This window comes from Flavivirga algicola, assembly GCF_012910715.1.
Classification (GTDB): domain Bacteria; phylum Bacteroidota; class Bacteroidia; order Flavobacteriales; family Flavobacteriaceae; genus Flavivirga; species Flavivirga algicola.
In genome coordinates this window covers 115,343-173,013 of sequence record NZ_JABBHF010000009.1, presented here as the reverse complement: position 1 = coordinate 173,013, position 57,671 = coordinate 115,343, and the positions used below count along the sequence as shown (strand labels likewise).

Sequence of the window (57,671 nt, the reverse complement as noted above, 5' to 3'; positions counted from 1 at the left end):
CTTAGGAGTGCCTGTTGAATTTAAAGATAGGGATTATTTAAAACGCTTTCCTGTTACAGGTATGTTAGAGTATGGAACACATGCACAACCGTTAGGAACATGGAGCGATGACAGTTCGTTAGCATTTTGTTTGGCTGAAAGCTTATGCAGGAGATATGATATTAATGACATAGGACAAAAGTTTGTACAATGGAGAAATGAGGAAATTTGGACACCACACGGGAGCGTATTTGATATTGGGATTTCAACGAATCAAGCAATTCACTCCATAGAGACAGGAACAAAACCAATACTTGCAGGAGGTCGTTCAGAAATGGATAATGGTAACGGTTCTTTGATGCGAATTTTGCCATTGATATTTTATATTAAAGATTTTAAAATAGAAAAACGATTCGATATAATTAAAGATGTTTCATCAATTACCCACGCACATATTAGATCGGTATTAGCATGCTTTATCTACTTAGAATATGCTCTTAACCTTTTGAATGGTAAAGCTAAATGGGACGCTTACAAAGAAATGCAGATTGGAGTAAATCGTTTTTTGAACAATAATCCTATTTGTTCTCAGAATGAAATGGATAAGTTCCATAAAATATTAGAAAATCGAGTTGGAGATTATCAACTCCAGGTTTTGCATGAGTTAGATGAAGGTGGTATTAACGCTGGCGGATATGTTTTAGATAGTTTAGAGGCTAGCTTATGGTGTATTTTGACTTCAGAGAACTATAAAGAATCTGTTTTGAAAGCAGTTAATTTAGGAAAAGATACAGATACCACAGCTGCAATAACAGGAGGTTTGGCAGGTTTGTTATATGGATATAATGCTATTCCTGATAATTGGGTACATGTGTTGTCCAGAAGAGAAGATATAGAAAAGCTATGTGATGAATTATCAATAAAATATAATATTGACTAAGCATGGAGATGACAGAACAACATAAAAAACAAATCAGCAAGTTTTTAAGCTTAATACTCCGACATCAGCCAGAGAAGATAGGACTCACATTGGATGAAAATGGCTGGGCTTTAGTAAATGATATTTTAGAAAAATCGAAATTACAATTTACACTTGAAGAATTAAACGAGGTCGTTATTACAAATGATAAACAACGATTCTCGTTTAATGCCGATAAAACTAAAATTAGAGCAAACCAAGGGCATTCATTAAAAACGGTTGATCTAAACCTGGAGGCTCAAATACCTCCCCGGTTTTTATACCATGGTACAGTGCCAAAGTTTATCCCAAAAATAAAGTCGCAGGGATTAAAAAAAATGAACAGACAGCATGTGCATTTAAGTAAGGATAGAGATACAGCAATAAAAGTAGGCTCTAGAAGAGGAAAACCAGTAATATTAAGCATTAGAGCTTTAGATATGTACAATAATGGCCATCAATTCTTTATATCTAATAATGGTGTTTGGCTTACAGATACAGTACCATTTGAATTCATTGATTTTTGATTCACTTAAATGAAAGGAGTAAGAGTGGCAACATATTAAAAATAGATATAACCTTTTAAATGAAATGAGAATTAAGTTTTGTATGAATAATGTATTTATTAGACGAATGGACCTTGTTGAAGTGGTTTAAACTTTTAGGATTTAAGCGAAAATAAGTCGTTTTGGGTCTGAATGAAGGCTTTTTATAGCAAATTGAAAAAATTTAAACCACTTTATTAATAAAATGAAGGATAAGAATGACAAATAATAATAAATGTTTACATAATTTTACCTTAAGTTATAATATTGCACTTCTACGAGTGTTTATATAAAACCCCAATGATAAATAAAAACAAATAAAAATGAGTGAAGATTTAAAACCGCGATTTGTTGATGCTTTAAGAAGGAACAACGATCAAATTAGAGAAGACAGGGCTAAGGTCATAGCAGAAGATTCTGAGTTAATTTATAGACGAAGAATAGAAGATATAGAGCTTAAAATTAAACGTTTAAGTAGGGAGCAGGAAAGTGCAATAGATATAAGTCCTTTAGATAAAAACAGCTTGACTTTTGCCGATTTTAACCCAGATAGTTTTGTTGAAAAAGATATAGAGATATCTTTAAAAATAAGAAACTTAAAAATACAGTTTGAAATTACTAAAAACAGATATGAATATTTATTTGGAAAAAAATACTAATTATGGGAGGAGCAAAATATAATATAGATCATAGATTTTTAAGAGCAAAAAAGGCAGGTTATGCCAGTAAAGCGGTGAATGATATTTTCACACAAAATAAAGAACGAAGAGCCCATAATTCAATGGTTCCTAAAAACATTGAATATAGAGAAGCCAGGGATTCAGAAATACACCCTAACTCATTTCCTGTTATTTTGGCTTTAGATGTAACAGGAAGTATGGGGCATATTCCACATGATTTAATTAAAGATGGTTTACCAAAATTAATGGGAGGCATTATTCAAGATGGTGTTCCAGATACTGCGTTGCTTTTTTTGGGAATTGGAGATCATGAATGTGATGCATACCCTCTACAAGTTGGTCAGTTTGAATCTGGAGATGAAGAATTGGATATGTGGCTTACCCGCACTTACATAGAATCTGGAGGCGGAGGAAATGCAGGGGAAAGCTATTTATTGGCTTGGTATTTTGCAGCATTTCATACAAGAACAGATGCCTTCGAAAAAAGAAAGCAAAAAGGCGTATTAGTTACGATAGGTGATGAACCCAATTTGAAGTCATTACCTGCTTCTGCAATTAAAGAAATTATGGGTGCTGGACAGCAAACATATTCCGATATAGAATTGTTGGAAGAAGCTAAAAAGAGGTACGAGGTATTTCATGTAAGCGTTACACATTCTCCTAGAGCTGTTGAAGCGGAAAAAGGCTGGAAAGAATTGTTGGGGAATAACTGTATTTCTGTAAGCGACTATAAAACAATACCTGAAGTTATAAAAAATTTAGTATGCGAAAAGTATGAAACAAATAAGGGAGTAAAAACAGATATTTCAGAAACAGGCTTTGATGACATTGATATGTTGTAAAGAATGAAAAAAGCTAAAATTGTTATAGGTTTAGGGTTTGGTGATGAAGGCAAAGGTATTACTACCGATTTTCTGTGTGATCAAAACCCTGAATCTATTGTTGTACGCTTTTCTGGAGGTCACCAGGCGGCACATACCGTCCTGTTTGACAATAAGAAACATGTGCACGCTAGTTTTTGTAGTGGAGCATTAAGGGGGCTCCCCTCTTATTTTAGCGAGCATTGCATAATACACCCTTCGTTTCTGTACAACGAAAAAAAAGAATTAGAGGAGAAAAATGGCAATACAGAGCTTTATATTCACCCCCTGGCCAAAGTAGCAACGCCTTTTGATGTTTGGTACAACCGTAAGAATGTTAAAAATTTGGAACATGGAAGTTGTGGTAAAGGCATTGGAGCAACAATGAAAAGAAATGAAGGGCCCTATAAGCTATACGCAATTGATTTATTGGCACCCCAATCATTGCTCATTGAAAGATTAAAAGGCATTGCCAATTACTATGGAATATATGGTAATGACGAATTGCAAAATGAAGTAGATTATTTTTTAAAATGTATTAATAATCTAAAATGGAAGATAAAAGATTATTCATTCTTAAAAAAGTATGATACTTATATATTCGAAGGGAGTCAAGGTGTTTTATTAGACATGAATCATGGAATATTTCCAAATGTGACTTATGCAAATACAACGTCTAAAAATGCCATTGAAATTTGTAAAAAACTTCAAATAGAAGGCAAAAATATAGAGACATTTTATGTTTCAAGATGCTATGTAACTAGACATGGAAATGGTTGGATGTTTAATGAAGAAGAAATCGAGCTAAGAAATAATGAAGAAGAAACATGTGTTTATAACGAGTATCAGAAGGGTTTACGACTGGGAAAATTGAACCTTGATTTATTATTGCATGCAAAAAAAATAGATCAGATTTATAACATATCAAAGAAGAATAATATTGTGATTACTTGTTTGGATCAGTTTGATGATTCGATTGATTGGGGAAAATTAAACCATAATTTCAATAGAGTTTATGGTTCTTATAGCCCTGAATCGAAAGCTTTTAAAGTATTGAATATATAAACGTCACCATCATTTAAAAATTGATTGTAAGGATTAAAAAGAAAAACTATAAAAACCCATAAGTCTAATATAAATAATATTATTATAGAAATTAAAGCTAATGGAAAAGGAAAAAACTGAGTTATTAGAAATTTTAGCTGAATTGGAACATATACAATGGACGAATTGGGCTAAAAACTTAATTAAAAGAGAATCTTTATCAATAGAAACTATAGAAAGATGGGAAAGTTATTTTGTTCCATATAAAAACCTACCTGAAAATATTAAAGAACTGGACAGGGATTATGCTAGAAAAGTTATGTCAGCTCTAAAGCATTTTGAAAACCGTAAGAATTTGATTTAAAGTTAAGAAGACCTGCCAAATGAACTTATTTACCAAAAAAACGGCCGATATATTTATTGATTTGCGTTATTTTTACGCAAATAAATTTGCAAAACAAAAATTACTTTTTATATTTGTGTAATAAATACGCAAATCAAAACACTATGAACCCATTATTATTTACAGACGGTTATAAGGTAGACCACAGAAGACAATATCCAGAAAACACAACGTTAGTTTATTCTAACTGGACACCTAGAAAAAGTAGAATTGATCATATTGATGAGGTTGTATTTTTCGGGTTACAATATTTTATTAAAAAATACATGATTGAGGATTTTCAAGATAAATTTTTCAATCAACCTAAAGACGTCGTATGCCAAAAATATGCGAGACGTATTAATAACTATTTAGGAGAAAACAAGGTAGGAGTTGAACATATTTCAGACCTGCATGATTTAGGATATTTACCAATGGTTATAAAAGCATTGCCAGAAGGCGTATCTGTGCCCGTTCGAGTGCCTATGTTCACCATGTACAATACGAAACCTGAATTTTTTTGGCTTACCAATTATTTTGAAACCTTATTATCTACAACGGTTTGGCTCCCGTGTAATTCTGCAACCATAGCTAAACAATACCGAATGATTTTAGATGATTACGCAAAAGAAACATCATCAACACCAGAATTTGTAGATTGGCAAGGGCATGATTTTTCCATGCGAGGTATGGCTGGATTAGAGGCTGCCAAGCTTAGTGCAACGGGACACTTATTAAGTTTTACAGGCACAGATACCATTCCTGCAATAGATTTTTTAGAAACCTATTATAACGCAAATTCCGATTCTGAATTGATAGGTGGTTCTGTTGCAGCAACAGAACATTCGGTCATGTGCATGGGTACAGACTCGGGTGAGCAAGATACCTTTAAAAGATTAATAACAGAAGTTTATCCAAGCGGTATTGTCTCTATTGTTTCAGATACATGGGACTTATGGAAAGTCTTAACGGAGTATTTGCCTAACCTAAAAGAAGAGGTTTTAAATAGAGATGGAAAAGTGGTTATTCGTCCAGATAGTGGAGACCCAGTAGATATTATTTGTGGGAACCCTAAAGGTAAAACCCCAAAAGAACAAAAAGGTGTTATAGAACTATTATGGGAGGTGTTTGGCGGCACAAGAAATAATAAGGGGTATAAAGAGCTCGATTCACATATTGGAGCAATTTATGGAGACAGTATTACTTTGGAGAGAGCTGTTCAGATTTGTGAACGTTTAAAACAAAAAGGGTTTGCTTCTACAAATGTGGTTTTAGGAATAGGCTCTTTCACCTACCAATACAATACTAGAGATACTTTTGGTTTTGCCATGAAGGCTACCTATGGAGAAGTGGAAGGTGAAGGGCGTGAAATATTTAAAGACCCTGTTACCGATGATGGCACAAAAAAATCAGCAAAAGGACTTTTAAAAGTTGTCAAGTCAAATGGCACTTATAAGCTTATAGATCAGGTAACTTGGACTGAAGAAAAAGAAGGAGAGCTAAAAGAGGTTTTTAGGGATGGAGAACTTATAATTGATGAATCTCTAACTGATATTAGACAGCGATTAAAATCTGTTTAATAACATACTGGTCATTACTGCTTTTAAAGATGGATAAAAGGGGGTGTCTAGAAAAGTTTTTGTAATTTGATTTGTCAGGTTGAGCACTTCGACTACGCTCAGCATTCAACCTGTCGAAACCAACATTGAGTATCAGTATTTTAAAAATATTTCGACAAGTTCAATATGGCATTGAACATACTTTTTAGACACCCTCTTTTTTTAGTTCTTAAGGAATCGGGTATAATTCTTTAATTCCCTAAATTTGAATAAAGGAAATACATTAAATAATTTACCCTTCAATTCCTTAATAGATTATGTCTCAAAGAAATATTGTAATTACAGGAGCCAGTGGTGGTTTTGGTAGTATGCTTTCTAAAGGTTTAGCAAATAAGAATCACCATATTATTTGCCTCGGACGAAATCAAGAGCATTTACAGGAACTGGTAAACCATATTAAGTCTAATGGAGGAAGTGCTTCCTTTGAAGTATGTGATATGATGAATGACCAAACCGTTGAGGCTGTTGGACATAAAATCGTTAAGGAAATGGGACATATAGATGTTTGGATTAATAATGTGGGTGTTAACAATCATAACGCGATTGGCCCATCTTGGGAACTAGAACCGAAAAACTGGTGGACCGAAGTCTCTTTAAATTTATATACGGCTTTTTTGGGTACACGAATAGCCATTAACCTTATGAGAACCAGAAATTTTGGATATATAATAAATCTTGGTGGTGGAGGTGTACAGGAACCCAAGCCATTTGGGTCTGCTTATGGAGCAGCAAAAACAGCCATAGTAAAGTTTACAGAAACGGTTAATATAGAGTTGAAAGAAGAAAAATTAAATATAAAAGTATTTGCTTTCAATCCAGGTTTTATAAAAAATAAGCGTACCGAAACATTAATAAAATCAGATGTGGCAAGAAAATATATGCCTAAATTAGAACAGGTGTTTAAGTACGGAGTGATGTCTAAACCAGAAGACTCAATATCTTTAATAAATACTTTAATTAGCGGAAGCGCAGATGAATTAAGCGGGCGATATTTTTTTTCAGATGATCAAAATATTGATGAAGCTGTTGCTAATAAAAAAAGCTTTATTGATGAAGGGAAAAATTTGCTACGAGTGAAGTTGTAAGTTCTTGGAAAAACAAAAGCCTTTCAGAAATGAAAGGCTTTTGTTTTTTAAGAGAAACTTATTTTTTTAATACCACTTTTTTAAATGCTTTATGGTCTCCTACTTCTAATTCAATAATATAGATGCCATTCGTTCTCATATTGAGCATATCCTTGTTGTATTCTAAGGTATGGTTGCCTGGCGAAAATTCACCTATCTTTTCTTGGTAGATGGTTTGTCCAAGTATGTTAAATACGCTTATGTTTATTTTGCTTGCTGAAGACAGCTTTAAATCCATATTGATATTTTTTGAAGTTGGATTTGGGTAAACATTAAATGATGCGCCGTTGTTGTGTACTTTGTCTAAGTTTAATGCCAATGTACTTTGTCCATAAACAAGAACTTCTGTCATATGCAAGAAATTCGTTCCTGCTAATTGAACCCGCACGTATCTTCCAGTGCGATTTACGTCTATAACAGAAAGCACTTCGGCAGAATCTGGAGTATGATAATTGCCAACACCTGATTGATTAATAGTTGTATTTAAATCTTGTGAGTCAAAAGGTACATCGGAAACGAAGACATGAAAGTTTTTGAAACGATCCTGACAACAATCTAATCGATTATAAATTTCAATAGTTGTAATGTCTGATACAGCGCCTAAATCTACTTCCCACCAAGCATTGGTGTCACTAGTTGTATGATTAAAATCGTTAAAGGCACCATTCACAGCTTTAGAAGCATAATGTGTACTATTGTCACTAGATTGAAAAGCAGGTTTATTCAGTGCTAGGTTTGGTCTTGGGTCTCCAGCGCCAATACCAGCTAGTATTAATTGAGGCGGATTGCTACTCTCTCGGCTACCAAAAACAAATGTTTGATCGGTTTTGTTTCTATTTTTATGTCGGTCTTGACTTTCTACTAAGTTAGAGAGTTGAAACGATACAATACCACCATCTATTTTTAATTCTTGATTAATAAATTTTGTAACATCCCATTCTACCCACGCTTCTTTTTCGGTAAATTGAGTCTCAGCAGCATTTTCGTTGCCTCTAAAGTTTCTTAACTGAGCTGGAATCCCTGTATTTTTTGGACCGTTGCCCCATGTTATCCCAGCTTCTGTCCAGTCATCGTCACGTAATTCATGTAAAAATATCCAGCCTTCATCATTACTACCCGTATTATAAACCCTAAGTTTTGCACTGGCTATAGAAGACGCTGTTAAACTGCTTAAATCAAACTTCATGTAAGCTTTCATAGTCTCTGAAGCTGTATAAGCATGTTTGGCATTTAAAGTGGCTCCTGTACCGTCTTGTGTTCCATTATTTCTAACAAAAGCATCGTCTGTAGGATTTAATATTTGCCTTGAAGAAGCTGTTCCTGGTAAAACAGAAAAATCACGGGTGCGAGGTTCTATATTACCTTCGTTGTCAATGACTTCTGTTCTTAAAACATAATTACCAGCCGCTAAATTATTTAATGTAAATTGATAGGGAGCCGAAGCTGTTTGCGAATGGAATACACCGTTTAAAAAGAGCTTGACATTGGTGATACTTCCATTATCTGTAGCATTTATTTTTACGTTTACGTTATCGCCATCATAGTAAAAATCATTGGTCCCTGGTAATTCAAAATCCACTGTGGTTCCTGTATCGGCCCACCATTGATACCCTTTAGAAATGGCATCTGGTATAAGAATACCTTGTGTTAGGGTAGGGCCATCGTGGGTAGACCAATCAAACCAGGATTGGTTTATTTTCTCTAAGGTTTCAGCACCTTCTTTATGTCCATCAACAGGACCTGCATAAGAGAGATCGGTAACATCGTACTCCCACTCGGTGCAAAGTACTCTATGTTTGTTCGCAGCAGATTTTAAGTTGTTGGAAGTCCCGCCACCATATAAATGATGTCCAGCCGAAGTATAATCCCAATCTAAATCGCCTTCATAATTTATTAGTAACTCGTCCATATAATTATGATGGGGGGCACTAAACACAATAAGTTGCTTATTAGGAGCAAGGGTTCTTACCATGTTATAAATTTCTAAAAACCGGGTTTTATAAGATGTGGTGAGGTACCCACTTAAAGAGAAGCTAGGCTCATTTTGTAACTCGTAAATAACATGGTCGTTGTCTTTGTAACGAGGAGCAATGTGTGTCCAAAATTGCTCCAGCCAATTCATGGTATAGTCGGTTCCATTTCCCTTGTTAGGATCTTGTTCTCCAACATTGTGGTAATCAATAATAACAGTCATCCCAGTAGCAACTGCATTGGCGACGACTTTATCCATTTCAACACCCAGTTCATCCCAAGTCCAAACATCTAAATTAGGTTGCAATGATTTTAATGCGCCAACCCAATTAAGCCTCACAGCATTATAGTGGTTGTCCTTTAATGCCCACCAAGAATTTATATCTTGAGCGTAAATTAATGGTCCAGGGTATCTCTTAGCAAATGTCATAGGCGCCGCTCTAAGGTTTTCACCATATTTATCCTTTAAGGTGCCTTTTAAAACCCCTTGTCTTACTAAGCTTAAACGATTCCAGACCCAATCGGGGTTTGTACCGCCATTGTCACTTAGCTCTATTGTTAATTCCCCGTCGCTCACAGTTACCGTCCCTCTTACGTAAGGGTAAGATCCTGCAGGAGAATCTAAGTCACTGGTAAGTGTTACCCCTTCTACAACAACCTGCATATTGTCATGGGCAGTTGTTCTGTCCCCCATGTTCATGACAACTTCCCAATCACCATTTTTTATTTTATGTCTAAAAGTAGTAGTGGTGCTGCTATGACAAAAATCACGGTTGTTGTCATTCGTGCCCGATGCCGTACCCCTATCGGTTGCATTTGGTTGTGTACTCCATGAAATATCTCCGGTTGTTTCAGGCGATATGCGTGTCCATCCACTTAAAACAGCAGATGTAGGTGTTCCTAGATCATAATCATATCGAGTTCTGTTCAGGTTTACAACAACATTGGCTAAAGGCATTTTGTAATGGTTGTGGTGTCTTACTTCCAATGTGTCTGCTTCAAGATTGTGATTATATTCCTTTTTGTTCAAATCTGTGGTAACACCAAATAGATTCACGGTATAAAAACATAAAGGAATGATTAATAAGTTTAGTATTCTTTTTTCCATTTTCAAAGTAATTATTTTTGAACATGTAATTTACAATGGCTTTTCTTCTTGCAGGTTGGTTATTTTGTCTTAATTGGTGTATAATTTGTTCATGATTAATGATAACTGATCATTATTACTTTTTAAAAGGGTGTTTCAAGGTTTAAACTTTTAGCTTTTTTTGAATGATATGGCTCTTATATCTTCCTGGGTTGTGGTGTGATGATATAAAAATTAGATTTAGAATGCTTTGAATTTAGGTGCAATGTAAAAGTATTGTTATATAGTGGTTAACTATTTCAAAAAATACTACTACTATGTAGATTTAAGCTCAAAATTAATAAAGCGTTATCTCCTAATATTTTTTTAATAAATAAATGAACATCAAGAATTTTAATTTTTTTGTCAGAAAATTATATATATTTGTTATGTGAATTTAAAAAAGTAGGATTTTATTTATAATTAAAATGATGCTTTTGCAAAAAAGAAGTTATAGAATAAAACATCAAAAAAATGTATTTTAACGATGATTTTGTGCGTTTCGTAGGTGTTTTTTTGTAAATTGTGTCATGTTTTTTTTTGCGAACTCACTTTTTTTAATACATTTGTGACCTCATGAGAGTACAAAAGAAAAGAATACTAGCCTCAATCTTATTTGTATTAATAAGCTTTGTATGTATGGCTCAAAATCCTCCGCCCCCAGGACCCCCACCAGCTTATGGGCTTCCAATAGACGGAGGGGTGTTACTCGGTATGGTTTTCGCCTTGTTTTATGGGGCAAGAAAGATATTCATCAAAAATAAGGACCAATAATTGTTACTTATTTATTTCAACCAGTTTAGCAACATACTTTCCTAAAACGTCAAATTCTAAGTTTACTATAGTGCCTGTTTTAAATGTATTAAAATTTGTATGGTCATATGTATAAGGGATTATAGCCACACTAAAGCTGTCTTTTTTTGAATTCACCACAGTTAAGCTTGTACCATTAATAGTTATAGATCCTTTTTCTATAGTTATGTTGTTAAGAGACGTATCATAAGCAAAAGTAAATACCCAGCTGCCGTTGGTCTCTTCTATATTGGTACAAGTAGCCGTTTGGTCTACATGGCCTTGAACAATATGACCGTCAAGCCTGTCACCTAGTTTCATGGCGCGTTCCAAGTTCACTTTGTCATTAATTTTTAAAGTATTAAGACTTGTTTTATCTAATGTTTCTTTTATTGCTGTAACCGTATATTCATCATCATTAATATGTACAACTGTTAAGCATACACCATTGTGAGCAACGCTTTGATCAATTTTTAATTCTGCTGTTATAGTGCTTTTAATAGATATATGAAGGTTGTCTTTTTCTTCCTTTAAATTAGAAACAACGCCTATATCTTCAATAATTCCTGTAAACATGCTATTCTCTGTTTATTTGGTTAAATTTGCCAAGCCAAATGAAATTCAAAATTACAAACAAAAGTTGTTATATTAATGATGAAAAGTGAAAATATAGTAGTAGGAATATCAATAGGAGATTTAAATGGCATTGGAGGAGAAGTTGTTTTAAAAACATTTGAAGATGTGAGAATTTTAGATTTCTGTACACCAGTAATTTTTGCCTCGGCAAAGACCATGAATTTTTTTAAGACGCATTTTAAATCTAAAATTAATTTTCATAATATAAACAATATAGATCAAGTAGTCATTGGAAAAGTTAATGTGTTTAATTGCTGGAACAATCCGGTTAAGATCGAATTTGGCAAAGAAGATGTTAAAATAGGGGCATATGCTATAAAGTCTTTAGAAGCGGCAACAAAAGCATTGAAAAATAATGGCGTTCATGTTTTGGTCACTGCACCAATTAATAAACATAATATTCAATCTGATGACTTCAAATTCCCAGGGCATACCGATTATCTAGCTCAACAATTAGAAGGGGAAAGCCTTATGTTTATGGTTACCGATTCATTAAGAGTAGGCTTGTTAACAGACCACGTGCCTGTAAAAGATATTGTTGAGCACATTTCAGAAGGTCTTATAGAGAAAAAAATAAATACGGTTTACGATTCCCTTAAAAGAGATTTTAAAATAGGAAAACCTAAAATTGCTGTTTTAGGTATTAATCCACATACAGGTGACAATGGAGTGATTGGAAATGAGGATGATACAGTTTTAAGGCCTACGCTTAAAAAAATTAAAGAAGCAGGGAAATTAGTTTATGGCCCTTATGCCGCAGATAGCTTTTTTGGATCCGATAACTATAAGAATTTTGACGCTATAATCGCTACCTATCACGATCAAGGTTTAATCCCTTTTAAAACATTATCTTTTGGTCAGGGAGTTAATTTCACAGCTGGGTTAAGCAAGGTAAGGACATCTCCAGATCATGGCACCGCTTATGAAATAGCAGGAAAAGGTAAGGCGGATGCTGGTTCATTTAAAGAAGCTGTTTATACGGCAATGCAGATATATAGGAACAGGTTTGATTATGAAGAACTTACCTCTAATCCGTTAAAAAAAGCATCCAAATAGATATAAACAAAAAAATGTTTATAAGTCATGTTGCATAACATAAAAATTCATATATTTGCAGGCTCAAAATAGATGAGAGAATGAAGTCATTGAAAGCATTTATAATTCCTTTTGTAGGGTTAAAAATAGGGAAGCATCTTTTTGAGTACAAAATAGAACAAGCGTTCTTTGAACATTTTGAGTATGAAGAGTTTAATAATGCTAATGTCGATGTTAATGTTGAACTGGAAAAAAAGACAACATTACTTGAATTGCATTTTAAAGTTTCAGGTTGGGTTAATATTAATTGTGATTTAACAAACGAGCCCTATAATCAAACTATAGAAAATGAGTTTGATTTAGTAGTGAAATTTGGAGATGTGTATAATGATGAACATATTGATATTCTTATAGTACCTCACGGAACTTACGAAATCAATATACAGCAATATATCTACGAATTGATCGTATTGGCTGTTCCAACCAAAAGAGTACATCCAGGTGTAGAAGATGGCACTTTAAATTCAGACATACTTAAGAAACTAGAAGAATTAAGCCCAAAGATTAAAGAAGATAAGGAAAAAGAGGATATAGATCCTCGTTGGAATACATTAAAGAAACTATTAACGGATAAATAACTATAGAAAATGGCACATCCTAAAAGAAAAATCTCAAAAACAAGAAGAGATAAGAGAAGAACACATTACAAGGCAACTGCGCCACAGATTGCTACATGTCCAACTACAGGAGAACCTCATTTATACCATAGAGCACATTGGTTTGAAGGTAAATTGTATTACAGAGGTCAAGTTTTAATTGACAACTCAGAAGTAGAAAATATAGCATAAATAGTATGCATGCATATAATAAAACGCTCCCATGTGAGCGTTTTTTTTTATGAGATGTTTTTTCTAAAGACAAAAACAATTTATTTGTGTGTTATTAAACTAAAATTTAGTAGTTTTCACCAGATTTTAAACATTTTTGTCTGATTTTAATGATTTTTTGGTCGAATTAACTATAAAGTTATGAGTAAAATTTCAGCAGCAATTACAGCTGTAGGCGCATATGTGCCAGAATATGTATTAACCAACCAAATTCTTGAGACCATGGTTGATACAAATGATGAGTGGATTACCTCTCGTACAGGAATTAAAGAACGTAGGATTCTTAAAGACGAAGGAAAAGGCACTTCTTACCTAGCTATTAAAGCAGCTCAAGACCTTATCGATAAAAAAGGTATTGATCCCAAAGACATAGAACTTATTATTGTTGCAACGGCAACACCAGACATGAAAGCTGCCTCAACTGCGGCTTATACGGCCTCTAATATTGGAGCTGTTAATGCCTTTTCGTTCGATATGGATGCGGCATGCTCTAGTTTTTTGTTTGGGATGTCTGTAGCTGCTAGTTATATAGAATCAGGCAGGTATAAAAATGTATTGTTGATTGGAGCAGATAAAATGTCTTCAATTATTAATTATAAAGACAGAGCTACTTGTATCATTTTTGGAGATGGAGCAGGTGCCGTTTTGTTTGAACCCAATGAAGAAAATTTAGGACTTCAAGACGAATATTTAAGAAGCGATGGTACTGGCAGGGAGTTTTTGCAAGCAACCTATGGAGGGTCATCATTCCCGCTAACACAAGAAACCATGGAACAAGGAGGGCAATATGCTTTTCAGGAAGGAAGAACGGTGTTTAAAAATGCGGTATTCAATATGGCAGATGCAACTGTTAAGATATTAGAAAGAAATAACTTAACGAAAGATACAGTTTCTTGGTTGGCAGCACACCAAGCAAATAAGAGAATTATTGATGCAACTGCACAGCGTATAGAGCTAGAAGAAGAAAAGGTGATGATGAATATAGAGAAATACGGTAATACGACCTCGGCCACATTACCTTTGCTTTTAAACGATTATGAATCGAAACTCAAAAAAGGCGATAATATAATATTTGCCGCTTTTGGGGGTGGATTTAATTGGGGATCCATTTATTTAAAATGGGCATATAATTCAGTAAACTAACCATTAACTAATTAGTAAAATCATGGATATAAAAGAGATTCAAAACTTAATCAAATTTGTTGCCAAATCTGGTGCAAGTGAGGTTAAATTAGAGATGGACGATATTAAAATCACCATTAAAACGGGATCAGAATCAGATACAACGATTGTGCATCAAGTTCCAGCAGCTCATATACCTCAAGCAGCTCCAGTTGCCGCGCAACCAGTTGTAACTGAAGTGGCTGCAACTCCAGCAAAAGAACCTGCAGCAGCAGATGATTCAAAATATATTACAATTAAGTCTCCAATTATTGGGACTTTTTATAGAAAACCTTCGCCAGATAAGCCTTTATTTGTTGAGGTTGGGCAAACTATTGCAGAAGGAGATGTGCTGTGTATTATTGAAGCAATGAAGCTTTTCAACGAAATTGAGTCTGAAGTTTCAGGAAAAATAGTTAAGATATTAGTTGATGATTCTTCTCCTGTAGAATTTGATCAGCCATTATTTTTAGTAGACCCCTCATAACCTATTAAAAATTCCAATATACAAATCTCGAAATCCAATATTTGGAATTTGGCGATTGGAATTTGTAATTTTTAATTCAACAAGTTATGTTTAAAAAAATATTAATAGCCAATAGAGGTGAAATAGCATTGCGTGTTATTAGAACCTGTAAAGAGATGGGGGTTAAAACAGTTGCTGTATACTCGACTGCAGATGAAGAAAGTTTGCATGTTAAGTTTGCAGATGAAGCTGTTTGTATAGGTCCAGCATCAAGTAGTGAGTCTTACCTAAAAATGTCTAACATCATAGCAGCAGCAGAAATTACGAATGCAGATGCTATTCACCCAGGGTATGGTTTTTTGTCTGAAAATGCTAAGTTTTCAAAAATCTGTGACGAACATGGTATAAAATTTATTGGTGCTTCTCCTGAGATGATCGACAGAATGGGAGATAAAGCCAATGCAAAGGCAACCATGAAAGCAGCGGGTGTACCATGTGTACCAGGAAGTGATGGCGTTATAGAGACGTTTGAAGATTGTGAAAAAATAGCTGAAGAAACAGGTTATCCCGTTATGTTAAAAGCATCAGCAGGTGGTGGTGGTAAAGGGATGCGTGCCGTTTGGAAGTCAGAAGACTTAAAAGATGCGTGGGATTCGGCCAGGCAAGAGAGTAAGGCTGCATTTGGAAATGACGATATGTACATGGAAAAGCTTATTGAAGAGCCTAGGCATATCGAAATTCAGGTAGTTGGAGATTCTAGAGGTAAGGCATGTCATTTATCAGAAAGAGATTGTTCAATACAACGACGTCACCAAAAACTAACAGAAGAAACGCCATCCCCTTTTATGACGAGTAAACTTCGTAATGAAATGGGAACAGCCGCAGTTAAAGCTGCCGAGTATATAAAATACGAAGGTGCTGGAACTATAGAGTTTCTCGTAGATAAGCATCGGAATTTCTATTTCATGGAAATGAATACGCGTATACAAGTGGAGCATCCTATTACTGAACAGGTAATAGATTTTGACTTGATTCGTGAGCAAATTTTGGTAGCTGCAGGGGTGCCAATTTCAGGAAAAAACTACACGCCTAAATTGCATTCTATAGAATGTCGTATTAATGCTGAGGATCCGTTTAACGGATTTCGCCCATCACCTGGGGTGATTACCACACTGCATGCCCCTGGAGGCCATGGTGTACGTCTAGATACACATGTGTATGCTGGTTATGCCATACCGCCAAATTACGATTCTATGATTGCCAAGCTCATTACTACAGCGCAAACTAGAGAAGAAGCCATTAATAAAATGAAGCGTGCTTTAGACGAGTTTGTAATTGAAGGGATTAAAACGACTATTCCGTTCCACAGACAGCTTATGGATCATCCGGATTATCTAGCGGGTAATTATACCACGAAGTTTATGGAAGACTTTGTAATAGAAAAAGAAATAGAAGAATAAATAAAAGAAGGTGTCTAAAAAGTCTTTGTAATTTGATTTGTCAGGTTGAGCACTTCGACTACGCTCAGCATTCAACCTGTCGAAACCAACATTGAGTATCAGTATTTTAAAAATATTTCGACAAGCTCAATATGGCATTGAACATACTTTTTAGACACCCTCTTTTTATAGTGTTTCTTTACAAAAAATGAAAGAATAAGTTTTCCAAAAACACCATCAAAAGAGCTTCCATACTTAATACGAAAACTGTAACTTCGTAACGTGGACTTATCGTATTGGGAAATAAAAAGCTGGTTGACCAACATAGATTTTACTGTTGTAGGCAGTGGTATCGTTGGTTTAAACTGTGCCTTAAATTTAAGGGAGCGTTTTCCTAAAGCCAATATTTTAGTAGTAGAAAAAGGAATTTTACCCCAAGGAGCAAGTACTAAAAATGCGGGGTTTGCTTGTTTTGGTAGTCTTAGTGAAATTCTTGATGATTTAAAAACACATACAGAAGCAGAAGTTTTTGAACTTGTAGAAAAACGCGTTAAAGGTTTGCAAGTATTGCGCCAAACGTTAGGTGATAAAACAATTAATTACCAAGAACTAGGAGGGTATGAGTTGTTTGTTGAAGAAGGTGAATTATTAGAGCAATGTCTTTCAAAGAAAGACGATATCAATAAATTACTTCATTCGGTATTTAAAGAAGGTGTATTTAGTATAAAAGCTAATCGTTTTAAATTTCAGAATGTAAAGAATCAATATGTTTTTAATCGGTTTGAAGGACAAATTGATACAGATAAGATGATGGCATCATTAACAGAGTTGGCTTTTAAAAAGGGTATAAAAATTCTCAATAACCTTTCTGTTAAGCATTTTTCGGAAGATATTAATGCAGTGAAAATAAAAACCGATCAGTTTGAGTTTTCGACCTCTAAGCTGTTAATCGCTACCAATGGTTTTGCATCGCAATTAATAGACGAAAATATAAAACCAGCACGTACTCAGGTGCTAATTACAAAGCCTATTAGAAACCTTCATATAAAAGGGACATTTCATTTAGATAAAGGTTATTATTATTTTAGGAATATTGATAATAGAATATTACTTGGTGGTGGTCGACATCTTGATTTTAAAGGGGAAGAAACAACAGAATTTGCCCAAACAGATTTAATTCAAAATAAATTGGAAACACTTTTAAAAACAACTATTTTGCCTGAAACCAATTTCGAAATTGACCATAGATGGAGTGGTATTATGGGATTGGGTAACCAGAAAAAACCAGTTGTAAAGCCGTTGTCAAATCATGTGTTTTGTGGTGTTCGTTTGGGAGGTATGGGAGTTGCTATTGGTAGTTTGGTTGGAAAGGAATTGGCAGATTTAGTTGCTTAAAAAGTAAAATTATTTAAAATTGATAAAACGTTTTTTCAAATTTATATTTAAGACCTTACTGTGGTTTGTTGTTTTATCTATAGGACTTGTTTTTCTTTATAAATGGGTGCCTGTTCCTGCAACACCTCTTATGATGATCAGGTATTTTGAAAAACAAGAAGCTGAAAAAAGTAAAGGGTGGAAACACGATTGGGTTCCTATTGATGCTATTTCCAAGAATTTACAATTGGCTGTTATATGTAGTGAAGATCAGAACTTTTTAAACCATAACGGATTCGATATAAAAGCTATTGAAAAAGCTTATAAGCATAATAAAAAAGGTAAAAAGTTAAGAGGAGCCAGTACTATAAGTCAGCAAACAGCGAAAAATGTTTTTTTATGGCCACAACGCAGTTGGTTTCGTAAGGGTATGGAGGCCTATTTTACTTTTTTGATTGAATGGATGTGGTCTAAAGAACGTATAGTTGAGGTTTATTTAAACAGTATAGAGATGGGGCGTGGTATTTATGGAGCAGAAGCCGCATCGCGATATTGGTTTAAAAAATCAGCAAACAATTTGTCACAACTAGAAGCCACAGCCATTGCAGCTATTTTGCCGAACCCAAGGGTTTATAAGGCAAACCCGGCATCTAATTATATTCAAGTTAGAAAAGCTTGGATTGTAAAACAAATGAATTATTTTGGACCACTGGATTATGCCAATAATGAAGAAAACGCCATTAAAAATTAAAGAAGCACTCTATAAGCAATGTTTAGATGCTGTAAATGGTCGATTTCAAAGTATACAGAACACCATAAACGAAATTCAGGTATCATTAACTTCGGAAACAAAGAGCAGTGCGGGCGATAAGCATGAAACGGGTCGAGCTATGCTGCAATTAGAACGGGAAAAGGCAGGGAATCAATTAGCCGAAATTCAAAAGACCAAAGGCATACTATCTAAAATAGATAGTTCCAAAGCATTAAAAAAAGTAGGCTTGGGAAGTGTTGTTTACACCTCGCAAGCCAATTATTTTATTGCTATTAGTGCCGGAAAACTAACTGTAGATCACGTTGAGTTTTATGCAATTTCCCCTAGTACACCAATTGGGCAGTTGTTGATTGGGAAAAGTATTGGAGAAGTTATTGTTTTTAGAGGACAGAAGTTTGTAATCAATCAAATTAGTTGAAAACAAAAAAAGCAGAATAACTTTCATTAATCCACTTTCTTTTTTGCTTTTAAAAAAGCCAAGTAATCATTGTTATAATTCCAATAAGTATTGAAAATAAAACAAAAATAAAACAACCAGCTATTGCATAGCCTGAGAGTTTGTCTTTCCATGGTTGATTATATGCTTCTTCAATAGGTTCAACTATTTCAGCTTTTATTTTTTGAAGAAGTTCAATATGAGAAAACTGAAAATCAGAATCATCAAACCATTTAGAGTTTAAACTAAAAATTTCTTTCTCATTATTGATAAATGTTCTGCGATCCATTTCTAAACTCGCTTCAAGAAACTTGGCAGCATAAAGTTCCAAACCTTCTTTATTTGCTTTTATATGGTAAGTTTCATAATCATGATCGTTATCATTATAAAAAAAACCTAAATAGGCATTTTCTTTTAAATTTGTTTCTTTTAATTGCTGAATTACAGCACGTAATCCTGGTGTGTTCATTTTCTAGTTCTTTTATTTTGCCTCTTTTTGACTTTCCAAGGCGCATTTTTCTGCCAGTCGCCAGCCATAATACAACCATAGGGTATGACTTCGTCAATGACAGTTCCTAATCCATATTCTTTCATTTGATTTCTTACTGCTTGCGCATTTTTATAGGCGCTAGGCAATTCAGTAATATCAATTTCCTTGGAGAAAAACCTAACATCCAAACCTTTTGTTTCCTCTTTAAAAATTTGCATAATGCTTCCTGTTTTACTCTTTCTATGTTGTGTTCTGCTCATATTTCTACCAGCACCATGAGGGGCAAAACCCAAATTGGTTTTGGTCGTAGCTCCTTCAACAATTAACACAGGTTCGCTCATATTTAAAGGGATCAATCTTGGTCCTGTAATGTCTGGCATAAACTTAGCATCTAAAGGGGTTGCGCCTTTGGCATGGTAAAATAAATTGCCATCTTTGAATACAAAGTTATGCTCGTTCCAATACCTGTTTTCAATCTCGATATCTAAAGATTCAGCTACCGAATTGTGAATGACTTCATGATTGGTTTTTGTCCATTGTCTTATCGTTTGTAAGGCCTCCCAATATGATTGCCCTTCTTCTGTTTCAAAAGGAATCCATGCGTTTTGTTTTTTAGTATCTGGTGATAGTTCTTTTCTAAAACGTTCTGCGATTTTCATTCCTTTGTTATACAGCCGTGCTCCTGGACCCCTGGATCCGTGATGTGTAACCATCATCGTATTTCCTGTTTTTTTGGAAGTCCCAACAAAAAGGAAGTGATTGCCATCACCTTGCGTTCCTAAATGAGACCTTGCGATCTGAATCATTTGCCCATCATTTAAAAGGTAATTGGCTTCAAAAGCTTCCAATAATTCTTTAGGAAACCTAAACTGAGAATCCCTATCTCTTCCTCCAGGGCCAAAATGTGTATTGGCATGTGCTGCATCTAAAACATCTTTTGGGTTTGCTTTACCAAAATCGGTTAGCATTACAGAGCAACAAATATCGGCACTATGCATCCCTGGATGAATAGCATTTTTTGCCATGGCAACGCCGCCAACAGGAATGGTTCCGTCTGGACCAGCTGGACATGCGTCTGGCATAATGGCGCCATCGACAAGTGTTGGGGTTTTCATTAAGGTTTGCATTGAGCTAATCACTTTAGAAACATTGTCTTCTTCCAATTCATTTTCTGCTTTGATATTAATTGAAAACTCAATAGGTTTCTTGTGCAATGCTATAGGGTCTGGTGATTTAAATTGTTCTAAATAGGCGGTTATGGCATCGTCTTCCAGTTCATTTTTGTTAATATATGCAATGGCATCCTTCATCCATTTGCCTTGTTTGTAGCCCAACGCTATTAAGTCGTGTCCTGTTATTTTTTTATGTACTTTCATTATTTCTATCTAGATTTATACTACAAATATTATAGTAAACTACGCAATGTTTTTGCGTAATATGAATTTTTATAAAACCTGCAAGTTTAAAAACATGCTTGCAGGTTTTTTCTATTTGTTCACAGAGAAAATATCTTTTAATTGCTCAATTACGTTGCCATTACCTGAGACTGTAATTTCGCCAATTTTATCTGCAATTTTCTCAACATATTCCATCTCTTTTAATTTAAACAACATGGTGTTGTCTTCCATTAATTTCGCGGTATTCAATAAGCTTCTTGTTGAAGCTGTTTCTTCGCGCCTTGTTACGACATTAGCTTGTGCTTTTTTGTGGGCTATCAATACCTGGTTCATGATATCTTTCATGTCTCCTGGCAAGATAACATCTCGCATGCCTGTATGTAATACGTTAACACCTAGTTTAGATGCTTGTGTTTTCACATCTTTTAAAACAGCTTCTGCAATAGATTCTTTTTGCTCTAACAGTTCGTCCAATGTATAAGCACCCACAAAAGCTCGTAATGCTAATTGCAATGTGATATACAATTGTCTTTCGTAGTCTTTATTGCGCATTAAGGCGGTTTCAATATCAGTAACTTTATATTGCGCGTAAAAATTAATACGAACAGTTGCTTTGTCTTTAGTCAAGAGCTCTTGACCCGCAATTTCCAATTGCAACTGACGCATATCTGCTTTTGCAATTTTGATGGTCTGCTCGTTTTGCCAGAAATGGTATGTACCGTGTTCAAGAATCTTAACGAACGCGTCATCAACAATCATAATTGCTTTTTCGTAAGCTGCAACTTCAAAAATACGGATGTATTGACGCAAGTAAACATGGCTATATAATGCTTTGCTTATATTTTCCGTGATGTCGATTTTGTTCAGGTCTACACGAACAAACTTGTAATCAATCAAGTTGTTCCAAAAGGTATAACGTCCTGCTGTTAATACATGTTTAAAGTTGTTGTTTTCGTAAGCTAAAACAATTTCATTATCCTTAACCTCAATAACAGTTAACATGGCTGCCAAAGCTTTATCTTTAAGTAAGACTTCCAATGCTATTGGTGCATGAAAAGGTGTGTTTAAAGCATAAGTTGAAACACGTTCACTAAACTTTACCCAATGTCTTCCTTGAGTGATGACACGCTGGTAATCACCGTTTTTAAACACTAAGCCTACAATGCCTGCATGAATTCTTGTTCTTTTCATTTGTTTCATTTTTATCGTTAAACAATTGTCAAATGGAGTATCCATTTGATGCGATGAACCAACCATTAATTTTTGCTTACGGACGGTTCAAGATTTCTAATTTTTTGTTCTGTTACTTCTTTTAATTCAGAACGATTAAACATTTATAATAGAATTCTCTTTTTGAGAATGACCATTTTTATTAAAACAAAGCGAAAGAAAACCATCTTTCTAACTACGGAAATACCAGTGATTAAAAGTATTTAAAAGTCGTTTCTAAAAATAATTTACCTATTGCGAAATGTGATATTTCACAGTTCTTTTTAAGTAAATGGATCCCGCAAAAAGACATTTAAAATGTCTTGCAATACAACTGTATTTCAAGGTGTTTTCTAGATTGCATTAATAACTTGTTATTGGTGCAGGTTTCGTGTCACTTTGTTTTTGCCGTTTAAAGTGCGACTCACTTGGTGGTCGATTTTTAAAAGTAGACCTTCTTTAAAAGGATGGATTTTGAGTCCATTTCAATACAACATTAAAAGTGTTGCGCATTGCCATTCTGCCATCACGCGTTAACGTGAGTAGGATTCGAACCTACAAATTGAAAATCTATTGTTCTAACCTAACTGAACTATCTCAAATTAATGAGAGTGGGATTCGAACCCACGACCTATAGAGTGGTGATTATTATTTGGCAAATAATCAAAGCCTTCAAGTCAAGTTGCATATAAAAACCTGATACTAAACAGTAAGGCTTTATACAATCGTGTTATACAGAAACACGTAACAAGACTTGCTTGATGTTATTAATCTGCTACTTGAGCAGGTTTTTGTAAAAGAACGTTTTTTAAGCTCCATCAGCTTCTCTGTCTGATTGAGCACTACTGCCAAATTCTAATTAGTAAGACTTTTTTATGATTACTCTGCAAATATTTTATATTGCTGCGCAATCTTTTTGCGTAATTAATTTTATGTTACTTTTTTTTAGAAGTGCTTTTCTTTTTCTTTGGTTTCAGCTTACTTTTAACTCTACTTATTTCATTATTGATGTAGCTTATAAAAGCGTCATTATAACCAAATGTTTTTGCCGTTTTGTATGCTTTAATAGCGGCTTTGTAAGCTGCTTGTATTTCAAAAAGCTGGCCTTGTTTGTCCCAAATAGAACCTTTGTCTACGCCTTTTACAGTTAGAGCAAAGTCTATTAGTTTTTGGGCTTCATTCAAATCGTCATTCCATAGTAAGGCTTGGATATATCTTGGGTATACTTTTTGAAAATCCATTTTGTTAGCTAAAGCTTCAGCATAAAACTGTTTTGCTTTTTCGTAGTCTTCAAATCGCTCTGCTTGTAAACGCCCCATTAAATACAAGGCATATACATTATTGCTTTCGTACGATAGCGCATAGTTTAAGTTTTCGACTGTTTCTTCTAAATTGTATGGATAAGCATCTATAGCTTTTAGCACATAGTTGTTTAACAAATGTGTGTCCATTGTTTTAATTTTATTAATTCGTTTTTATTAAAGCCCAGGGTTCTGCTTTAGGAGCCTGGGCTCTACATGCTTGTTTTTAACTGTTTTGGAAAATGTTTAGCAGAATTGCTAACGACTGAAAACAAAAAATCCGAAACAGTTTTTAGTTGCTTCGGATTTTTCATTTATAATTTGAAAAGTTTATCTAACGATAATGGCGAAGCATCACAAAAGGCACTATACCCTTCGGACTGTTTTGGTATGATATAAATATACTCATCGCTTCGATTTTTAGTTAAACTTGTTTTTTTGCTTTATTGCACTGCAAAGATTTAGATTTATTTTTCAATTTTCAAAATTTATTTTTTCATTTTCTGAAAAATAAAGCCCTTAATACGAAGTATTAACTTTTTTTGAAAAAAGCAAAAATTTTTTGTTTTAAAGTTCTTGTTTGGTTTAGGTCATATTCCTTAAAAGGAATTAAATCTTGCGATAAAACAGATTTAATTTCCTCGTAATCTTTACAATTTTTAGAAATTTTGAGGACCTGTTTTGAGTAAAATTTGGCTTCTTTTTCTATATAACATTTGTTAAACATACTTCCTTCAAATGAATCATAGCACCCATAAAGAGAATAAAACTTCCAAAGGATGTCAAGGTCTGTTTCATAATCAAAATCGATTATTAATTTAGACAAAGTTTGGTAGACTTGAGATGGTGTTTCCGATTGGCATATTTCTAAACAACCTCTTTCAATTTTCAAGATTATAAGATAATCTTCATCATATTTATCTTTGATTAGGTCATTTAGTTCTTTTAACCATTTTTTACTTTTATAATTAATTGAAATCAAATCAAAGTAAAATGTATTTGACTTTAAGTTTTCAAGGATTTCTTCCGAGTTGTATAACCAATTTTCAAATTCAGAAACGGTTATTTTTTCTGTAAGTACATCAAATATTTTAATTTTTAATGCTTCCATCTTTTTGATTTTAAGCAAATATTAGATTGATGTACGCAATGTTTTTGCGTATATGGATTTTTTAACTAAATTGAATGATATATTCCATAAAATGGCAGTCAACAAAAATGCATTAATTCGTTACAAAACGATAGATAAATGTCTTCAAAATAACTTTAGACCATGGACACTTAATGATTTGATTGAGGCGGTTTCTGATGCGCTTTACGAATACGAAGGAAAAGATGTTGATGTGAGCAAACGAACAGTTCAATTGGATTTGCAGATGATGCGGAGCGATAAACTGGGATACAATGCACCAATTGTAGTTTACAACAGAAAATTTTACAAATACGACGACGAAAATTATAGTATTACAAATAGCCCTATTTCTAATCAAGATTTGACTAAGTTATCGGAAGCCGTTTCGTTTTTAAAACAGTTTCAAGGCTTTTCTCATTTTACTGAGCTGGGAAGCATGGTTCAAAAGCTGGAAGATCATGTTTATACGCAGAAAACACAAGAAAAATCTCTAATCGATTTTGAGAAAAATGAAAATTTAAAGGGCTTGGAGTTTTTAGATGAGCTCTATCAGTTTATACTTAAAAAACAAGCTATAGAAATTACGTATCAGTCGTTCAAGGCACGACAGGAAAGCACATTTACGTACTACCCTTATTTGCTAAAAGAGTTTAGAAATCGTTGGTTCGTTATTGGTCAACGTAAAAAAAATGAAGGTTTAATGAATTTGGCTTTAGATCGAATTATTTCGATCAAACGGAGCAATAAACCATTTGTTTCTGATACTGGTTTTAATTCTGAAATTTATTATAAACATGCCATAGGTGTTTCGGTAAGCCCTAATTTAAAACCTGAAACCGTTGTATTGTATGTGAATCATAAACATGCCCCTTATGTACTCACGAAACCTTTTCATCATTCACAAAAAGAGGTGAGTCGAGATAATTATGGAGTGACGATTTCTTTAAAAGTTCAGTTAAATTTTGAATTAGAAAAAGAAATTTTAGGCTTGGGTGAGGGGATAAAAGTCATAGCGCCCGAACGATTGAAACGGAACATTAAAGAACGTTTATACGATGCTGTCGATGCTTATGAAACCGAAATTAATGATAAGAACTTAAGAACCATTGCGAAACGTCTGGAATATAAAGGTTTTGGAATTTTAAATCATGTGTACTCAAAGCGAGATATTAGAAAGCTGAAAACAAGGTTTGATGCCTATATTAAACAAAATGAAGAACAAGCTTTTGGGATGCGCGAAGTGCTTTTAAAAATGCCTGAATTAAAAGATGTTTTATTCAATAAAAACTTTAGAAAACTTATAAAATCGATCGATAAAGAAGTGTTTTTAACCAAGGCTATTTATTTTGATAAATCACCTCAAAGTAACTGGTATGTTACTTGGCACCAAGATGTTCCCATTAATGTTGCTGAGAAAATAGAGACAGAAGGGTTTAGCTCGTGGACCAATAAGAAAGGAGTCATTAGTGTGAGGCCACCGGTAGAAGTTTCTAAAAACACTTTTTCTATGCGTATTCATCTGGATGATGCAACAATAAAAAACGGTGCTTTAAAAGTGATTCCTGGATCGCATAAAAAACGATTAAATGACGAAGAAATCAAGCTGATAACAACGAATTCGATTCCATTTATTAGTGAAGTAGGTTCTGGAGGTGTTCAGCTGCTAAAACCATTGTTACTGCATGCTTCATCTGAAACGACTGTTCAAAAAAGACGACGGGTTCTGCATTTAGAATTTTCCTCAATAGCATTGCCAAACGGATTACAGTATACAGAAAAAGAAATATTGTGAGTGTTTTATTTATTAAATAATGTCTATGACATTGGTAATATCTCTATTACTTTTCCATAAACATTTTTGGTCCATCCGTTAATTCTTCCATGGTTATTTCCTATCAATAAGCCACGTTTGCTATTTTTCCCTTTGACAAGGTGTGTAAAGCAATTACCTCTAACTTTGCAGTAAACAATATCTCCTGCTTCGCAATCTTCCCAGTGAACGGGCTTAAGTTTTACAGGTTGTTTAGACTTTAGTAATGGTAACATAGAATTACCTGGTTCTTTTGAAATAATGGTTTCACCATTTTGTAGTTTTTGAATTTTCCAATTCATAATATTTAATTTTAAATGTTATGTAAAACATTATTGTCTTACATAGCCTTCAAAATTTTTCAAAAGAATGTTTCAATGAACTAATGCAAAGATATATAAATTATAAAACTTGATTTAAAAAGATTACGTTTCCTTTTTTAAGTTGCGTATGATGTTCAAAAAGTACTGTATCCCCATTCAAATCGGCTTCAATTAAATGGTAATACCCTTTATAGTAAGATTGTTTTACTATGGCTTTTAAATTGGAATGATTAGTCACTTTTAATTGATTGGCATAAACAATTTTATCGTTTATCATATTAAACTCACCAAAGAAAGATGCTATCAGTTTATTTTCTGGGTTATTAAATAAGCGTTTAGGCGTATTATTAGCCATAATTTTAGTGTCGTGCAAGACGATCATATGGTCAGAATAAGACAAGACATCATCTTTGTCGTGCGTAGCGACAATACAGGTAATATTCTTTTCTTTTAAGTATTGGAATAAGCTTCTACGTAGAGATTGCTTTTTGAAGTTGTCTATGTGGCTAAAAGGTTCATCCAGTAAAATTATTTCAGGTCGCTTCGCAATAGCTTTGGCCAGGGCGACACGTTGTTTTTGTCCGCCACTTAATTCTTTGACTTTTGTTTTTGCAAAAGGCTTTAATTCAACAACATCTAATAACTCATTAATGCGTTCTTGTTTTTCCTCGGGATAAAAGTTAGACAGAAAAGTACCAATATTTTCGGCAACAGTGGTAAAAGGCATCAGGTCGAATTCTTGAGCCACGTACTTCATGAATTCTGGGCCAATAATGAGATTGTATTTTGGGCCTAAAATAGCTTCGTCTTTCCAAAAAATATGTCCTTTACTTAAATCGTAAGTGCCGTAAAGTAATTTTAAAAGTGTACTTTTTCCTGAACCGCTTTCACCAATAATGGAAAAATGTTCGCCAGCTTTAACATTAAAACTGATATCTTTTAAAACAACTTGTTTTTTATAACGAAATGATATGTTTTTTACTTGAAGCATAGCCTTTATCGAGGAGCAAAAATAACATAAAAAAATCTGCTCAGAGGGTGAAGATTTTTTAAATCTAAGTTGTATAAATATTATCCTTTTACTTTCTCTTTGGTTTTTGTGGGTAACACTTCAAAACCCATATTGTAGAGTGTGAAACCAAAAATATCGGCATATTGTTCAATGGTTTTGCTAACAGGGGTGCCTGCGCCATGGCCAGCATCGATTTCAATGCGTATTAAGGTTGGGTTATTTCCTGTTTGCTTACGCTGTAATTCGGCCGCAAATTTAAAACTATGAGCAGGAACAACACGATCATCATGATCGCCCGTAGTAATTAATGTAGCAGGATATTGTACATCAGCTTTTACATTATGTACTGGTGAGTATCCTTTTAAGTATTCAAACATCTCTTTGCTTTGTTCAGCAGTGCCATAATCGTAAGCCCAACCAGCGCCAGCGGTAAAAGTGTGGTATCTTAACATGTCCAGAACACCGACGGCTGGCAAAGCTACCTTAGCTAAATCTGGACGCTGGGTCATCGTTGCTCCAACTAATAAACCACCGTTTGATCCTCCTCTTAAAGCTAAATAATCTGAGGATGTGTATTTGTTTTCGATGAGATATTCGCCTGCTGCAATAAAATCATCAAATACATTTTGCTTTTGTAATTTGGTTCCAGCATCGTGCCATACTTTACCATATTCGCCACCACCACGAAGGTTAGGAACTGCCAAGATTCCGCCTTGTTCCATCCAAACAGCATTAGTAATGCTAAATGCTGGATTTAAACTAATATTGAATCCACCATAACCATACAATATGGTTGGGTTTTTGCCATTTAGTTCGATACCTTTTTTATAGGTGATTATCATAGGAACTTTAGTACCATCTTTTGATGTGTAGAATACCTGATTACTTTCATAATCGTCACTATTAAATTCTATAGAAGGTTTCCAGTACAATTCAGATTTGCCTGTTTCAATATTGAATTTGTAGATACTAGGAGGTGTGTTATAATTTGTAAAGGAGTAATAATCTATTTTGTCTTCTTTTTTTCCACCAAAACCATTCACGTTTCCAACACCTGGAAGTTCAATATCTCTAATTAACTTACCGTTGTAGTCATATTGCATCACCTTGGAAATCGCGTCAACCATATATTCAGTAAAAAAGTAGCCACCACATTTTGATGGGTATAGAACATGTTTTGTTTCTGGGATAAGATCTACCCAGTTTTCTGGTACGGGGTTCGAGGCATCAACAGTAACTATTTTTTTATTTGGTGCATTTAGGTTTGTGACAAGAAACAGCTTGCTGCCCTTGTTTTCGATAACGTAGGTGTCACTGTCTGTATGGTCCAGAACCGTAATTAATTTACTATTAGGTGTCGAAAGGTCTTTTATGTATAACTTGTTCCCAGAGGTGGAGATGCGAGGAGTGATTACTAAATAGTTGTTGTCTTCAGTAACATTAGCATATATGTAACGATGCTTTTCTTCTTGGGTGCCTCCAAAAATTAAGATATCTTCTTTTTGAGGCGTTCCTAGTTTGTGATAGTATACTTTATGCTGATCTGTTTTTGCAGAGAGTTTACTGCCTTTGGGTTTGTCGTAGCTAGAATAATAGAAACCTTCATTTTTATACCACGATATTTGGGTGAATTTTATATCTACAAGGGAGTCTTCCACAATGTCTTTAGTTTCAGTATTCATGACAAGAATTTTTCTCCAGTCACTGCCGCCTTCAGAAATAGAATAGGCCAATATGCTACCGTCTTTTGAAAAACTTGTATCATCTAAAGAAACTGTACCATCTTCAGAAAAAGTATTAGGATCTAAAAAGACTTCAGATGGACCGTTGCCTTTTTTTCTATGGATAACATATTGATTTTGTAGACCATCATTTTTATAAAAATAAGTATAGTCTCCTTCTACAAAAGGGGCACTTACTTTTTCGTAATTCCACAAGCTGGAAAGACGTTCTTTAAGCTCCTTTCTGTATGGAATCTGGTCTAAATAACTGTATGTCGATTTGTTTTGAGTTTTTACCCAGGCTTCTGTTTCCTCACTTCTATCATCTTCCAACCAGCGATATGGATCTTTTACGTCTATACCAAAATAGGTATCTACAGTGTCTACGGTTTTGGTTTCAGGGTAATTCACAATAATAGTTTTTCTTTCTTCTTTTTCTTTTTTACAGCTTATCATCAATGTAACGGTTAAAAGACTAATTATTATTTTTTTCATGACAAAAAGATTTTAGTTGTATCAAAAATAAAGCCAGAAATACAATTTCTGGCTTTTTATATCTAAAAAATAGTAGTCGATTAAAACCAAGGCTTTTTACCTGCTTGATACGTATTATAAAATTCTTCATCAGATTTGGTAAGGTATATAATACCTTCAATTAACCCTACAAGCCCTGTTAAACCAGCACCCAGACCGCAAGTTATAAACCCTAGGACGAAAGTTACTACCAACATGATAATGCCTTCTTTATTATATCCTAAAATGAATTTATGTATTCCAAAAGGCCCTAATACAATGGCTAAAATACCTGCTAATACTTTTTTATTATCTCCACCTGTTACATTGTCAAAAGTCTCTTTGGCACCATCGGCAAAATCGGAAGCAGATTCTTTTACTTCTTCAAAGGTTTCTTTGGCTTTTTCTTTAGCTTCTTCTGCAAATTCTCCTGCTTTATCTGCTGCTTTTTTTGCACCGTCTTTAGCATCACCTAGCATATCGTTTAGGTCGTCACTTAAATTCTTTTCATCAGACATAATGTTTAATAATTTTTGGGTTAAGGAATTAAAGGTAATAAAAAATTGAATTTATTTATAAAAATGCCACATTATTAGATCGTTAATTGCTTAATTTTTATCAAAAAGCTTTTTTATATACCCTTTTGTTTTTATTGATATTTCAGATAATCTTTCTTTTGCAAGCCCTTCTAATTTCTCGTTTGTTTCGTCTACAAATGCAGTTGTTTTTTCGGCAATTGTATCTAACTTCTCGCCTGCTTCTTCAGCAAACTCTTTGGCTTTACCCCTGGCCTCTACATATTTTTCTCTAACTTCAACCGATAATTTAGCTCCTTTCTCTTTAGCTAATTCTGTTAAGTCTTCTAATTTTTCATTAGCTTCTTCTAAAAACTCATGTGTTTTTTCTCTTGTTTTGTGGTAGATTTCTTTGGCTTCTGCTTTTAATTTCTCCTTTTTGTCATGTATATGATCTTTGCCTTTATAGGCGTCGTCTTTTATAACTTCCGCTTTATAAACTTTCTCTTTTGGTTTACTATTTTTAGATGCCTGAGACATAATACTTCCTCTTTTAATTTACTTAATATGTCTATTAGCGTACAATAATGTTACAAGGAAAGGATTACCTGAATAGCATAACAACACCTCCAAGGGCAGTTACAATTAATATAAAACGTCTGTAATTTAAATTCGAAATTAATTTTACAATAGCGACTCCGACAAAAAAACCAAGGATTATGGCTGGAATTAAAACAGTATTTAAAACAAGTGTATCGGTGCTAATTGTTTTCCAAACAAAAAAATGGAAGGGTAATTTAAATACATTGATAATGAAAAACAGCCATGCTATGGTTCCTATAAATTCATTTTTTGGTAAGCGCATAGTCAAAAAATAAATATTAGAAATAGGACCTGCCAAATTACCAACCATGGAAGTAAATCCTGTTAAAAAACCCGTTGTTGTAGAAAATAATTTGTTATTTGGAATGTCTTTAGATGATCTGTTTTCCGTATAAAACATAATGAGTACTGAAACTATTATGATAACAGCCATGATTCTTTTGAACAGAACTTCAGAAATATCGTTTCCTACCCATACACCAATTAAAACACCTACAACCATCCATGGGATTAACTTTTTTATAAAGCCCCATTGCGCATGCCTATTATAATATATTACTGCAAAAATATCGGCTACTATGAGCATGGGTAGCAAAACGCCTGTTGAGGCTTTCTCTCCAAAAACAAAGGCCAGCATAACAACTATTAAAATACCTATGCCCTTAATTCCAGATTTGGATAATCCTAACAAAAAAACGGCAAAGCAAATAGCGGCCCATTGTAATGCAGTTAAATTATATGATTCTAGTATTTCTAAATAGGTCAATTATGGATGCTTAAAGTCTTATTGGGCTGACTAAAATGTTATTCTGAATGAAAAAGGAACATCTCTTAAAATGAAGGTGTTGATTTTCAAATCAATAAGATTCTTCGGGTCATGTTGAACGACAAATTATGTCACTTTTGTGGCTGCTAAATTACAAAAAAGCTTTATCTATTGGTTCCCAAAGTTCTATTTTGTTTCCGTCATTATCTATAATCCAACCAAATTTTCCGTATTCGTATTCTTCTACTTCCCCAACAACGGTAACACCTTCTTCTTTTAAGACTTCGAGCAATTCTTGTAAATTTTCAACACGATAGTTAAACATAAAATCTTTTTTAGAAGGCTCATAATATTTAGTGTCTTCAGAAAATGGACTCCATTGTGTAGAGCAGTCGTTCCCTTCCTTGTCTTTCCACCAGAAGGTACACCCGTAATCATCGGTATTAAACCCTAAATGCTTTTTGTACCAATCTTTAGTTGCTTTGGGATCTTTCGTTTTAAAAAACAATCCGCCAATTCCTGTGACTCTATTTTTCATTAAAACTTAGTTTTTTTATTTCCTCGAAGGAGGAAATCTTATTATTTTTTAATAGCACTTTCATAAATATCAATCCATTCTTTAGTCGATAATTTACGGGTAAGTTCGGCTATAAGTTCAAAAGGTATGTCGTCTAGGTATTTAAATCGGATACAGCTTTTGCCCATATCAAGTTTACGTTTACTATGTTTGGGGTATTCGTTTACAAACCAATCGTATAGTTCTTTTTTAGCATAAATACCACTGTGATATAGATTGATAGAGTTCTTTTGGGAAGCAAAACTCATAAATGGCAAAGGTATTTTGGGATCGCAATGGTATCCATCTGGGTATACAGAATGTGGCACATAAAAGCCTATCATTTTATAAATCATGCCCTCTTCAAAACCCTTTGGTAAATTATCATTTATAACTTTTCTAAGTTTTTTTAATGTACTTTGACGTTCTTGGGGAACTTGATCAATGTAGTCTTCTGGTGAATTCGCTTCGTATTGCATGGTTTATTTATTTACGTTGCAGTATTAATCCTGAAATTAAAGATATAACAAATCCGATAAGTACGACTGTAAAGAACATTAAAAAAGCCATAAATCCAGAGCTTCCATAGTCGTCCATTTGTTTGGTAAGTTCTGCTTTTTTTGCTTGAAATTCTTCGGGAGACATTGAAGCCTCCATTGTTTTTAAAGTTGTTTCAAGATACTCACTTGCAAAATTGGGATTGATTATTGTCGTATAAATATAATCGGCTATACCAACACCTATGCCTACTAACATGGCTATTAAAATCCCTATTCCAATAGCTTTTCCCAAAGAAATCACACCACCATTTTCCCTATCTCGATAATGTTTTATTCCGAAAAAGATGAAAGATAGCGATACTACCATTGACGCATATCCAATAATTTCTTGCGTAGAATAACTTAAATTTTTACCCAATAAAATGGCAGCGAGAAAACATACCATTCCTGTTAAAAAACCATAAAGCCCGTATTTTATAACTGTATTTTTCATGTTGTATTTTTTAACTGATCGTTAGATTTTAAATATGTTGGTCTATAAGAATGGTATTTCCATCTGGATCGTATAAAACCACACTTGCTGGACCCGAAGTATTTTGATCTGCTTCGCGTTCTAATTTGGTGTTTTTACTTTTTAAATGTTTTTGAATCTCTCGTACATCAGTATAATCACTTAATTTATTAGCACTTTCATCCCAACCAGGATTAAAGGTTAAAATATTATACTCGAACATGCCTTGAAAAAGACCTATTAAAGCATTTCCATTTTTCATAATGAGATAATTTTTTTCTAAATCGCCTGCGAAAACCTCAAAGCCTAGATTTTCATAAAATACTTTTGAAGCGTTAATATCTTTAACGCTTAAACTTATCGAAAAAGCTCCTAATGTCATATTGTTTGGTTTTAAGAATTGTAACTGGTATAAAACTACTGGCAATTGCTAATACGGGCTTCATACTAAAGTACCAAAAGCCTAATACTTTAGTTCTAAAGCTATAAAATCTTTTGGGTTTTTGCAATTTGAACGGCTTGTGTGCGTCTTTTTGCATTGAGTTTTACCAGTAGATTAGAAACGTGAGTTTTGATCGTGCTTTCTGAGAGGAACAATTTCTCGGCAATTTCTTTATTGGATAAACCTGCTGAAATGGCTTGGAGGACTTCGTACTCGCGAGAGGTTATTTCGAGTTCTTTTATTTTTTGATGGTCAATTTCCTTGGTGGCTTGTTGAGGTTTCTGGAGACTCTTTTTATTAATGTATATACCAACTATAAAAAAAACGATGGCAATAGCCGTTATAATAAGTTCTATAGGAGTGTCGCCTATAAACAAAGAATATTTACTAATCCTAAAAAGAGTATAGAGTGCAAGGACTAAAAGTGCAAAAACTAAAATAGTTTTTTTCATATGCTAAATTTAGCAAAATTCCACTTTAATCTTATCTACAATAGTTTGTGCTAATTTCTCTTTACTTTCTATTGACCAACCAGCAACATGAGGTGACAGAATAACGTTTTGTGCATTAATTAAATACTGAAAATCCGGGTTGCTGAGCGAAGTCGAAGCACCTGAATTATTTTTAAATAAGTTTTCGAATGATGCTTTTTCATATTCTAGAACATCGAGCCCAGCCCCTAATACTTTTTTCGATTTTAAAGCTGAGACTAAATCCTTAGTTACAACACTTTTACCTCTTGCAGTATTTACAAACCAAAATGATTTTTTAAATTGATTGATAAATGTTGCATCTATCATATTTAAAGTTAAGGGGGTTTGTGGCGTGTGTAAACTTACCACATCTACTTTTTCTTGAAACTCATTTAAAGACACTTGTTTTGCATTAGTATCTCCTACTTGCTCTTTAATGTCGTAACAAAGCACCTCAACATCAAAACCACGCAACTTTTTAGAAAAAGCTTTTCCCATGTTTCCGTAACCAATAATTCCCACTGTTTTTCCATCGAGTTCGATACCTCGGTTATCTTCGCGTAACCATTTACCTTGTCTAACCTCCAGATCTGCCTTATTAAGTTTGTTAAATAACGATAATAGCATGCCTAATGTATGTTCTCCAACGGCATTTCTATTGCCTTCGGGTGCAGCAATTAATTTTATTCCTTTTTTTTCGGCATAATCACAATCTATGTTTTCTAATCCTGCGCCTACCCGACCTATGAATTTGAGATTTGTGGCTGCATCTAAAAATTGTTTGTCGATAGTAAAACGACTGCGTAAAATAATCCCTTGATACGTTTTAATTTTTGCCTCAATGGTTTCTTTAGATGCCGTGTAATCTTCATGATTTGTAAAACCTAAATCGTTAAGCTGGTTGATTAATAATTCGTGGTTGGTATCTAGGTGAAGTATTTTCATTTAAATTTTCGGCTAATGGTTTGGTGCCTTTCGTGTTTTAAACAATCTAAAGGCGTGTATTAATTGTAAAGGCCTATTATTAATTCGGCTATCCAAAAATAAAGAAGAATTCCTAAAATATCGTTGCTGGTTGTTATAAATGGCCCCGTTGCTATAGCAGGGTCAACCCCACGCTTGTTTAAAAATAGAGGCACAAAAGTACCTATGATGCCTGCAACAATAATTACAACGACTAATGAAATAGATATGGCAATCGCTTTATCGAATTCTCCTTTATAAAACCAAACAAATAAAAATAAAAAAATGGCCAGTATCATACCATTCAATGTTGCTAAAAGCATTTCTTTTATAAGTCTGCTGTTAATGCTACCTTTAACATCATTGTTGGCAAGTCCTTGCACAATAATAGCACTGGATTGTACTCCAACATTTCCTGCCATTGCAGCAATTAAAGGTGTAAAGAAGAAAAGGATTGCTTTTTCTTTGAATGATTCCTGAAAACCTTCCATAATTAAAAAGGCCCCTATACCGCCTACTAAACCTAGAACCAGCCAGGGTAATCGCGCACGTGTAAGCTCTATAATACTATCGTCGGCCTCTACATCTTGAGTAATACCTGCTGCTAATTGATAATCTTTATCGGCCTCTTCTTTTAAAACATCTACAATATCGTCAATGGTTATTCGTCCTAATAAAATTTGATTTTCGTCAACTACAGGTATGGCTTCCAAATCGTACTTTGCCATGATTTTAGCAACATCCTCCACATCGTCATGTACCTTAACATAGTCTACATTGGAGATATAAATATCTGCAATCTTTTTTTCGTTTTTGGCAACAATAAGATCCTTTAGAGAAAGACGCCCAATAAGTTTCTCTTGTTTGTCAACGACGTAAATAGAGTGTACTCGGGTGACTTCTTTAGCTTGTCCTCTAATGCGTCGTAAACAACCTGCAACCGTCCAGGTTTCATAAACTTTTACGAGTTCTTTTGCCATGAGTCCACCAGCCGTATCTTCATCATAGGTTAGAAGTTCTGTAATTTCTGCCTTGTGTTCCTCGTCTTCAATTTTCGAAATAACTTCCTGCTGACGTTCTTCTGGTAATTCCGAAATAATATCTGCGGCATCATCGGTGTCTAGCTCTTCAATTTCTTCAGCAATTTCTTTGGCCGATAAGTTTTTTAATACTTTTTCCCGATTGTCCTCGTCTAGTTCTGTTAAGACATCTGATGTCGTTTCGGAATCTAAAAGTTTTATAACATAGATGGCTTCTTCTAAATTTAATTCATCTAGAATTTCGGCAATATCTGCGTAGTGAAACTCATTTAAAAGCGCTTGTAGTTCTTTGTCTTTTTTTTCTTCGACTAATAATTCTACTTGCTCAATGAGCTCATCAGTAAGTTGAAATTGTATGTTTTCTTTTTCTTCTGACAAAAAAGGAAAATTTAAAAGATTCTATATGTCCTTTTCGATTAATTGTGTAAGTTCAACAAATTCTTGAACACTCAATTGTTCTGGACGTTTGCCAAATATAACATTTGCTTTTAAAATATCGGATAAATTGAATGTTTTTAAACTGTTACGGAGTGTTTTTCTACGCTGTTGGAATGCTGTTTTTACGACTTTAAAAAACAGTGCATCATCGCATGGTAATGTATAATCTTTTTTTCTTATGAGTCGCAATACACCCGATTCTACTTTTGGCGGCGGGTTAAAAACATTAGGAGGTACTGTAAATAAATATTCTGCATCGTAATACGCTTGGGCTAAAACCGATAGGATACCATAAACTTTGCTCCCTTCTTTAGAACAAATGCGTTGTGCAACTTCTTTTTGAAACATACCCGAAAATTCAGGGATTTGATCACGCATTTCTAAGGTTTTAAAAACAATTTGTGTAGAAATGTTATACGGAAAATTTCCTATAATAGCGAATGGCTCTTGATTAAAAACAGCGTTTAAATCGTATTTTAAGAAATCTTTTTCTATAATTCTTGAGGCTAGATTTAAATAGTTGGCCTGTAAATATGCTACCGATTCTGTGTCAATTTCTATAACATAGGTCGTAATATCTTTTTTTAACAAATACTTCGTTAAGACTCCCATTCCTGGACCAATCTCTAAAACATTTTTATAGTCTTTTAAAGTAAGTGTATCTGCAATTTTTTGAGCAACAGATTCATCATTTAAAAAATGCTGTCCTAAATGCTTTTTTGCTTTTACTTGATGTTGGTTCGGATTGTGTGCCACGAATTCACGGATGTTTTTTACACATACGAAGATATGAAACTTAAAACCCTTAGTATGATGTAATTTAAAATTTGTTTTTCGTTCTTGCATCTTTAAGCACAATTAAAGTACTTAAAAACTAGAACTAAATATGAAGTTCTTGCCTTTGCAGGAATGACAGGCTATGTAAAGCTTACTGTGTATTCATCAATAACTTCTAGCTCTGTTCTAAAAGCTAACATTTTATCTGCAAATTTTTTCATCCCATCTGCTCTTAATTTTTCTGCATCTTCTTTATAATAAGCCTCTAAGGCTTCTCGCGAATAGGATCTATATTGAATGGAATATGTAATGCCTCCCATGTCTTCTTCTACCAAAACTTTGCTTAGTGTCGCCTTTTCAAATTTGCCTGTAGCAAGTACTTGCGGAATATGTTCTTTTATCCAGGCTAACCATTCATCGTGAATCGACTCATCTATGTTTGCGGTAACATTATATATTATCATACTTACAATTTTTTTTGCAAATAACAGGAGTTCTTCATCATCTTCAAAAGATTTTGCGCTTTTTTCGCGAGCTAAGCTCAGCTTTTCTAATAACTTGATCGAGTTTTTATTAAATGGAGCCGTAATAGCTATAAGCTTATCCGGTTTAAAGGTTGTTTTCCCCTTTTAGAGCAAGTTTATATAAAAAACAGCTATAACTTTTATATAGTCTTATTTTATAAGGTACTTCTAAATATCATGTTTAATTTATGGCATCTCCACGCAATGCGCGATAGCGTTTTCTAGCAGCTACAAAATAAATACTATCGGCATGGTTAAAAATAATCAACTCATATAAAGCCTTTGCTTTTTGGGGTAAATTCAATTGTTTTTCGTAGATCCCAGCTAATTTAAAATAAGCATCATCTATTAGGATACCTTCTCTGTAATTAGCGATGATAGCTTCATAATTAGCTTCTGCTTTTTCGTATTGTTTTTTAATTTCAAATAATTGGGCCTGTTTGTATAAAGCTTGAGCTATTATAGGCTCGGTCTTATGGTCTGCTAAAATTTTATTTAACAATTTTATTGAAGTTTCGTAATTATTTTGAAAAGCCAGTAAATCTGCTTTAGCGTAAAGTTTTAAAGCCGTTTGTAAAGAATCTTCATATTTATTATCAGAAATAAGTAATTTTAGATCTAGCGCATCATTGGCTATAAGTTGAGAGGTGGAAGCTTTTAAAATTTTAAGCTGCGATTCTGCCCATTTAAAGTCACCTTTATAATAGCTTGCTTTTGCTACTTTGTAACGTGCTTCTTGCGAGATCGTACTATTTTTTAAATTACGTTGAATCTGCGTATAATAAATTAAAGCTTTATTAAATTTTTCTTGAAGCACCAATATATCTCCTAATTCTAATTTAACCTCTGCTTTCTGTAACTTGGTTAGTGGTAGTTTTAGCGTGTTTTCTAGAAATGCTGTTGCTTTAGAGGTTTCATTCATGTAAAACGCTAAAAAATGGGCATAGGCAATTTGTAGTTTTAAGGTTTGCGAAAATGTTCCAAACTCTTTGAACAGTTCTAAATATTTGGTATTTATAGTCGTATAATTCTCTTTTAAGCTTTCTTTGGTCTCTAATTGAAGTAAATTATAATGTGCTTTTAGTTTGGTATTCGAATCTTGTGCGGTCTCGATGAGGTATGTGAAGATATCTTTGGCTATGTCATTTTCGTTTTCATTAGATGCAATTAATGCCAGTTCTTCAATTTTGCTTAAATTATCTGGTTGCCTATTAAAAATGGCTTTTTCCTGAATAAATGCTTTATTAAAGTCTTTTTGCTGAATGAATAGCCAACTCAATAGTTCGTTCCAAAGCAGGTTAGGTTCCTGCTGATTTTTTTTGAGTAAAACTTTACGAAATATGATATTGTTTTCATTAGCACTATTCTCACTTATAAATTCGCTAATGGCTCTTTTAATGTTGTTTAAACTAGGTGGGTTATATTCTGCGAAATCAATATAACTTGTAAACATCTTTTCTATATTTCCCTGTTCTCCATATATTTTGGCCAATTGCAGATTAAAATTAAAATCTGGATTTAACACCATCGCTTTTTCATAAGCTATAACGGCTTCGTTTAATAGTGTGTGCCCTTGAAAACTTCTGGCAACAGCAAATACATTACTAACCTTAGTATCTATACTCGCAATGGCTTTATTGTAGTTGATGGTAGCATTTTCTAAATCGTTTTTAAGTTGATAATTATAGCCCAATTCTACTAAAAATGCAGGATAATTAATTCTCTCCATTAATTTTAATAGAAATGTTTCAACCTCTTCATATTGTTCTAATTGCTGATGCGTGCTTACAATCTGATTAATGTAATTAATATTGGAAGGTGATTTAGCGTACAACTTTTTATATTCATACAATGCCTTTTGGAAGTCCCCTTTTTTAAAATATTCTTTCGCGAGAATATCGTTTTGAGAAAAGACCGTCGTACTTATTAATATGAATAGAATATGAATGAATCTCATATCGTAAATATAAGGAATGTAATAGGTAGATATTGTAAATATTTATGAATTTTTAAATTGACTTAGAGGCATAAAATAAAAAATGAGAGGAGACTGTCTGAAAAGTCATTGTAATCTGATTTGTCAGGTTGAGCTTGTCGAAGCCGATATTGACTATGAGTAAGTTAAAAATATTTCGACAAGCTCAATATGACTTACGTTTTACTTTTCAAACAGCCTTATTTTTAAATACGTTTTAAAACTTTTTAAAATAGAGTTTCACAAAAAATGCCCGAATAAAAATCCGGGCACTAACCAACCAAAAAAAATGTTCCATTAACTACCGTTAATATTAAAACGATGTAATATATGATTGGGGACAGTTTTATAAATGAAACAAAACTTTTATTTATTTACGACTGCAGAAACTTTATTTTCGGATTTTGAAATTTCGAAATCTGAAAATAAAACTTTACTCGCAAAAAAGATTAATGTAATTAATATTACAATACGTTTCAGGTTTTTCATGGTCGGTTAGGTTTGATAGGTTTCGGTTTGGCTAACATCTAAAATATATACCTTATCACAAAAAGAATCAAAACATAATCGTTAAACAGCATGCAAAATATGCATTTGGTCGATTTTGGAAACAAAAACCTTACATATTTGTAGGTTTTTATACTTGTTTTTTGGTGTGGTTAGTCAATAATACTAAATCCCGTATAAGATTGTAGTACTTTTGGTATCACAATACCATCCTTAGTTTGGTAATTTTCCAAAATTCCAGCAAGGACTCTTGGCAATGCTAATGAACTTCCATTTAAAGTGTGAGCCAATTCATTTTTACCATGGTTGTTTTTAAAACGTAATTTTAATCGGTTGGCCTGGAAGGTCTCGAAATTAGAAACCGAAGAAATTTCTAACCATCTGTCTTGGGCTGTAGAAAATACTTCAAAATCGTATGTCAACGCTGAGGTAAACCCTAAATCACCTCCACACAGTCTTAAAATTCTATATGGTAATTCTAATTCTTTAAGGATTGTCTTCACGTGATCTACCATACCATCCAAGGCTTGGTAAGATTTACTAGGATGCTCTACTCGTAATATTTCAACTTTATCAAATTGATGCAGTCTGTTCAAGCCCCTTACATGTGCACCATAGCTTCCGGCTTCACGACGAAAGCATGGCGTGTAACCAGTAATACCAATAGGTAGCTCACTTTCATTTAAAACAACATCTCTAAAAATATTAGTTCCAGGGACTTCGGCAGTTGGTATTAAGTACAAATTGTCTCCAGTTACATGATACATTTGCCCTTCTTTATCAGGCAATTGTCCTGTTCCAAAACCAGATGCTTCGTTTATTAAGTGTGGTAGTTGATATTCGGTATAACCAGCTGCTGTATTTTTATCTAAAAAATAAGCGATCAATGCACGTTGTAACCTGGCCCCTTTACCTTTGTAAACAGGAAACCCTGCTCCTGTAATTTTGTTTCCAAGTTCAAAATCTATGATGTCGTATTTCTTAGCGAGTTCCCAGTGAGGCAAGGCGTCTTCGTGCAAAACAGGAATCTCCCCTTCTTTAAATACCTCTTCATTATCTGAATCGGAATTACCAGCTGGAACAAGCTCATTTGGTACGTTTGGAATTTTATAAAGTAATTCGTTTAACGCATTAGATTTGTTGTTAAGAGCTTCGGTAAGTTCTTTTGAAGTTTCTTTTAGCTGACCTGTTTTTTCCTTTAAAAGATTTGCTTTTTGAGCTTCCCCCGATTTGAACAAGTTCCCTATTTCTTTAGATAATGCGTTTGATTCAGCAAGGGTATTATCTAATTCTGTTTGAATACGTCTTCTATCTTCATCAAAAGCGATAACGTCATTAATCATTTGAGTAGCATCTATGTTTCTTTTTGCCAATCGTTCAATGACTAACGCTTTGTTTTCTCTAATAAAAGGGACTTGTAACATGTTTTAAAAATTTAAGCGACAAATTTAGGGAATTACTAAGATAATTTAATCCTCTTTTGGAAGTAAAATCCAATTACTATGTTTAAAAGTGTCCCATTCGACATTTGCCAAATCTACACCTGGATCTATTAATGTTTTATAAGGTTTTCCGTTTACACTTATTTTACTGTCTACATAAATGGCCACCTCTTGGCCATCATTTTGAAACTTTTGTTTTAAATGTTGCGAAAACTGCCAGATAACATCTGGTTTTGTGCTGGCAGAGCGTCTCTGTTTACGCGTTAAATAATCATCCAGACTAATAAACGTGCTTTTGCCAGAGTCTTTATTTTTAACTCTATAGCTTGTTCGGCCTATTTTCGATCTCAGCATCATGCGCCACGATAGTCTGTGACCTTCTTCGGTCCAGAGGACATCACCTTCTATAAAATGATGTCTTAGGGGCAGCCCTATTTGAATTAAAAAATAAATAGAAAATAAGGCTAATAGTGGTGTTTTGAACTTCGGAATTACAACCTCATTTGAACTATAAAAAGGTTTCTTTTTTAAAAACAGCTTTTGAATCGTTTTGGGTTCGAAAAAGAACAGTGTAAAAGCTAATGATAAATAAGGAAAAATACCTATTTGAAAAACAAATGAATTAAATAGATGAAAGAAAATAGAGGCCATAAAGGCATATTTTCTTGTTGGCTTGAATAATAATAATGGTACAATTAAACCATCAAAAACAATACCTCCATAAGCTAAGACATAGTGAAGCCATTTTAGTTGAAGTACGTTACCCACCAAGCTATAATGTGCCTTGCCTTTCATAAGTAGTTCTATAACAGTGGTATCTAGCCAATCTGGATATAGTTTTGCTATTGATGCATAAGTGTAAACAATAAAAAGTTGTAACACAATAACCAAACGGCACCAATGAGGCATTGAAAGACTTTTTAATTTAGGATTTTGTTTAACATCAATTGAGGCATATCTGTGTGCTGGGAGGCATACCATAATGCCACTTAAAAGCATCAATAAATAATAGTGATTGTTATAGGATGATTTCTGCATTAAATAGGTTGCAGCCCACATGATGGTAAAGCACAGGGCACTCAGCCTATATTTGTATCCTAACATGATACCTAATGCAAAGATACCCATAATAACATAGTAGAAATACATGCCACTTCCTGGAAGTGGTTGTAGCCACTCAAACCCGATGAAAGAAAAAGTGAATTCTGGTTCTACAAGTGTTTTTTTAACCCAACCTGTAAAAATAGCCCCTACCGATTCTAAAAAACAAAGCAGACCAAAAATAATTCGGAATACAATTAATGCTGAATTGTCAATATTTTTAAACAACCATTGATTAAGCATGATGCGTGGCTATGTAGGTAAGCGCCGTTTGTTTATCTTTTTTTAATTGTGCTTTCAAATCTTCAATAGATTCAAATTTTTCTTCGTCACGAATACGATTTAATAATTCAATTTGAATGGCCTCCCCATAAATATCATTATTAAAATTAAAAAAATGAACCTCGATGGTTTCTTTCTTGCCGTTAACAGTTGGGTTTATACCGATATTCATCATACCATAAATCAGTAATTTGTTAACGGTGGCTTTTACAATATAAGACCCTTGCTTTGGGATCAATTTATAAGTTTCTTTTACTTTAATATTGGCTGTTGGGAAATTTAATTGTCTTCCTAATCCCTTGCCTTTGGTTACCGTTCCTGATATCGTGAAATTATAGCCTAAAAAAGCATTGGCTTTTATAATGTCACCTTCTTTTAAAGCCTTTCTAATTTTAGTGGAGCTTACGGCGACATCGTTTATGTCTTGTGCAGATATTTCTTCAACCTCGAATCCATATGCTTCACCAAATTTTTTCAAATCGTCGATATTAGCATTTCTATTTCTCCCAAACCTATGATCGTAGCCAATAATAACCTTTTTGGCATTGAGTTTATCAACTAAAATTTGTTTTACAAAATCTTCGGCCCTAAGTCGTGAAAACTCTAGGGTAAATTCTTTAATAAGCAGGTAATCCAAGCCTAAACCATCTAAAATATCACGTCGCTCGTCAATCGTATTTATTAACTTTATATTAAAATCTTTCTGTAAAACCATCCGCGGATGCGGGAAAAAAGTTAGAATGACAGACTTTAGCCCATTTGCCCTTCCAGTAGAAATTAAGCGATTAACTATTTTTTGATGTCCAATATGAACCCCGTCAAAGGTACCAATGGTAACAACTGTAGTTTCTACAGATTTATAAGTTTCAATGTCTTTTACCTTACCCATTTAACAAGTTAAATTGCTAATTCCGCTTAAAAAAGTTAGATTTGTTAATAGAATGCTTAATAAAAACGCCCTAAATATTTTTATGAAAACAAAACTACATTATGTTTTATCAATAACAATGCTTTTGTTTGCATTTTCGGCTATTGCTCAAAATTCTTCATGGAAACAAGTCGAAAATTTAAAAAATTCTGAAAAACTATCTAAATTTCATTTAAATAAAAATGAAATACACCTATTTGAACTCGACATGATTTCGTTCAAAAAGCGTGCGGTTTCTGCAACCTTAAGAGGGGCTGATAGTAAAAAAAGCCATACTATTATTTCTGTACCAGGCGCTCATGGGAAAATGGAAGCTTTTAAAATTTATGAAGCTCCTGTTTTTTCTCTCGAACTGGCTTCTAAATATCCAAATATTAAATCTTATGTAGGTGTTAGTGTAGATAATTCTGGAACTCGTCTACGAATGAGCATGTCTCCTCAAGGAATACAGACTATGATTTCTTATGTTGATAGCCCTACAGTGTTTATGCAACCTTTAGCAAAAGGATCTAGTAAATATGTTGTCTATGATAAAGGCTCTAAAAGTGGTTTAATTGACAAACTAGAGTGTAAAACCCTAGATAAATTAGATAAAACCTTTAATAAAACAAGCCAAACAGCAAAGGTTAATGAAGGAGGTGCAAACGATCAAACCCTGCAAAAATTTAGAATTGCTGTTTCTACGACATCGGAATATACGGCTTATCATGATGATGGTAATGCGGGCAATGGTGATGCCGTTGCAGATGCGCTGGCAGCAATAAATACGACTTTAAGTAGGGTTAATGAGGTCTTTGAGACTGATATGGCTGTGACCTTTGAACTCATTGATGCGACACAGTTAATATATACAGATGCCGCTACAGATCCATATTCTGATGCAAATGTAGGTACGGACGAGGGCAACTTTGATAATACGAATGGTTGGAGTTTACAGCTTCAAAACAACTTAACAAGTGTTATTGGCAATGGTGCTTACGATATAGGTCACCTTTTTGGAGCCACTGGAGGAGGAGGAAATGCTGGTTGTATTGGTTGTGTTTGTGAGAATCCTACCGGCGGGTCGCCTCATGGAAAAGGAAGTGCTTATACATCACCATCGAATAATATTCCTGAAACTGATACTTTTGATATCGATTTTGTTGCACACGAAATTGGTCATCAAATGGGAGCGAATCATACCTGGGCTTTTGATAGTGAGGGAACAGGTGTTAACTCTGAACCTGGAAGCGGAACTACCGTAATGGCTTATGCTGGTATTCAAGGTGCAGATAACGTAGAACTGAATGGTGATGACTATTTTCACTACCATAGTATTAAGCAAATATTAGATAATCTGAGTACCAAAAGTTGCCAAACAACAGAAGCTATTTCGAATAACCCACCAAGTGCCGATGCAGGAAATAATTATAACATACCCAAAGGAACAGCCTATGTTTTAAGAGGTGCTGCGACAGATTCTGATGGTGGAGATAATCTAACGTATTGTTGGGAACAAATTGATAGCGGGATTACGAATTACATAAATTTTGGTCCAGAATTAGCTTCTGGTCCTACCAATAGATCATTGCCCCCTTCTAGTTCTCCTGATAGGTATATTCCTAAATTTAGCAGTGTTATTGCTGGTAATACGATACAATCCAATCCTACGTTAGGAAGTGATTGGGAAACTGTTTCAACGGTGGCAAGGTCTTTAAACTGGGCATTGACTGTTAGAGACAGGGCTCCAGCTTCTTCTACTGGAGGGCAAAGTAGTTATGATACCATGCAGATTATAGTTGAAGATGTAACGCCTTTTACTATGACGAATCCCGTTTCCTGGTCTCAAGGGTCTACACAAACCATTGAATGGGAAGTAGGGCAAACAACCAATGGGACTATTAATTGTCAAAATGTAAATATAAAACTGTCAACAGATGGCGGTTTAACATTTCCGACAACAATAGCGTCGAACACTCCTAATGATGGTTCTTTTGACTATAATGTGCCTGCCATGTCTGATACTTCTACAGCACGACTGTTAATTGAGGCTGCAGATAATATTTTTTACGATGTCTCTAATTTTGATTTCTCTATTTCTACAACACCAGATTTTTTTATGATTGAGGAAACTTTAGATCCCATTGCTTGTGGAGAGACAACAGCAACATTTCGTTTTGATTTTGTTACAGCGAATGGTTTCTCAGAAAACACTGTTTTTAGTACTTCAGGAAGCCCTGGAAGTTCTACTGTGACTTTCTCTCCTGCAAGTTTAGATGCTTCTGGAAGTGTTACTATGACTATTAGTAATTTAAATGGTGTGGCGACTGCAGACTATAATTTAATTGTTACGGGGACTTCAGCATCCATTACAAAAAATAAGAATGTCGCATTTCCCTTTTTCAATGGATTATGTGCTTCTGTTGGGAATACAACGTTTGGTACAAGTACAACACGTGTTCAATTTAATACCATTGACAATGCCTCTGCCAAACCTTCGGGTTATTCAGATTATACTTCAATAACTACAGATTTAAGTAGGGATAGTTCATATGATTTAACAGTAAATGTGAATACGGACGGGGATTATACCACTGCTACTAGGGTTTGGATAGATTGGAATCAAAATTGTAGTTTCGATGATGCTGGCGAAGTATATAACTTAGGGGACGCTACCAATGTTACTAACGGAGTAACCACCAATTCGCCATTGTCAATTACAGTTCCTATAAATGCGATGCCAGGGAACACCGTTATGAGGGTTTCAACAAAATATAAAGATGATGGGTTGCCAGTTTCTTGTGAGAATGGTTTTGATGGTGAGGTTGAAGATTATACCATTAATATATTAGCTTCAGATTTTGAATATGACACGTCAATAACATTGGTTCGATTTAATACGATTGACAATGTTACTGCTAAGTCTTCGGGCTATTCTAATCATACATCTATTAATACGGAAGTAAATAGGGATGATGCATACGATTTAACCGTAAATGTGAGTACAGAAGGGAGTTTTACAACGGCTACTAGGGTTTGGATAGATTGGAATCAAAATTCCGTTTTTGATGATCCAGGTGAGGTGTATGATTTGGGTGAAGCCACCAATGTATCAGATGAGGCTACTAGCAATTCACCACTTTCTATTAGTATTCCTGTTAATGCTGTTTTAGGAAACACCATTATGAGAGTTGCTACCAGATATGTAGGGTCTTCTGGGGATCAGGAGCCTATACCTTCTGAAAATGGTTTTGATGGTGAAGTTGAAGATTATACGCTTACAATATTACCAACTAAAGCTATTGAAGCATCTGGTTTTGAAAACCTGATTGTGTATCCAAATCCCAATAATGGAGATTTTTATATTAAACTGAATGGTTCTTTGTCCAGAGATATAACCGTAGAGGTTTTTAATATAAGAAGGCAGTTTCTTTACAGGAATGTATTTGAAGGCACTGGAGATTTAAACGAATATGTAAATTTAAACTATATGCAACCTGGCTTGTATATTTTAAAGGTAAGTGATGGGGTACGGGAATCTGCTAAAAAGATTATTATTAATTAAAATGTAGAAAAGGGGATGTCTAAAAAGTAAGCAAACTGCCACATTGAGCCTGTCGAAATGTTTTTAACTGACTGATATTCAATATTGGTTTCGACAAGCTCAACCTGACAAATTAAATCATAAAGACTTTTTAGACAGCCTCCTGAGTTTTCTAGACCTCTTTTATTTACCATTAAAAGTATTCATGGTGATATTTATTCCAGCTAATACAAAGGATTTTATAAGCTCTACCGATTTGTCCAAGCGTTCTTTAAGCTTATCCGATTCCTCTTGGGTCCATGCTCCCAGAACATAATCAACCTGCCGCCCTTTAGAAAAGGTGTCACTTATTCCAAATCTAAAGCGGTTGTATTTCGTAGTGTTTAACTTATCTTGGGTGTCTTTTAGTCCATTGTGTCCACCATCACTGCCTTTTCCTTTTAGCCGAATACTCCCAAAAGGCAGATTTAAATCATCTGTAATAACCAATAAGTTTTCTAGAGGAATTTTTTCTTTTGTTAACCAATATAATATCGCTTTTCCGCTTAAATTCATATAGGTGTTAGGCTTTAAGAAAATAAAGGTTCTTCCTTTTAATTTGTATGTGGCAAGATCTCCTAGTTTTTGGGTTTCAAAAGTTAAAGACTCTTTATTTGCAAAATGGTCTAATATTTTAAATCCTATATTATGACGGGTATTTTCATATTTTTCTCCTATATTCCCTAAACCTACTATTAAATACTTCTTCATTATACCTTGTTCTTCAATGTCCTTTTCTTTCCTAAATAATTTGAATAAAAAGCGATACATAACATTTTATGTTTATGTAAAAATAAAAAAGCATCCCGAATAATACAGGATGCCTTTAATATTTAAGTTAAGAATATATCTATTCTTGAGCTGCAGGTGTTTCAGCTCCTTCTGCAGCAGGTGCTGCTTCAGCTCCTTCTTCAGTTTCTTCGTCTTCATCATCGTCTGCAACTGCCGTTCTAGACGTTTTAATTTGACATACAACCGTATTGTCTGAATGTAAGAAAGTATATTTATCACTTGGTAAGTCACCAACAGCAACTTTATCACCAATTTTTAGAGGTGTGATATCTATTTCTATAAAATCAGGTAGGTTAGCAGGTAATGCTTTGATACGAAGTTTTCTATTGTTTCGTCTTAAAACACCACCGTTTTTAACACCTCTAGAGTTTCCTACTAGCTGTACTGGAATATTTAATGCAATTTCTTTGTCTTCGAATAACTGATAAAAATCTATGTGTAAAATTCTATCGGTAACTGGGTGGAATTGAATATCCTGAAGTACTGCATTAAAAGTCTTCCCATTTTCCAAGTTAATTACAACAGTATGCGCATTCGGTGTATATACCAGTTTGGAGAATGCTAATTCTGCTGCTGCGAAATGAACTGGCTGATCTCCTCCGTATAATACGCAAGGAACCTGACCAGCATTACGTAAGGCCTTTGTTGCTTTTTTGCCCACGCTTTCTCTTTGAGATCCGTTGATTGTAATTGATTTCATAATTTTAATTTATAATTATTTTTAATTATTCTAGTTAACCTCAACTATCTTATGGTAGTTGAGTCTTTTGGCTTCGCTCAAGATAAACTTAAGCCGAAACTACATGACAAATTTTGAACTAATAGACTGATTGTTATGAACTTTCTCCATAACCTCTGCAAATAGGTCTGCACAGCCCAAAACTCTAATTTTATCACTCTCTTGTGATAATGGAATGGAGTCTGTGACTATAAGTTCTTCTAATTTCGAATTTTTTAATCGTTCGTATGCGCTTCCAGATAATATAGGGTGCGTACAAATAGCCCTAACGCTTAATGCGCCTCGTTCCATCATTAAATCTGCTGCTTTGGTTAAGGTTCCTGCTGTGTCTACCATATCGTCAACCAACACCACATTTTTTCCTGTCACATCACCAATAAGCTCCATATGCGAAATAACATTCGCTTTAGCACGTTGCTTGTAGCAAATGACCACGTCACTTTCTAAAGCTTTAGAATAAGCATAAGCTCTTTTAGACCCTCCCATATCTGGAGAAGCAATTGTTAAATTGTCCAGATTTAAACTTTTTAAATATGGAAGAAAAATGGTCGATGCAAACAAGTGATCTACAGGTTTTTCAAAGAAACCTTGTATTTGATCGGCATGTAAATCCATGGTGATAATACGTGTAGCTCCTGCAGCTTCTAGCATTTTAGCAACCAATTTCGCGGCAATTGGTACACGAGGTTTATCTTTTCTATCCTGTCTAGCCCACCCAAAATATGGCATCACTGCAGTAATGTGTCTTGCAGATGCACGTTTAGCAGCATCAATCATGAGCAACATCTCCATTAGATTTCTTGGACCAGGGTTGGTAGAACCAATTATAAAAATCCTAGTTCCTCGAATAGATTCTTCGTAGGAGGGTTGAAACTCGCCGTCACTATAGGTAGAGGTAATTACATTTCCTAAATTAACGCCGAATGCTTTGGCGATTTGTTCGCCTAAGACTTTACTCTGAGTACATGCAAAAATTTTAGCTTCAGTATTTACAACGGCCATAGTAACTTGTTGTTTTATAGTATATAAAGACTACCTTATTTTAAACGAGGTGCAAATTTATACATTTATTTTTACCTAAAAAGTATATTGATGGGTATTTTTATGTTTAATTATCGAAAAAATCTATATTTTTGCTGTCCGAAATGCTCAAGTGCCTGCCTGTCGGCAGGCAGGGCGGAATTGGTAGACCTGTCTGCCGACAGGCAGGTGCGCTAAACAAGGATATATGTTTATGCTTTATCTAGTTTAAAACACAATTATATATGTTGGTTTAACTCAAGATCTGAGTAATCGTATTAAGCGCCATAATGACGGTAGAGAAAGAACTACAAAGTTTTACAGACCCTATGAATTAATCTATTCTGAGAAGTGTAGCAACAGAATTGAAGCTAGGGTTCGTGAAAAATATTGGAAATCTGGAATAGGTAAAGAAAAATTACGCTCTATTCGTAATAATGATTAATTTTGCTGTCTAAAATGCTCAAGTGGCGGAATTGGTAGACGCGCTGGATTCAAAATCCAGTTCTTTCGGGAGTGTGGGTTCGATTCCCACCTTGAGTACAAAGCCTTTACAAAAGAAATTTTGTAAAGGCTTTTATTTCCAAACACTGCTCAAACTTTACAATTTCTAGTTATCCATAAATGATTTTACCTTTATTGTAGCTATTGCTGGACAAGCTTCTTCATTTGTGAAGATCATCTTAAGCTTCTTTTGAGAAAGTGTTCTATTTTAGTTATAGATTATATACATACACTGTATTTTTTAGTCATATATATGTTTATGAGCAGGTTTTTCCTTCTGATAGTAAAGTTTAACGGTTGGTTTAGTCTAACTTAAAAAATTCAATCCCATTTTCGCCTACATACAGATTTATATTATTTTTCTTAACCAAAAAAATGTAAAAATCCTTTTCCGGGATAAAAGTAACTACTTCAATTGAATCATAGTTCGGTTCTATTAAATGACACGGGTCCATCAAAAATTTCAAGCCGACCAAATCTCCTTTTTTTATATAAACTATTCTTTTTGAGTAATAGTAATCAAATTGAATCTCATCATATGCAATCGGTAAAATTAGATTCATGTTTTCATCAGTAATACCAATCTTATCTCCTTTTTGAACTATGTTTAATTCTTTATACCCACATTTTTTTTCGTACATTCTCTTAGAGAACCCAATGTTTTTAATTACTTTGATTTCATTATTATCGGGGGTTTTGTTAATCTCATCTGATCCTTTCATGTTAACAAAATACTTGTGTCCTCCTCCTAGAATTTCTGTGGATTCAATGATAAACTCTTCAACCACCGTTTCAAAATCTTTCTTTTTTAAAGCAGCATAATCTTCATAGGTGATTTCTTCTCTTTTACCTTTTTCACCATCTTTATAAATCTTGTCGCTAGTTTTATAGATATACAATTCAAGATTCCGTAATATTTCTAAATCTATATAGTCGGTTTGAATTTGCTTATATTGCTCATTATACTCATTATAATTAATTACCCAGTATTTATTTTTCTTCTTTGCTATGATTTGATGGTTAAAATCGAAAATCGAATCATAAACTATCGGAACTGTAACTTTTAATTTTTTGTAATCATATAATCCTTGCTTCTTACTGCTTGACTCAACTAGTCCCCCATGTTTTAAAAGATAGGAGATATCTGGAGAATTAGATATGAAACAATCTTCAGGTAATAAGTTGTTGTTATTTTTATCAATCAATATTGTTCTGCCATCATTATTTACTACATATGCAAAATCTTGTCCCTTAAATGAAAAAAAGAATGTTGTTTTATTATTATATGTAGGTGGTATTAAAATGTTACCATTAACATCGCAATACCCCCATTTACCGTTTGCATAATAGGGAATAAACAACTCCGTATTTTGTGCTGTGTTGAATTGGCAGAATAAGGTAGTTGTTAAAATCAATAAGGCATGCAATGTTTTTAGTAAAGTTGTTTTCATTGGATTGTTGTTTCGGGACAATAGGAGTTTTGTTCTTATTTTTTACTGGACAAAAAGCCTATATTATTCATACTCTTGAATCATCTTCGAAGTTCTATTAAATACCATTTCAAAATCTTTGATTTCAGTAAAGTGGGTATAGATGGCTGCAACAGGCGTTAAAATTTCGAAATCAGATTTTTCTACATTTCCTGTCATCAAAGCAAAGCACTCTAAAGCTTCATTATTTTTTTCATAAACTCCATAAATAATCCCTTTGTAAAGATTGAGAAAGGATTTTGAATAGTCATCAGAAAATCGTTCTAGCCCTTGATTACATTGCTCCATGGCAATGTCATATTTTGAAGAAATCAAATTAAACTTAACTCTGTTTAAAAAAGCGTTTCTACAAAAAATACCGTTACATGCTAAGTCCAGATATTCCATTGCCTTTTCAGGCTGTTCTAGTTCATCATAAGCACATGCTAATAAATTTAGGGCTTCGGGAATTTCTTTCATGTAAGGACCTGGTATTCCAGGGTTAATCTGGTTTTTCTCGAAAAAAGCTCCTAAGGTCTCTACAATTAATGAATGATCACTTTTTGAAAAAGCATCCTGTGCTTTTTCATAGAGTGCTCCAAATTGTTCCATAGGATTTACATCTTCATCATCAAGATACTCCAAGAAATAATCTAATGTCTTATGAATATTTATAAATTCGCCTGTTTCATGATCACCATAATAAACAGGACAATTTTCTTGACGAATATCAATAGCTAAAAAGTCGGTTAGCTCATCTCTATACTCTAGATCGGCTAAAGTAGAAAAAGCGATGTATTCACAATTATCCTTTTTAGACCCGCTTGCCAACCAATCTTCATGGTTATTTTGTAATCCTGTAAAAGCAGTTTCAGAAAAGTTCAACTCAAATTGAACTACGGGATCCCAACCAGGTAAATTAGCAATTGTACTATCACTATAGTTTTCCATTTCTGAAAGATAAAACTTTTCCAACCTTGTTGGAATGGATGATTTACAATAGGATTTTACGGTGTTTAACATTTGAGACATAACATTATGGGTTAAATTAATAGTATGCAATGTAGCATGTGTCAATCTGAATTCACTGCAGATCATATTTTTACATGATTCATTGCTGCTACAAAGCAAAGCTAAATTTTATGTTCTCGCTACCCAGTTTTCCGTGAAAATACAATGCTGTATTTCATAGTAGTTTGCAAATAAAAAGCAGCGGAAATTTCTTTGTGATCTTTAGAGCAGCTTCAAATGGTGTACATTACGAAAAATTGTAACGTACAGAATATGAACTACTTTGTAAACCTGATTTGTAAATTTAGTTTGAAGCATAACTGATCATTTTCGGTATAAACTTTGCCAAAATCATGTCTTGACGAACTTGCGGTATCAAGTTTTGTGTTATTTAACAAATAGTCTTCAAATTCGTTTCGGTTGTAAATATGGTAACACAAAACATCTCCATTTTCTTTTACAATTAGGTAGCCTCCAGTTGCGTCATATTGCCCAGTCCAAACTTTAGAAGGCATCATTCCAAGAGCCACATCGGTTAAAAACCGTTTGATTTTATATTCATAGAATTTGTGCTCGTTTTGGGTGTCAAATTTTAAGGGATTTTTTTCTGCTATTTCATTAACCAATTCTGTTAAGTTTGAAGACTTGCTTGAATAAAAACCAAAAATGATTTGTGATAAAATCTCTGGAAGCAAACTATCAATTAATACAAGGTTGTTTGAGAAGATTTGCTTTTCGGTTTTTACAAATTCAAACGCGCCACCTTTGTTTTTAATTTGAACTATTCTGTCCATGATTTTACGCCTTGAATCAATTGAATTGATTTGTAGAATATCATTTTCTGTTAAGTTAGTCCCAACAATTTTGTAAATAAAATTGGTTGTTCTGCCAGCATTAAGTAGTGTAGAAGGACTGCCAAGTTGGGATTTAATGCTAAAACCAAGTATGGGCTGTTGGTTGGTTCTTTGGTCGTGAACTACAATGGTGATATCTGTTTTTGCAGAAGAACTTGCTTTTAAAGAGATACAGTTAATGGACTTCATAAATACTTCAATTTCTGGAACAGAAAAAGTCCGTTCTTTGTTTTCCTTAATCGCGTTTAATAGAAAAAGAGCCTTGTTTTTAAAATCAGAAATCGGAATTTTTAAAACTTTTTCATTTCCCGAAACTAGAATAATTTCATCTTGGATCGTATACCCAAAATTGCTATTGTTTTCGGTACGAAGTATCTTAATGATAGGATAAATGAAGCCTTCTAATTGTTCAATGTGTTTATCTCCGAGAAATAATTGTTTATCTCCTAATAACTTGAAAAGGGCATAAATTTCACTCCACTCCCCTTTGTTACCAGCAATCATTTACAGTTAAGTTTTTCTATTATTTTTTCCGCGGTCGCCTGAATTGCAGGAACTGCCACAGAATTACCGAACTGTTTGTATGCCTGTGTGTCTGAAACCACAATTTTAAAATGGTCTGGAAAGCCTTGTAACCTTGCCCATTCCCGTGGTGTCATTTTTCTAATGCCTTCCCTGTTTACTTTTCCAGAAATTTTGGTTACTGGGTTGAAATTAGTTAGCCTATCATCAAAGACCAAGTTTCTTTCTCTTCCCATACCCCCACAGACCACAGCGTTTGCAGTTCCGTTATTTGGAATTATTTCATAACCAAAACCATTTCCTTTACTTTCATGTCTTGCTCTGTGGTTTTTTAATGTTTGTACGTAAGTTGTGGATAGGTAATATTTAACAGAGACTTCGTTCTCTTCTAAAATATCCTCTAAAACGACATCTGTTTTAGTTGGTTCTGGGTATTTAAAATTATTAATACCTAAATCCTTTCGGAAACCAACAATAAAAATACGCTCTCTATTTTGGGGTACACCAAAATCTTTTGCGTTTAATATTTGAGGTTCTGGAACATAGTAATTTAAATCTTCACGAAGGACGTTTAAAATTGTTGCTAATGTTTTTCCTTTATCGTGGTTACGAAGCCCTTTTACATTTTCAAGAAAAATTGCTTTTGGCTGTTTCTTTTTTATGATTTCGGCAACATCAAAAAATAATGTGCCTCTCGTGTCTTCAAACCCACCACGTCTTCCTGCAATTGAAAATGCCTGACAGGGAAAACCAGCACAAAGCACATCGAAATTATCTGGGATATGGTTTTTTGTTTCGTTTTTTGTAATATCTCCAAATGGGATTTCTCCAAAATTAGTTCTGTAGGTCTGTTTAGAATACTTATCCCATTCGCTTGTAAAAACACACTTACCGTCAAGGTTTTGAAGCGCCAAACGAAACCCGCCAATTCCTGCAAAAAGGTCAATAAATTTAAATTTTGGTTTTTCTGGTGCTGGGAAAGGAACAGATTTGTTGAGGTCTGAGATTAAGTGTTGAAGCGTTTCTTCAGTGTTTTTTTTCGTAACCTTTTCTGATGGATATGTTTTTTCGAGAATTTCTTTAACAAAAGAAAGCGCCCCTTTTTTGTAAAATTGAGACACACCGTTTCTGTGATTATGTAAATAGTGTGTAAATGAAGCAGGTATAGAATTTTCTGGATCAACTGATTTTATTTCAAATAGTTGTTCTTCAACGTTTTCTATGTCAATTCTTTCCTTAAGCATCAGCTCTTATTTAACCCCACAAGTTAATAAAGTTTGTTGCTACGGTCGGTTAGTTTCTAATTTTTTATTCACAATCTTTTCACGGTATTTATGTGAGATTGACAAAAAGAGGCTTTTTTTATTTTCAACACAGGTTTTGCATAGTAAGGTATTAAGCCTGTGTATTTTTCGGATTTAGCTCTTAGCTGAATTTATGAGTTTAGTTCTTAATTTTTATTGTTTTTATGAGCTTGAATCAAATCATTCATATTTCGACCTTTTTCACGAATTGCTAATGAACAATAATTTTTACCAGAATTAGATTGAGATTCTAACACAACCAATTTCCCTCCAATTTCTTCCATTAAAGTTCTGTCATAGTTCATTAATTTATAGCATGCTTCTGCATTTCCTGTTCCACGAAGCGGACAATGAAGATGTATTTCTGTGTAAGCAGTATCGTTAGAAACCTTTGTGATTTTAAAAAAATCCTGTCCATCTATGGGCATCATTTTTTTCCATGTTTCTGCCAATTCATGAACATTATCCGCATATTTCGGCTTATTCAAACGTATATTAAGTTTTGCATTTTTTTTGGTGATCCAAAAGGTAAAACTGTCAAATAGCTTTCTTTTGGAAAAGAAGGCTAAAATTTTCAAAATAGTATTAAATGTTTTCTGCGTTTTTAGGTGTTTTCTCATTGCTCATGATGTATTAATTTTAGCAAAATTAGAAATCATGAAATTAAAAATCTGTGATATATATCAATTAATACTAGAACGTATTCTACTCAATGTTTCCCTTGTAATTCCTAAGTAACTAGCAAGTTGTTTATTAGATATATGTTGAATTAAATGGGGCTCCTCTGTTATTATCTGTTTGTATTTTTCAGTTGCTGAATAGGTTTGAATTAGAAATAGGCGTTTTTCCAATTGAATGGTGTAAAGTAAATTAAAATGGTTAATAACCTGCTCAATTTGAACGGATGGTATTCGAGCATTGAAAAATTTGTGGCTACTAATTTGATACAATACACCATCACTTAACATTTCAATACTTTCATAGCTTGGTTCTTTTGAGAAAAAACTTGTAAAGGACGTAATAAAGCTATTTTTGAAACCAAACCAAGTTGTTATTTCTTTATCATCTTTTACTGAAAACGAACGACAAATTCCATCAGAAATAAAATATAAATTTTTACAAAGATCACCTTGATTAAGTAATAAATCGCCTTTCTTTTTTCTCTTTTTGACAAATGATTTTTCTAGAATATCCAATGTTTGTTTATCCAAACCAGGGATACTTAGAGAGATGTATTTTGTAATTTCATTCATAGTTTTGTAAAAACAATATGACTATCATCCTGTTTGCTTTTTCAGTTTAGTAAACTTAGTTAATTTCTATATCTCGTTATCTGCAAATCTTTATTAATGTTATT

The 57,671-nt window shown here is 33.9% G+C and carries 55 protein-coding genes and 2 tRNA genes (1 of these 57 cut by a window edge); 21 read left to right on the top strand and 36 right to left on the bottom strand.

Annotation, left to right across the window (positions count from 1 at the left end; genetic code table 11):
• From HHX25_RS15800 to HHX25_RS15765, 8 genes are all read left to right on the top strand, one after another.
• Nucleotides 1-919: the 3' portion of an ADP-ribosylglycohydrolase family protein gene (locus HHX25_RS15800; RefSeq protein WP_169675497.1), read on the top strand. 53 nt of this gene lie to the left of the window's left edge; the window shows 919 of its 972 coding nt (coding positions 54-972); its start codon lies beyond the left edge, outside the window; its stop codon occupies nucleotides 917-919.
• Between the two features lie 8 nt (nucleotides 920-927).
• A complete protein-coding gene (locus tag HHX25_RS15795) occupies nucleotides 928-1,464 on the top strand; it encodes an RNA 2'-phosphotransferase (protein ID WP_169675495.1) in 537 nt (178 codons plus the stop codon).
• A 341-nt stretch (nucleotides 1,465-1,805) separates the two neighbouring features.
• A complete protein-coding gene (locus HHX25_RS15790) occupies nucleotides 1,806-2,141 on the top strand; it encodes a hypothetical protein (protein WP_169675493.1) in 336 nt (111 codons plus the stop codon).
• A 2-nt stretch (nucleotides 2,142-2,143) separates the two neighbouring features.
• Nucleotides 2,144-3,004, top strand: a complete 861-nt coding sequence (locus HHX25_RS15785) for a hypothetical protein (RefSeq protein WP_169675491.1) — start codon at nucleotides 2,144-2,146, stop codon at nucleotides 3,002-3,004.
• A gap of 3 nt (nucleotides 3,005-3,007) precedes the next feature.
• Entirely contained in the window at nucleotides 3,008-4,087 is a 1,080-nt protein-coding gene (locus HHX25_RS15780; protein ID WP_169675489.1) for an adenylosuccinate synthetase, read from the top strand.
• 100 nt (nucleotides 4,088-4,187) lie between these two features.
• A complete protein-coding gene (locus HHX25_RS15775; protein WP_169675487.1) occupies nucleotides 4,188-4,430 on the top strand; it encodes a hypothetical protein in 243 nt (80 codons plus the stop codon).
• A 143-nt stretch (nucleotides 4,431-4,573) separates the two neighbouring features.
• Nucleotides 4,574-6,028 carry a nicotinate phosphoribosyltransferase gene (locus tag HHX25_RS15770; RefSeq protein ID WP_169675485.1) on the top strand — a complete coding sequence of 485 codons (1,455 nt, stop codon included), beginning with the start codon at nucleotides 4,574-4,576 and terminating at the stop codon, nucleotides 6,026-6,028.
• 296 nt (nucleotides 6,029-6,324) lie between these two features.
• On the top strand, nucleotides 6,325-7,152 hold the full coding sequence (locus HHX25_RS15765) for an SDR family oxidoreductase (RefSeq protein WP_169675483.1): 828 nt from the start codon (nucleotides 6,325-6,327) through the stop codon (nucleotides 7,150-7,152).
• A gap of 58 nt (nucleotides 7,153-7,210) precedes the next feature.
• On the opposite strand, the gene HHX25_RS15760 is transcribed toward HHX25_RS15765, so the two are convergent.
• Both HHX25_RS15760 and HHX25_RS15755 read right to left on the bottom strand, forming a co-directional pair.
• Complete coding sequence (locus HHX25_RS15760; RefSeq protein ID WP_169675481.1) at nucleotides 7,211-10,270, bottom strand: CBM96 family carbohydrate-binding protein; 3,060 nt, start codon at nucleotides 10,268-10,270, stop codon at nucleotides 7,211-7,213.
• 795 nt (nucleotides 10,271-11,065) lie between these two features.
• On the bottom strand, nucleotides 11,066-11,656 hold the full coding sequence (locus HHX25_RS15755) for a riboflavin synthase (RefSeq protein ID WP_169675479.1): 591 nt from the start codon (nucleotides 11,654-11,656) through the stop codon (nucleotides 11,066-11,068).
• 75 nt (nucleotides 11,657-11,731) lie between these two features.
• Between HHX25_RS15755 and pdxA the strand changes: the two genes are divergently transcribed.
• The 9 genes from pdxA to HHX25_RS15710 all read left to right on the top strand — a co-directional run bounded on the left by pdxA (nucleotide 11,732) and on the right by HHX25_RS15710 (nucleotide 19,268).
• A complete protein-coding gene (gene pdxA, locus HHX25_RS15750; protein WP_169675477.1) occupies nucleotides 11,732-12,772 on the top strand; it encodes a 4-hydroxythreonine-4-phosphate dehydrogenase PdxA in 1,041 nt (346 codons plus the stop codon).
• 80 nt (nucleotides 12,773-12,852) lie between these two features.
• Nucleotides 12,853-13,389, top strand: coding sequence for a YceD family protein (locus tag HHX25_RS15745; RefSeq protein ID WP_169675475.1), 537 nt, complete (start codon nucleotides 12,853-12,855; stop codon nucleotides 13,387-13,389).
• A gap of 9 nt (nucleotides 13,390-13,398) precedes the next feature.
• Nucleotides 13,399-13,599: a 50S ribosomal protein L32 gene (gene rpmF, locus HHX25_RS15740; RefSeq protein WP_169675473.1), complete on the top strand. Its 201-nt coding sequence runs from the start codon at nucleotides 13,399-13,401 to the stop codon at nucleotides 13,597-13,599.
• 180 nt (nucleotides 13,600-13,779) lie between these two features.
• Nucleotides 13,780-14,781 carry a beta-ketoacyl-ACP synthase III gene (locus HHX25_RS15735; protein ID WP_169675470.1) on the top strand — a complete coding sequence of 334 codons (1,002 nt, stop codon included), beginning with the start codon at nucleotides 13,780-13,782 and terminating at the stop codon, nucleotides 14,779-14,781.
• Nucleotides 14,782-14,803: 22 nt separating this feature from the next.
• Nucleotides 14,804-15,286 carry an acetyl-CoA carboxylase biotin carboxyl carrier protein gene (accB, locus tag HHX25_RS15730; RefSeq protein ID WP_169675468.1) on the top strand — a complete coding sequence of 161 codons (483 nt, stop codon included), beginning with the start codon at nucleotides 14,804-14,806 and terminating at the stop codon, nucleotides 15,284-15,286.
• Nucleotides 15,287-15,372: 86 nt separating this feature from the next.
• Nucleotides 15,373-16,725 (top strand): acetyl-CoA carboxylase biotin carboxylase subunit, encoded by a 1,353-nt coding sequence (gene accC / locus HHX25_RS15725; RefSeq protein ID WP_169675466.1) that lies wholly within the window; start codon nucleotides 15,373-15,375, stop codon nucleotides 16,723-16,725.
• A gap of 261 nt (nucleotides 16,726-16,986) precedes the next feature.
• Nucleotides 16,987-18,099: an NAD(P)/FAD-dependent oxidoreductase gene (locus tag HHX25_RS15720; protein ID WP_169675464.1), complete on the top strand. Its 1,113-nt coding sequence runs from the start codon at nucleotides 16,987-16,989 to the stop codon at nucleotides 18,097-18,099.
• A gap of 19 nt (nucleotides 18,100-18,118) precedes the next feature.
• Entirely contained in the window at nucleotides 18,119-18,829 is a 711-nt protein-coding gene (mtgA, locus tag HHX25_RS15715) for a monofunctional biosynthetic peptidoglycan transglycosylase (RefSeq protein WP_169675462.1), read from the top strand.
• Nucleotides 18,804-19,268: a GreA/GreB family elongation factor gene (locus HHX25_RS15710; protein WP_169675460.1), complete on the top strand. Its 465-nt coding sequence runs from the start codon at nucleotides 18,804-18,806 to the stop codon at nucleotides 19,266-19,268. Before mtgA ends, HHX25_RS15710 begins: the two co-directional genes overlap by 26 nt.
• Nucleotides 19,269-19,317: 49 nt before the next feature.
• Here the strand turns inward: HHX25_RS15710 and HHX25_RS15705 are convergent, their stop codons facing one another.
• From HHX25_RS15705 to HHX25_RS15680, 6 genes are all read right to left on the bottom strand, one after another.
• Complete coding sequence (locus tag HHX25_RS15705; RefSeq protein WP_169675458.1) at nucleotides 19,318-19,755, bottom strand: hypothetical protein; 438 nt, start codon at nucleotides 19,753-19,755, stop codon at nucleotides 19,318-19,320.
• The gene (locus HHX25_RS15700) at nucleotides 19,752-21,152 is read right to left on the bottom strand and encodes an RtcB family protein (protein WP_169675456.1); all 1,401 of its coding nucleotides are present in this window, start codon (nucleotides 21,150-21,152) and stop codon (nucleotides 19,752-19,754) included. The genes HHX25_RS15705 and HHX25_RS15700 overlap by 4 nt, the downstream gene beginning before the upstream one ends.
• A 111-nt stretch (nucleotides 21,153-21,263) precedes the next feature.
• The gene (locus HHX25_RS15695) at nucleotides 21,264-22,364 is read right to left on the bottom strand and encodes a slipin family protein (protein WP_169675454.1); all 1,101 of its coding nucleotides are present in this window, start codon (nucleotides 22,362-22,364) and stop codon (nucleotides 21,264-21,266) included.
• 551 nt (nucleotides 22,365-22,915) lie between these two features.
• Nucleotides 22,916-22,982 (bottom strand) — tRNA-OTHER (locus tag HHX25_RS15690).
• A 335-nt stretch (nucleotides 22,983-23,317) separates the two neighbouring features.
• Nucleotides 23,318-23,833 carry a tetratricopeptide repeat protein gene (locus HHX25_RS15685; RefSeq protein WP_169675452.1) on the bottom strand — a complete coding sequence of 172 codons (516 nt, stop codon included), beginning with the start codon at nucleotides 23,831-23,833 and terminating at the stop codon, nucleotides 23,318-23,320.
• A gap of 382 nt (nucleotides 23,834-24,215) precedes the next feature.
• A complete protein-coding gene (locus HHX25_RS15680; protein ID WP_169675449.1) occupies nucleotides 24,216-24,794 on the bottom strand; it encodes a hypothetical protein in 579 nt (192 codons plus the stop codon).
• Between the two features lie 91 nt (nucleotides 24,795-24,885).
• On the opposite strand from HHX25_RS15680, the gene HHX25_RS21440 reads away from it, so the two are divergent.
• Nucleotides 24,886-26,607, top strand: coding sequence for a WYL domain-containing protein (locus HHX25_RS21440; protein WP_169675447.1), 1,722 nt, complete (start codon nucleotides 24,886-24,888; stop codon nucleotides 26,605-26,607).
• 23 nt (nucleotides 26,608-26,630) lie between these two features.
• On the opposite strand, the gene HHX25_RS15670 is transcribed toward HHX25_RS21440, so the two are convergent.
• The 19 genes from HHX25_RS15670 to HHX25_RS15580 form a co-directional block, all read right to left on the bottom strand.
• On the bottom strand, nucleotides 26,631-26,927 hold the full coding sequence (locus tag HHX25_RS15670) for a phage repressor protein (protein ID WP_169675445.1): 297 nt from the start codon (nucleotides 26,925-26,927) through the stop codon (nucleotides 26,631-26,633).
• 100 nt (nucleotides 26,928-27,027) lie between these two features.
• Entirely contained in the window at nucleotides 27,028-27,939 is a 912-nt protein-coding gene (locus HHX25_RS15665) for an ABC transporter ATP-binding protein (RefSeq protein WP_169675443.1), read from the bottom strand.
• A gap of 80 nt (nucleotides 27,940-28,019) precedes the next feature.
• Nucleotides 28,020-30,176 carry a prolyl oligopeptidase family serine peptidase gene (locus HHX25_RS15660; protein WP_169675441.1) on the bottom strand — a complete coding sequence of 719 codons (2,157 nt, stop codon included), beginning with the start codon at nucleotides 30,174-30,176 and terminating at the stop codon, nucleotides 28,020-28,022.
• Between the two features lie 80 nt (nucleotides 30,177-30,256).
• On the bottom strand, nucleotides 30,257-30,712 hold the full coding sequence (locus tag HHX25_RS15655) for a TM2 domain-containing protein (protein ID WP_169675439.1): 456 nt from the start codon (nucleotides 30,710-30,712) through the stop codon (nucleotides 30,257-30,259).
• A 90-nt stretch (nucleotides 30,713-30,802) separates the two neighbouring features.
• Complete coding sequence (locus tag HHX25_RS15650) at nucleotides 30,803-31,249, bottom strand: YtxH domain-containing protein (RefSeq protein WP_169675437.1); 447 nt, start codon at nucleotides 31,247-31,249, stop codon at nucleotides 30,803-30,805.
• A 64-nt stretch (nucleotides 31,250-31,313) separates the two neighbouring features.
• A complete protein-coding gene (locus HHX25_RS15645) occupies nucleotides 31,314-32,078 on the bottom strand; it encodes a sulfite exporter TauE/SafE family protein (RefSeq protein ID WP_169675435.1) in 765 nt (254 codons plus the stop codon).
• A gap of 151 nt (nucleotides 32,079-32,229) precedes the next feature.
• Nucleotides 32,230-32,616: a VOC family protein gene (locus HHX25_RS15640; protein WP_169675433.1), complete on the bottom strand. Its 387-nt coding sequence runs from the start codon at nucleotides 32,614-32,616 to the stop codon at nucleotides 32,230-32,232.
• Nucleotides 32,617-32,657: 41 nt separating this feature from the next.
• Nucleotides 32,658-33,113: a DUF1801 domain-containing protein gene (locus HHX25_RS15635; RefSeq protein WP_169675432.1), complete on the bottom strand. Its 456-nt coding sequence runs from the start codon at nucleotides 33,111-33,113 to the stop codon at nucleotides 32,658-32,660.
• Between the two features lie 7 nt (nucleotides 33,114-33,120).
• A complete protein-coding gene (locus HHX25_RS15630) occupies nucleotides 33,121-33,627 on the bottom strand; it encodes a DUF4199 domain-containing protein (RefSeq protein ID WP_169675430.1) in 507 nt (168 codons plus the stop codon).
• 28 nt (nucleotides 33,628-33,655) lie between these two features.
• Nucleotides 33,656-34,027, bottom strand: coding sequence for a VOC family protein (locus tag HHX25_RS15625; RefSeq protein WP_169675428.1), 372 nt, complete (start codon nucleotides 34,025-34,027; stop codon nucleotides 33,656-33,658).
• Nucleotides 34,028-34,128: 101 nt separating this feature from the next.
• Entirely contained in the window at nucleotides 34,129-34,539 is a 411-nt protein-coding gene (locus HHX25_RS21435; protein WP_169675426.1) for a response regulator transcription factor, read from the bottom strand.
• A 9-nt stretch (nucleotides 34,540-34,548) separates the two neighbouring features.
• Entirely contained in the window at nucleotides 34,549-35,505 is a 957-nt protein-coding gene (locus HHX25_RS15615; protein WP_169675424.1) for a 2-hydroxyacid dehydrogenase, read from the bottom strand.
• Nucleotides 35,506-35,564: 59 nt separating this feature from the next.
• Nucleotides 35,565-36,941, bottom strand: coding sequence for a magnesium transporter (mgtE, locus tag HHX25_RS15610; protein WP_205958052.1), 1,377 nt, complete (start codon nucleotides 36,939-36,941; stop codon nucleotides 35,565-35,567).
• 21 nt (nucleotides 36,942-36,962) lie between these two features.
• Nucleotides 36,963-37,847, bottom strand: a complete 885-nt coding sequence (rsmA, locus tag HHX25_RS15605) for a 16S rRNA (adenine(1518)-N(6)/adenine(1519)-N(6))-dimethyltransferase RsmA (protein WP_169675422.1) — start codon at nucleotides 37,845-37,847, stop codon at nucleotides 36,963-36,965.
• A gap of 71 nt (nucleotides 37,848-37,918) precedes the next feature.
• Nucleotides 37,919-38,242, bottom strand: a complete 324-nt coding sequence (locus tag HHX25_RS15600) for a DUF4286 family protein (RefSeq protein WP_169675420.1) — start codon at nucleotides 38,240-38,242, stop codon at nucleotides 37,919-37,921.
• 241 nt (nucleotides 38,243-38,483) lie between these two features.
• A complete protein-coding gene (locus tag HHX25_RS15595) occupies nucleotides 38,484-40,259 on the bottom strand; it encodes a tetratricopeptide repeat protein (protein ID WP_169675418.1) in 1,776 nt (591 codons plus the stop codon).
• 677 nt (nucleotides 40,260-40,936) lie between these two features.
• Nucleotides 40,937-42,208: a serine--tRNA ligase gene (gene serS, locus HHX25_RS15590; RefSeq protein WP_169675416.1), complete on the bottom strand. Its 1,272-nt coding sequence runs from the start codon at nucleotides 42,206-42,208 to the stop codon at nucleotides 40,937-40,939.
• Nucleotides 42,209-42,253: 45 nt separating this feature from the next.
• Nucleotides 42,254-43,570: an HTTM domain-containing protein gene (locus HHX25_RS15585; protein ID WP_169675414.1), complete on the bottom strand. Its 1,317-nt coding sequence runs from the start codon at nucleotides 43,568-43,570 to the stop codon at nucleotides 42,254-42,256.
• Entirely contained in the window at nucleotides 43,563-44,498 is a 936-nt protein-coding gene (locus tag HHX25_RS15580) for a bifunctional riboflavin kinase/FAD synthetase (protein WP_169675412.1), read from the bottom strand. Before HHX25_RS15580 ends, HHX25_RS15585 begins: the two co-directional genes overlap by 8 nt.
• 82 nt (nucleotides 44,499-44,580) lie before the next feature.
• Here HHX25_RS15580 and HHX25_RS15575 point away from each other — a divergent pair, with 82 nt between their 5' ends.
• Nucleotides 44,581-48,081, top strand: a complete 3,501-nt coding sequence (locus tag HHX25_RS15575) for a zinc-dependent metalloprotease (RefSeq protein ID WP_169675410.1) — start codon at nucleotides 44,581-44,583, stop codon at nucleotides 48,079-48,081.
• Between the two features lie 162 nt (nucleotides 48,082-48,243).
• On the opposite strand, the gene pth is transcribed toward HHX25_RS15575, so the two are convergent.
• From pth to HHX25_RS15560, 3 genes are all read right to left on the bottom strand, one after another.
• The gene (gene pth, locus HHX25_RS15570; protein WP_169675408.1) at nucleotides 48,244-48,870 is read right to left on the bottom strand and encodes an aminoacyl-tRNA hydrolase; all 627 of its coding nucleotides are present in this window, start codon (nucleotides 48,868-48,870) and stop codon (nucleotides 48,244-48,246) included.
• A gap of 79 nt (nucleotides 48,871-48,949) precedes the next feature.
• The gene (locus HHX25_RS15565) at nucleotides 48,950-49,591 is read right to left on the bottom strand and encodes a 50S ribosomal protein L25/general stress protein Ctc (RefSeq protein ID WP_169675406.1); all 642 of its coding nucleotides are present in this window, start codon (nucleotides 49,589-49,591) and stop codon (nucleotides 48,950-48,952) included.
• Nucleotides 49,592-49,690: 99 nt separating this feature from the next.
• Nucleotides 49,691-50,632: a ribose-phosphate pyrophosphokinase gene (locus tag HHX25_RS15560; RefSeq protein ID WP_169675404.1), complete on the bottom strand. Its 942-nt coding sequence runs from the start codon at nucleotides 50,630-50,632 to the stop codon at nucleotides 49,691-49,693.
• Nucleotides 50,633-50,888: 256 nt separating this feature from the next.
• On the opposite strand from HHX25_RS15560, the gene HHX25_RS15555 reads away from it, so the two are divergent.
• Nucleotides 50,889-51,095 carry a GIY-YIG nuclease family protein gene (locus HHX25_RS15555; RefSeq protein ID WP_317169101.1) on the top strand — a complete coding sequence of 69 codons (207 nt, stop codon included), beginning with the start codon at nucleotides 50,889-50,891 and terminating at the stop codon, nucleotides 51,093-51,095.
• A gap of 16 nt (nucleotides 51,096-51,111) precedes the next feature.
• A tRNA-Leu gene (locus HHX25_RS15550) sits at nucleotides 51,112-51,193 on the top strand.
• A gap of 263 nt (nucleotides 51,194-51,456) precedes the next feature.
• Here the strand turns inward: HHX25_RS15550 and HHX25_RS15545 are convergent.
• The 6 genes from HHX25_RS15545 to HHX25_RS15520 form a co-directional block, all read right to left on the bottom strand.
• Nucleotides 51,457-52,605 (bottom strand): WG repeat-containing protein, encoded by a 1,149-nt coding sequence (locus tag HHX25_RS15545; RefSeq protein ID WP_169675402.1) that lies wholly within the window; start codon nucleotides 52,603-52,605, stop codon nucleotides 51,457-51,459.
• Between the two features lie 63 nt (nucleotides 52,606-52,668).
• The gene (locus HHX25_RS15540) at nucleotides 52,669-53,721 is read right to left on the bottom strand and encodes a hypothetical protein (RefSeq protein ID WP_169675400.1); all 1,053 of its coding nucleotides are present in this window, start codon (nucleotides 53,719-53,721) and stop codon (nucleotides 52,669-52,671) included.
• A gap of 191 nt (nucleotides 53,722-53,912) precedes the next feature.
• Nucleotides 53,913-54,992 carry an HpaII family restriction endonuclease gene (locus tag HHX25_RS15535; RefSeq protein WP_169675398.1) on the bottom strand — a complete coding sequence of 360 codons (1,080 nt, stop codon included), beginning with the start codon at nucleotides 54,990-54,992 and terminating at the stop codon, nucleotides 53,913-53,915.
• Nucleotides 54,989-56,254, bottom strand: a complete 1,266-nt coding sequence (locus HHX25_RS15530) for a DNA cytosine methyltransferase (RefSeq protein ID WP_169675396.1) — start codon at nucleotides 56,252-56,254, stop codon at nucleotides 54,989-54,991. The genes HHX25_RS15535 and HHX25_RS15530 overlap by 4 nt, the downstream gene beginning before the upstream one ends.
• A 206-nt stretch (nucleotides 56,255-56,460) precedes the next feature.
• Nucleotides 56,461-56,802 carry a hypothetical protein gene (locus HHX25_RS15525; protein WP_169675394.1) on the bottom strand — a complete coding sequence of 114 codons (342 nt, stop codon included), beginning with the start codon at nucleotides 56,800-56,802 and terminating at the stop codon, nucleotides 56,461-56,463.
• 195 nt (nucleotides 56,803-56,997) lie between these two features.
• Nucleotides 56,998-57,567, bottom strand: coding sequence for a Crp/Fnr family transcriptional regulator (locus tag HHX25_RS15520; RefSeq protein ID WP_169675392.1), 570 nt, complete (start codon nucleotides 57,565-57,567; stop codon nucleotides 56,998-57,000).
• Nucleotides 57,568-57,671 lie beyond the last annotated feature (104 nt).

What these genes read in the sequence shown, in the direction of transcription:
- HHX25_RS15795 (WP_169675495.1), top strand. Translation starts at nt 928, where the DNA reads ATGACAGAACAACATAAAAAACAAATCAGCAAGTTTTTAAGCTTAATA.
- HHX25_RS15790 (WP_169675493.1), top strand. Translation starts at nt 1,806, where the DNA reads ATGAGTGAAGATTTAAAACCGCGATTTGTTGATGCTTTAAGAAGGAAC.
- HHX25_RS15785 (WP_169675491.1), top strand. Translation starts at nt 2,144, where the DNA reads ATGGGAGGAGCAAAATATAATATAGATCATAGATTTTTAAGAGCAAAA.
- HHX25_RS15780 (WP_169675489.1), top strand. Translation starts at nt 3,008, where the DNA reads ATGAAAAAAGCTAAAATTGTTATAGGTTTAGGGTTTGGTGATGAAGGC.
- HHX25_RS15775 (WP_169675487.1), top strand. Translation starts at nt 4,188, where the DNA reads ATGGAAAAGGAAAAAACTGAGTTATTAGAAATTTTAGCTGAATTGGAA.
- HHX25_RS15770 (WP_169675485.1), top strand. Translation starts at nt 4,574, where the DNA reads ATGAACCCATTATTATTTACAGACGGTTATAAGGTAGACCACAGAAGA.
- HHX25_RS15765 (WP_169675483.1), top strand. Translation starts at nt 6,325, where the DNA reads ATGTCTCAAAGAAATATTGTAATTACAGGAGCCAGTGGTGGTTTTGGT.
- HHX25_RS15760 (WP_169675481.1), bottom strand. Translation starts at nt 10,270, where the DNA reads ATGGAAAAAAGAATACTAAACTTATTAATCATTCCTTTATGTTTTTAT.
- HHX25_RS15755 (WP_169675479.1), bottom strand. Translation starts at nt 11,656, where the DNA reads ATGTTTACAGGAATTATTGAAGATATAGGCGTTGTTTCTAATTTAAAG.
- pdxA (WP_169675477.1), top strand. Translation starts at nt 11,732, where the DNA reads ATGATGAAAAGTGAAAATATAGTAGTAGGAATATCAATAGGAGATTTA.
- HHX25_RS15745 (WP_169675475.1), top strand. Translation starts at nt 12,853, where the DNA reads ATGAAGTCATTGAAAGCATTTATAATTCCTTTTGTAGGGTTAAAAATA.
- rpmF (WP_169675473.1), top strand. Translation starts at nt 13,399, where the DNA reads ATGGCACATCCTAAAAGAAAAATCTCAAAAACAAGAAGAGATAAGAGA.
- HHX25_RS15735 (WP_169675470.1), top strand. Translation starts at nt 13,780, where the DNA reads ATGAGTAAAATTTCAGCAGCAATTACAGCTGTAGGCGCATATGTGCCA.
- accB (WP_169675468.1), top strand. Translation starts at nt 14,804, where the DNA reads ATGGATATAAAAGAGATTCAAAACTTAATCAAATTTGTTGCCAAATCT.
- accC (WP_169675466.1), top strand. Translation starts at nt 15,373, where the DNA reads ATGTTTAAAAAAATATTAATAGCCAATAGAGGTGAAATAGCATTGCGT.
- HHX25_RS15710 (WP_169675460.1), top strand. Translation starts at nt 18,804, where the DNA reads ATGAAGAAAACGCCATTAAAAATTAAAGAAGCACTCTATAAGCAATGT.
- HHX25_RS15705 (WP_169675458.1), bottom strand. Translation starts at nt 19,755, where the DNA reads ATGAACACACCAGGATTACGTGCTGTAATTCAGCAATTAAAAGAAACA.
- HHX25_RS15700 (WP_169675456.1), bottom strand. Translation starts at nt 21,152, where the DNA reads ATGAAAGTACATAAAAAAATAACAGGACACGACTTAATAGCGTTGGGC.
- HHX25_RS15695 (WP_169675454.1), bottom strand. Translation starts at nt 22,364, where the DNA reads ATGAAAAGAACAAGAATTCATGCAGGCATTGTAGGCTTAGTGTTTAAA.
- HHX25_RS15685 (WP_169675452.1), bottom strand. Translation starts at nt 23,833, where the DNA reads ATGGACACACATTTGTTAAACAACTATGTGCTAAAAGCTATAGATGCT.
- HHX25_RS15680 (WP_169675449.1), bottom strand. Translation starts at nt 24,794, where the DNA reads ATGGAAGCATTAAAAATTAAAATATTTGATGTACTTACAGAAAAAATA.
- HHX25_RS21440 (WP_169675447.1), top strand. Translation starts at nt 24,886, where the DNA reads ATGGCAGTCAACAAAAATGCATTAATTCGTTACAAAACGATAGATAAA.
- HHX25_RS15670 (WP_169675445.1), bottom strand. Translation starts at nt 26,927, where the DNA reads ATGAATTGGAAAATTCAAAAACTACAAAATGGTGAAACCATTATTTCA.
- HHX25_RS15665 (WP_169675443.1), bottom strand. Translation starts at nt 27,939, where the DNA reads ATGCTTCAAGTAAAAAACATATCATTTCGTTATAAAAAACAAGTTGTT.
- HHX25_RS15660 (WP_169675441.1), bottom strand. Translation starts at nt 30,176, where the DNA reads ATGAAAAAAATAATAATTAGTCTTTTAACCGTTACATTGATGATAAGC.
- HHX25_RS15655 (WP_169675439.1), bottom strand. Translation starts at nt 30,712, where the DNA reads ATGTCTGATGAAAAGAATTTAAGTGACGACCTAAACGATATGCTAGGT.
- HHX25_RS15650 (WP_169675437.1), bottom strand. Translation starts at nt 31,249, where the DNA reads ATGTCTCAGGCATCTAAAAATAGTAAACCAAAAGAGAAAGTTTATAAA.
- HHX25_RS15640 (WP_169675433.1), bottom strand. Translation starts at nt 32,616, where the DNA reads ATGAAAAATAGAGTCACAGGAATTGGCGGATTGTTTTTTAAAACGAAA.
- HHX25_RS15635 (WP_169675432.1), bottom strand. Translation starts at nt 33,113, where the DNA reads ATGCAATACGAAGCGAATTCACCAGAAGACTACATTGATCAAGTTCCC.
- HHX25_RS15630 (WP_169675430.1), bottom strand. Translation starts at nt 33,627, where the DNA reads ATGAAAAATACAGTTATAAAATACGGGCTTTATGGTTTTTTAACAGGA.
- HHX25_RS15625 (WP_169675428.1), bottom strand. Translation starts at nt 34,027, where the DNA reads ATGACATTAGGAGCTTTTTCGATAAGTTTAAGCGTTAAAGATATTAAC.
- HHX25_RS21435 (WP_169675426.1), bottom strand. Translation starts at nt 34,539, where the DNA reads ATGAAAAAAACTATTTTAGTTTTTGCACTTTTAGTCCTTGCACTCTAT.
- HHX25_RS15615 (WP_169675424.1), bottom strand. Translation starts at nt 35,505, where the DNA reads ATGAAAATACTTCACCTAGATACCAACCACGAATTATTAATCAACCAG.
- rsmA (WP_169675422.1), bottom strand. Translation starts at nt 37,847, where the DNA reads ATGCAAGAACGAAAAACAAATTTTAAATTACATCATACTAAGGGTTTT.
- HHX25_RS15600 (WP_169675420.1), bottom strand. Translation starts at nt 38,242, where the DNA reads ATGATAATATATAATGTTACCGCAAACATAGATGAGTCGATTCACGAT.
- HHX25_RS15595 (WP_169675418.1), bottom strand. Translation starts at nt 40,259, where the DNA reads ATGAGATTCATTCATATTCTATTCATATTAATAAGTACGACGGTCTTT.
- serS (WP_169675416.1), bottom strand. Translation starts at nt 42,208, where the DNA reads ATGTTACAAGTCCCTTTTATTAGAGAAAACAAAGCGTTAGTCATTGAA.
- HHX25_RS15585 (WP_169675414.1), bottom strand. Translation starts at nt 43,570, where the DNA reads ATGCTTAATCAATGGTTGTTTAAAAATATTGACAATTCAGCATTAATT.
- HHX25_RS15580 (WP_169675412.1), bottom strand. Translation starts at nt 44,498, where the DNA reads ATGGGTAAGGTAAAAGACATTGAAACTTATAAATCTGTAGAAACTACA.
- HHX25_RS15575 (WP_169675410.1), top strand. Translation starts at nt 44,581, where the DNA reads ATGAAAACAAAACTACATTATGTTTTATCAATAACAATGCTTTTGTTT.
- pth (WP_169675408.1), bottom strand. Translation starts at nt 48,870, where the DNA reads ATGTATCGCTTTTTATTCAAATTATTTAGGAAAGAAAAGGACATTGAA.
- HHX25_RS15565 (WP_169675406.1), bottom strand. Translation starts at nt 49,591, where the DNA reads ATGAAATCAATTACAATCAACGGATCTCAAAGAGAAAGCGTGGGCAAA.
- HHX25_RS15560 (WP_169675404.1), bottom strand. Translation starts at nt 50,632, where the DNA reads ATGGCCGTTGTAAATACTGAAGCTAAAATTTTTGCATGTACTCAGAGT.
- HHX25_RS15545 (WP_169675402.1), bottom strand. Translation starts at nt 52,605, where the DNA reads ATGAAAACAACTTTACTAAAAACATTGCATGCCTTATTGATTTTAACA.
- HHX25_RS15540 (WP_169675400.1), bottom strand. Translation starts at nt 53,721, where the DNA reads ATGATCTGCAGTGAATTCAGATTGACACATGCTACATTGCATACTATT.
- HHX25_RS15535 (WP_169675398.1), bottom strand. Translation starts at nt 54,992, where the DNA reads ATGATTGCTGGTAACAAAGGGGAGTGGAGTGAAATTTATGCCCTTTTC.
- HHX25_RS15530 (WP_169675396.1), bottom strand. Translation starts at nt 56,254, where the DNA reads ATGCTTAAGGAAAGAATTGACATAGAAAACGTTGAAGAACAACTATTT.
- HHX25_RS15520 (WP_169675392.1), bottom strand. Translation starts at nt 57,567, where the DNA reads ATGAATGAAATTACAAAATACATCTCTCTAAGTATCCCTGGTTTGGAT.